The following is a 44,959-nucleotide window of genomic DNA, read 5'->3' on the forward strand; positions in this document are numbered from 1 at the left end:
CCGTTGCAGGATGCCCAGCGCGCGATGCGCGTGATCCGCGCAAGAGCTGTCCAACTCGCTGTCGCAAAGGATCGGATCGGCGTGCTCGGCTTCTCGGCCGGCGGGCATCTGGCGGGGTCGCTGGCGACCCGGCACGGGGAGCAGGTCTATGACCCGGTCGATGCCACAGACCGGGAGTCCGCCCGTCCCGACCTTGCCGCCCTGCTCTATCCGGTGGTCAGCCTGGACGCGCCCTTCACCCATGGCGGATCGCGCGACAATCTGCTGGGCGAAGGCGCCAATGCGGAGCTGCGACGCCAACGGTCAGTCGAGTTGCGCGTCGATGCGCAGACGCCGCCCTTCTTCCTCGTCCACGCGGCCGATGACGGGCTGGTGCCGCCCGCTAACAGCGTCGCCCTGTTCCAGGCGATGGAAGCAGCAAAACGCCCGGTCGCGCTCCATATCTTCGAGGATGGTGGCCATGGCTTCGGCACGCGCCTGCCCCGGATGATGCAGGCCTCCGCCTGGCCCGATCTGTTCGTAACCTTCGCGGCCAAGCACAGATTGATCCCGGCATGAAGCGCTGGATCGCTTTGATGCTGGCGCTTAGCACCGGCACTGCGCTGGCCGCGCCCGGCGACTATCAAAGCTCGCCGAAGCGACGCACCGTGGTGGAAAAGGACTGGGGACCATGGCTTGGCCCCTTCCGCGCCAAGCTGATACCCAGCCTGATGCAGGATTTCGGGGAGCGCTATCTCTACGCGCCCGCCAATGCCGCCCTGCCCGCGCCGAAGCCCGGTGAGCAGCGCGTGGTGTTTCTGGGTGATTCCATCACCGACCGCTGGAACCTCGCCGCCAGCTTCCCCGGCAAACCCTATGTCAATCGCGGCATCGGCAGTCAGGTTACGGCGCAGATGCTGCTGCGCTTCCATCAGGATGTGGTCGCGCTGAAGCCCAGCGCCGTCGTGATTCTGGCGGGCATCAATGACGTGCAGGGATTCCTGCAACAGGAAAGGCCCGATCAGATCGAGGCCAATTGGGAGGCGATGGCCGACCTCGCCACCGCCCATCACATCCGGGTCGTGTTCGGCTCGATCCTGCCGGTGAACAATTATACCGACGCTGCCAAGGATGTGGTGACGGAGCGCAAGCCTGCCGAACTGGTCGCGCTCAACAATTGGCTGCGCGCTTTCTGTGCGCGGCGGGGCTATGGCTTTGCCGACTATCATGGGGCGCTGGTGGACGGAGATGGCCTGATGACCGCTGCCTACACGCAGGACGGCGTCCATCCGCTCGACAATGGCTATGCGGTGATGACGCCGATCGCGCAGCGGGCGATCGAGCGGGCGCTAAAACAGAAATGAAGCAAGGGAGAAGGATGATGTTTCGCCTGACGGCTGCCCTATGCGCGCTGGCTATCGCCGGCGCCGCTCATGCCGAAACGAAAGTACCCGGCGACCCCCATGCCGACGATCCGGTCGGTATCGTCGCTGATCCCTGCCCAGTCCATCCCAAGCCTGCCGGCGAAGCGGAATGGAAGATGTGGAACCTCCACATGCTGACCCGCGATTTCGGGCAGGTCTGCCGCTATGCCGCCGACAACAAGGCGCTGGCGGGCAGAAAAGTCCGCGCCGTCTTCATGGGTGATTCCATCACCGACAACTGGATCAACCTCGATCCGGAGATGTTCACGGGCGGGTTGGTCGATCGGGGTATCAGCGGCCAGACCACGGCGCAGATGCTGGTGCGTTTCCGCGATGACGTGATCGCGCTGAAGCCGCAGGTCGTCCACATCATGGCGATGACCAACGACATTGCCGGCAATACCGGCGCGGCGACGATGGAAACGGTGCTGGGGAATATCCAGAGCATGGCAGAACTGGCGCACACGCACGGGATCAAGGTCGTGATTGCCTCCGTGCCGCCCGCAGGCGCCTTCCCCTGGAGTCCGGCGATGAAGCCGGTGCCGCAGATCGCCGCGATCAATAAGTGGCTAGCCGATTATGCGCGCAGCCGGGGCTTCACCTATGTCGATTATCACGGCGCCATGGCGCAGGCGGACGGCGCGATGAAGCCGGGCCTGTCCACCGACGGCGTCCATCCGACCAAGGAAGGCTATGCGATCATGCGCCCGCTGGCGCGGCAGGCCATCGACAAGGCTTTGAGGGAAATCCAATGACGATGCTCGGACGCCGCGCCTTCCTCGCCGGTACTGCCGCGCTTGGTCTTGCCCGCGCGGCCCGCGCCGCCAGCCCCATGGGCACCATGCGCGGACCGGTGCAGGCCAGTTGGCCTTCGCTGGTCAGCAATTACCGTTACCCCGACTGGTTCCGCGACGCGAAGCTGGGCATGTGGTCGCATTGGGGGCCGCAATCGGTACCGGCCCAAGGCGACTGGTATGGCCGCTTCATGTATATGCAGGGCCACCCGATGTACGAGCATCACCTCAAGACCTACGGCCATCCGTCGGTCGCGGGGATGAAGGACATCCAGAATCTCTGGACCGCTGACAAATGGGAACCCGACGCGCTGATGGCCCGCTACCAAAAGGCGGGCGCCAAATATTTCATGGCGCTTGCCTGCCATCACGACAATCTGGACTGCTACGACAGCCGCTATCATGCCTGGAACAGCCTGCGCGTCGGGCCGAAGAAGGATATCGTCGGCATCTGGGAGAAGGCGGCGCGTAAGGCGGGCATGAGGTTCGGCGTGTCCAACCATGCCGCCCATGCCTGGCACTGGTATCAGCCGGCCTATGGCTATGACCCGGTCGGCCCGAAGAAGGGCGAGCGTTACGATGCCTTCCGCCTGCGCAAGGAAGACGGCAAGGGGCTATGGTGGGACGGCCTCGACCCGCGCGAACTCTATACCGGCGGCCATGCCGTGCTGCCCGACGGCATCGACACGATCGAAGCGATGGACAAGTGGCATGACGCGAACAACGGCCAGTGGATCGAAACCGGGCCGAAGGATGACCCGGCCTATGTCACTCGCTGGCTGCTGCGCCAGACCGATCTGGTTGCGAAATACAAGCCCGACATGGTCTATATGGACGATCATGAACTGCCCTTTGGACCTGTAGGGCTGGAAGCGGCGGCGGATTATTATAACCGCTCGATCGATTGGCACGGCAAGATCGATGTGGTGCTGACCGGCAAGCAGCTGAAACCCCATGCCCGCTTCGGCATGGTGGCCGATGTCGAGCGCGGCTTCACCGACCATCTTTGGGACGAACCGTGGCAGACCGACACCTGCATCGGCGACTGGTTCTATAATGAAGCCCGACTGCACGACAAAAGCTACAAGAGCGCCGAGGAGGTCATCCAGCGCCTCGCCGATGTCGTGTCGAAGAATGGCAATCTGATGCTTTCCATCCCGCAGCCGGGCGATGGTTCCATCGACAGCGAGACGGAGAAGGTGCTGGACGACATGGCCGGATGGATGACCCATGGCGGCGAGGCGATCTTCGGGTCGCGACCCTGGCGCCTCTATGGCGAAGGGCCGACCCAGCTGATCGCTGGCATGCAGAATGAGGAGAAGGCCAAGCCCTTCACCGCGCAGGATATCCGCTTCACCACCAACAAGGGCGCGCTCTACGCGCTGTTCCTGGGCCGGGCGCAGGGATCTACGACCATCCGCTCACTGGCGCGCGGGCGCGTGGGCGGCACAATCGAACGGGTGACGCTGCTCGGCGGCGGCCCGATTGCCTTCCGTCAGGATGGCGCGGGCCTCCATCTCGACATGCCGCACGGCAGTAATTTCGTTTCGGCCGTCCGCATCGACGGTCGCGGCCTCGTTTAAGATACAGGGAATTTCAGGGATGATCGCGAAAAGCTTCAAATGGATCGCGCTGGGCGCGTCCTGCCTCACGGCGCCGGCGCTGGCCGAACCCATGGCCTTGCTGGACCGCCATGGCAGCCGCGTCGCGGTGGAGCCTTATGCGCCCAATATCGTCCGGGTGACCATCGCGCTCGATCCGGTGCTGGCGTCGGCCGCGCCGGGCGAAGGCCCCAATGCCAAGGCGGATGCGACCGGCTGGAGCCACAAGAGCGATGAAAGCGGAGACGTTTTCAGCTCCTCCGCCCTCACCCTGACCATCGACGCCAAGCAGTGGCCCGGCGCGCCGACGCAGATGCAGCGCTATTTCGCGCCCTCGCTGCCGCCGGTCAGCCTGTCGGTCAAGGATGCCAGCGGCACCGTGCTGACCAAGATGACCGGCTGGGAAATGGCGCCGGTAACGGTCAATGGCGAACAGACCTTCAAGGTCGGCGCCAGCTTCGACTCCCCGGCGGACGAACATTATTATGGTCTGGGCCAGAATCAGGAAGGCTATATGGATCTGCGCGGCAAGCAGATCGACTGCCAGCATTTCTACGATGCGCCGGCCGGCGAGTCGGTGTGCGTACCCTTCATGGTCACCAACAAGGGCTATGGCATCGTCTGGGACAATCCGGCCCGCACGCTGATTCAACCTGGGATGCACAGCAGCACCCATTGGCAGAGCATGGTCGGCGAGCGCGTCTCTTTCTTCGTCATCACGGGCAAGACCACCGATGAACTCTATGCCGGCTACGCCAAGCTGACCGGCGCGACCCCGCTGCCGCCCAAGGCCGGCTTCGGCCTGATCCAGAGCAAGGCGCGCTACGAAAGCCAGCAGGAACTGCTCGACGTCGCCAATGGCTATCGCCAGCGCAACCTGCCGCTCGATGTGATGGTGCTCGACTGGTTCTACTGGACCCGCATGGGGCAGCTCGACATCGACCGCACCTATTTCCCCGATCCCAAGGGGATGAACGACCAGCTCAAGTCGATGGGGATGCACTCGATCATCAGCGTGTGGCCCCGCTTTGAGCGGGAATCGCGCTATTTCGACATGCTGGCGACCAAGGGCTGGTTCCTGAAGGACAAGGACGGCAATCCGGTCGACGGCCTGCCCCCCCGCTCCGACCGTGCCGGGGCGCTGATCGACAGCACCAATCCCGAGGCGCGCGAATGGTTCTGGGGCAAGATCCGCGACAATATCGCGTCGCAGGGTTTCGACTGGTTCTGGCTGGACGAGACGGAGCCGGATCTGGTGCCGGACGGCTATTTCTACGCCAAGGGGTCGGGCGACCGTTATCATAACCTCTTCCCATTGGTGCACACCACCGGCGTGGCCGAAGGGTCGGAGCGCGATCGTCCCGGTTTCCGCAACATGATCCTCGCCCGCGCCGCCTATCTGGGGGCGCAGCGCAATGGCGGCCTGTTCTGGTCGTCGGACATCAAGTCGACATGGGAAGCGCTGCACCGGCAGATCCCTACCGGCCTCAACTTCACAGCGTCGGGCCTGGCCTATTGGGGCAGCGACATTGGTGGATGGCAATGGCCAAAGGGTCCGAAGGCGGAAAATCCGATCCTGATCGATCCGACAGGCGCGACGGCGATGAGCGCGGATTATCCCGACTATCCCGAACTGTTCGTGCGCTGGTTCCAATATAGCGTCTTCACCCCCACGTTGCGCATTCATGGCCAGCGGCCGGCCGCTTCGCTGTGGGACTATGGCAAGGCGGCCGAGCCGATCCTGGCCGACTGGCTGCGCCTGCGTTACACGCTGATGCCCTATATCTATGCGCTGGGGCGGCATACCTACGACACCGGCGCGCCCTTCATGCGCGGGCTGTTCATGGATTTCCCGAACGATCCCAAGGTGTCGGACATTGGCGACCAATATATGTTCGGCCCCGCCTTCCTGGTCGCCCCGGTGACGCAGCAGGGGCAGACGAAGCGTCCGGTCTATCTGCCCGCCGGCACCACCTGGTATGATTACTGGACCAACCAGAAATATGAGGGTGGCCAGACGATCGAGGTGGATGCCCCGATCAACCGCATGCCGCTGTTCGTGAAGGCCGGGTCGATCGTGCCGATGGGCGTGCAGGTGAAGAGCACGGCGGAGAAGCAGGCGCTGGAAAGCATCCGCGTCTATCCCGGCGCCGACGCGCGCTTCACCCTCTATGACGATGACGGCACCACCAATGCTTATCGCAAGGGCGGCATGAAGGCCGAGCTGGTCTGGGACGACAAGGCAAAGGCGCTGACGAGCAAGACAAAGCTGCCCACCGGCCAGGCTTTGGCCGGCCTGGTGCAGATCGTCGGCCAATAAGGAGTTATGATATAATGACGGGTATCAATCGCCGCGAACTGGGCATGGGTCTGGGTGCGGCCGCCCTCGGCGCCTCTCTGGCCGGTAGTGGCACCGCGCGCGCGCAGACGGCATCGGCCGTAGCGCCGCAGGACGCTTCCGCCTTCCCCGCCGACTTCCTGTGGGGCTGCGCCACTGCGGCCTACCAGATCGAAGGCGGCGTGAAGGAGGACGGGCGCGGCCAGACCAACTGGGACGTGTTTTCCCACACGCCGGGCAAGGTCGCCAATGGCGATACGGGCGACGTCGCCTGCGACAGCTATCATCGCTATAATGATGATATCGCCCTGCTGAAGGCACTTGGGGTCAAGGCCTATCGCTTCTCCCTCGCCTGGTCGCGCATCTTCCCCAATGGCCGGGGCAAGCCCAATGCCAAGGGGCTGGATTATTATAACCGGCTGGTCGACGGCCTGCTGGCGGCCGGCATCACCCCGCATGTCACGATGTTCCATTGGGATCTGCCCCATGCGCTACCGGGCGGCTGGCAGAATCGCGACACCAGTTACGCCTTTGCCGATTATGCAGGCTATACCGCAGGCAAGCTGGGTGACCGCGTCAATCACTTCATGACCGTGAACGAACTGCGCTGCTTCACCGATTTGAGCTATATGACCGGCGGCAAGGCGCCGGGGCTGAAGCTGCCGATGAAGGAGGTGAACCAGATCCGTCACCATGGCGTGCTGGCCCACGGTTTGGGGCTACAGGCGATCCGCGCGGCGACCAAATCGGGCACGCAGGTCGGCATTGCCGACAATCCCAACATCTATGTGCCCGCAATCGAAACGCCTGAGCATATCGAGGCGGTGAAGAAGGCCGTGCGCGAGGAGAACGCCATGTTCCTCACCGCGATCATGGAAGGCCGCTATATCGACAGCTATCTGACCGCGCAGGGCAAGGATGCCCCGGTGGTCAAGGAAGGCGACATGAAGCTGATCGGCGCGCCGCTCGATTTCCTGTCGGTCAATGTCTATACCGGCAATACCGTCCGCGCCGACGAGGCCGCGCCGTCGGGCTACAAGATCCTGCCCCATCCGGGTCAGGCGCCGCGCATGCCCTCCCCCTGGCTCTATGTCACGCCGGAGGTCATCTATTGGGGGATGCGTGCCATCAGCGACATGTGGAAGCCCAAAGGCCTTTATATCTCCGAAAATGGCTGCTCGGCGGACGACACGGTCGCGGCGGACGGCAAGGTCTATGACACCGACCGCGTCATGTATCTGCGCAATTACCTGACCCACCTGCAGCGCGCGACCCGCGAAGGGCTGCCGGTTAAGGGCTATTTCGTCTGGAGCCTGATGGACAATTTCGAGTGGGAGGATGGCTATACCAAGCTGTTCGGCATCCACCATGTCGACTTCAAGACCCAGAAGCGCACGCCCAAGCTCAGCGCCGACTGGTATCGCGAACTGGTTCGCACCAACAAGCTGGTCTGATTGGAAAAAAAGGGGCGGTTCCGATGGAGCCGCCCCTTTTTTGCGCCTATCGTCCGGCGCTGATTTCGATCCGGGTTTCGGTCAGTCCCTGCACCTTTGCGCGCAGGATGATCTTGCCGGGCCGCTGCGCCTTCACGATCGCCAGCGCCAGCCCGTTGAAGGCATCGCGGCTCGTCGACGGGAAGGCGGTCATGTCGGTCGGATCGCCGTTGTCGGTGGCGACGATTTCGCCCGGCCCCTCGATCGTGAAGTCGATTGTCTGCTTGGCGGCGGGAACGATATTGCCATCCTTGTCCAAGACCTTGAGCGTCACGAAGCTCAGGTCGCGGCCGTCGCTGGCGATGGCGGAACGGTCGGCGGTGAGCGACAGCTTCGCCGCCTCGCCTACCGTATGGATCGTCTCGGTCGCCCAGGGCTGGCCCTTCTTCCAGGTGACGACCTTCACCTCGCCCGGTTCGTAGACGACATAATCCCAGCGGAAGCGATATTCATAGTCGCGCTTCTTGATCTTGCCCTGCGACTTGCCGTTGACGAATAGTTCGCCTTCGTCCGCCGAAGAAAAGACATGGACGGGGGTGATCTGACCGACGCGATCCGGCCAGGTCCAGTGCGGCAGGATATGCGCGAATTTCAGGTCCGGCCGCCAGCGCGCCTGATAGAGCCAGAAGCGATCCTTGGGGAAACCGGCCAGATCGACGATGCCCGAATAGCTGCTGCGCGACGTGTAATAAGGCGTCGGCTCACCCAGATAGTCGAAGCCGGTCCAGACGAATTCGCCCGCGACATAGGGGTTCTGGTCGTCGGCGGCCCAGACCCGGTCGGGTGAGGAGCCAAAGTCGGACGCATGCAGTTCATAGGCCGAGACCTGATGCGTGTCGGGATTGCCGCCGGACCATGGCCGCACCGGACCGCTGATGGCGCCCGCGACCGGGAACATATATTCGCCGCGGCTGGAAAGCGCCGAGGCGCTTTCGGTGGACAGGATCACCTTGTCCGGGAATTTCGCGCGGAAATTGGGATATTGGCCGACGATGCCGCGAATGCCCGCGCCCTGATAGTTGAGGCTGATGACATCCACTGTCGTCGGCAGCAGCATATCCGCCTTGGCAAAGTTCATCGCGCCGGTGGCGGGACGGGTCGGGTCTTCCTCATGCGCGATGGCGACCAGTTCGCGGCCGATCTTCGCGCCCGCCTCGCCATCATATTGCTCGCCCACTTCATTGCCCACGCTCCACATAATGATGGAGGGATGGTTGCGGTCGCGGCGCAGCATGGCGCGGGCGTCGGCCTCATGCCAGTCGGGGAAGATCAGGTGGAAGTCGTGCGGGGTCTTCTTCTTTTCCCAGCTGTCGAACACTTCGTCCATGACGAGGAAGCCCATCCGGTCGGTGAGTTCGAGCAGTTCGGGCGCGGGGGGATTATGGCTCATGCGCACGGCGTTGGTGCCCATGTCGCGCAATATTTCGAGCTGGCGCTCGGCCGCGCGGGCGTTGAAGGCGGCGCCCAGTGCGCCGAGGTCGTGATGATTGTTGACGCCGCGCAGCGGGATATGCTCGCCATTGACGATCACGCCCTTGTCGGGATCGAACTTGACATCGCGCACGCCGAAGCGGGTTTCGTGGGTGTCGATCGTCTTGCCGCCCTGCGTCACGGTGGAAACGGCGACATAGCGGTTGGGCGCTTGCGTGGGCGGCGGACCCCAGAGGCGCGGATTAGTGAGGATGGCAGAGCCGCTCAGCACGGCTTTTTCGCCCGGCGCGATACTGGCGGACTGGCTGGCGATGCTGGCAACGGGGCGGCCGATGCGCTTGCCCCTGGCGTCCAGCGCATAGAGGGTGGTCGCGACATCGACCTGTGCGGGCTTATCGCCATCATTGTCGAGGGTCAGGCTAAGGTCGACGGTGGCGCGTTCCTTGCTGACCTGCGGCGTGCGGACGGTGCTGCCCCACTGGCCGACATGGACCTTGTTCGCGGTGGTGAGGTAGATGTCGCGATACAGGCCGCCGCCCGGATACCAGCGCGCCGAAGCGGCGGGGTTGTCGAGGCGGATGGCGAGTTGGTTCTTGCCACCCGGCACCGCATAAGGCGTCAGGTCGAGGCGGAAGCTGTTATAGCCATAGGGCCAGCCGCCGACGAGCTTTCCGTTCAGCCAGACCGTGGCGTAGGACATGGCGCCTTCGACATCGAGGAAGATCGACTGACCCTTGGCGCTTGTCGGTATGTCGAGCGTCTTGCGATACCAGCCGATGCCCCAACTGGGCAGACGTCCCATGCCGCCATAAGGGCCGTCCTTGATGAAGGGGCCGGCGATGGCCCAATCGTGCGGGAGATCGACATGGGTCCACGCACTATCGTCGAAACCGGCCTGCACATAGGGCACGTCGCCGCCGGGATTGCCGGCGGGGCGGACATGATGTTTGGCGGGGTCTTTGATGAACGGGTTGGCGCTGGGCAGAATCCAGGGTTTCAGCACCTTGGCGCCGCTATCATCCACCTTCACGGCTGCGTCGGCGGGCGTGTCGGCCAGCTTGCCATCGCCCGCATCCTCGATCGGCGGGCGGACGTCATAGCGCAGATCGGTGGTGAGGCCGGCGGGATCGCCCTTGGTGAAGCGCCAGTCCTTGCTGATCGAGACGCTGTCAGCCGCGAGAAGTGCGGCCGGGAGAGACGCCATCGCGACCGCGGAAAGAGAGGCCAGTCGTCGCCAATGCGACAACGAGTTGGACAGGTCTTTCATCATTCTCTCCCCATATGCTTGTGACTGGTAGCGTTATCATTACTCTGAGCGATAGCGGCGCCTTTGGCAAGCCATGAAGTGGCGCACGGATCGGCTTTCCGTGCGTCGCAGCGCAGGCTAGGACAAGCGAAACAAGCGTGGGAGAGAGACATGAAAAATGCCTTGGCCGTTGGCGTGGCCCTGATGCTGGCTGCATTGCCGGCAGCTGTATCGGCCAGACCGGTCACCGATTGTGCGCTGCGCGATGCGCCCTTTTCCACAGAATCGCCGATCGTCGACCTGTTGCTCAGCCCGCCCGCCAAGGCGATGCTGGAGGCGGACGCCCCGGAGATATTTACTGCCCTGCCCCCGCGCTTCTTCACGACGCAGTCGCCGACCTTCGCGGCGATCCTGAATCTGAAGGCACTGGCGAAGATGAAGAATCTGCCAGCCGACAAGATGGCCGCGCTGGACTCGAAACTGCGCGCCCTGCCGGTGACGGAGGCGGACAAGGTGGCGCGTTGTGCCCGCTATGATGACGATCGCCCGGCCATTACGCTGCCCAAGGGCAAACCCCGATTGCTGATCTTCGAGAAGATCAACGGCTTTCGCGACGGTCCCTCGGTCGATGCCGCCCGCGCCGCCTTTCAGGCGATGGCGCAGCGCAAGGGCTGGGCCGTAATGGTGAGCGACAAGGGTGGCGTGATGACGCCGGCTCTGCTGTGCCAGTTCGACGCGGTGGTGTGGAACAATGTCAGCGGCGACGTGCTGACGCTGGCGCAGCGGGCGGCGTTCAAAGCCTATATCGAACGGGGCGGCGGCTATGTCGCGGTGCATGGATCATCGGGCGATCCGTCCACCTTCTGGCCCTGGTATGTCGATACGCTGGTCGGCACCCAATTTGCCGGGCACCCGATGGACCCACAGTTTCAGGACGCCAAAGTGGTGGTCGAAGGGCGCAGCCATCCGATCGCGGCTGGCCTGCCCGACCAATGGGTGATGAACGACGAATGGTATAGCTTCACCGCCAACCCGCGCCCCGGCAGCGCCGTCATCGCGACGCTGGACGAGGGCAGCTACAAGCCCGGCGCGCTGGCAATGGGCGACCATCCGATCGCCTGGACCCGCTGCGTCGGCAAGGGCCGGGTCTTTTATTCCGGCATCGGTCATCGCCCCGAAACCTATGCCGACCCCCATTATGTCACCATGCTGGAAAATGCCGTTGCATGGGCATCGTCGCGCCGGTCCGCCTGCCCGGCAATTACGCCCCCAGCCGGTTGACCGGATAGGCGGGTGGCAGGACGATATCGCCCGGCATGGCGAGCGGCAGTACGGGGCTGGCCGCGCCGCCCAGCAGCGCATCGAAATAGGCGATGGTGCGGCTCAGCCCTTCGTGCAGCCGCACGGTCGGTTCCCAATTCAGCATGTCGCGCGCGCGGCTGATGTCCGGACGGCGCTGGCGCGGATCGTCGGCGGGCAAGGGGCGCATGATGAGCGGGGATCGCGATCCGGTCAGCGCCAGGATCATTTCGGCCAGTTCGATCATGGTGAATTCGTCGGGATTGCCGATATTGATCGGGCCGGTGATCGCATCCGCGCTGCCCATCAGGCGGATCAGCCCGTCGATCAGGTCATCGACATAGCAGAAGGACCGGGTCTGCTGCCCGTCGCCATAGAGGGTGATGGGCTGGCCCAGCAGCGCCTGACAGATGAAGTTCGATACGACGCGCCCGTCCGCCGGGTCCATGCGCGGGCCATAGGTGTTGAAGATGCGCGCCACCTTGATCCGCACCCGCCCTTCGCGATGATAGTCGAAGAAGAGGGTTTCGGCGCAACGCTTCCCCTCATCATAGCAGGCGCGCGGGCCGATGGGGTTCACATGGCCCCAATAGTCTTCCTGTTGGGGGTGGACCTCCGGGTCGCCATAGACTTCGCTGGTGGAGGCTTGCAGGATCTTCGCGCCGGTGCGCTTGGCAAGGCCGAGCATGTTGATCGCGCCATGGACGCTGGTCTTGGTCGTCTGGACCGGGTTGATGCTGTACTGCACCGGGGAGGCCGGGCAGGCCAGATTGTAGATCTCGTCCACCTCGACATAGAGGGGGAAGGTCACGTCGTGGCGCATATAGTCGAAATTGGGCCGACCGAGCAGTTGGGTGAGGTTGCTTTTCGATCCGGTGAAGAGATTGTCGACGCACAGCACATCATGCCCTTGCGCCACCAGACGATCGCACAGATGCGATCCCAGGAAACCGGCCCCGCCGGTCACCAATATGCGCTTGATACCCCTGTTCATCGCGTCGCTCCTTTCTGTCGGAAGATGGTGGCGGCCATGGCGGCCAGATAGGTCCGGCTGAAGCGCGCCATCGCGCTATGGCCCCGGCCGGGGCGCAGCAGGGCGAGCAGACTGAAGCCCGCCCAGCGGATCGCGTAGCCGGCGAAGAGAATGGCGTCATAGGCGAGCCGGGCGAGCGGCCCATGGCTTTGCCGGAAGAAGAAGCGTGGCCCCTTGTAGACGCTGGCGAGGATTTCCAGCGAGGGCTGGCGCGCGAAGCTGGCGCCATGATGATGGGTGATGGTCTGGCGCGCGGAATAGAGGACGCGCCAGCCGGCGCGCGCGACGCGATGGCAGAGTTCCATATCCTCGCCGAACATGAAGAAGGCCGGGTGGAAGATGCGCAGGCCGACGGCTTCCCTGCGGAAAGTGAGCGAAGCCCCGGACACCCAGTCGATCGGGCGGAGGCCCGGCGGGTCGTCGTCCAGATAGACGGCGGGTGGCGCCCAGCGGCGGGGCAGCAGGCGGCCCAGAAAAAGATAGTTCCAGCCAAGGTTTGCGATCGTCGGGAAGGCGCCGCCGGATGCGCGCTGGAAACTGCCGTCGCTGTTGCGCAGGCGCGATCCGATGATGCCTATCGTCGGGTCGGCAAGGATCGTGTCCAGCATGGTGGCAATGGCGCCCGGATCGGCCACCGTATCGGGATTGAGCAGCATGATGACGGGCGCGTCGGTCGCTTCATAGCCAAGCTGGCAACCATCGGCGAAACCCAGATTGGCGCCGCTTTCGATCAGGCGGACCCAGGGAAATTCGGCGCGGATCATGGCTGCGCTGCCATCCGCCGAATCATTGTCCACGACGATGGTGTCGATGGCGCCGGGCGGGCGCCATGTCGCCTGCGGGATGGCGGCAAGGCAATCGCGCAGCAGGTCGCGGACATTCCAGTTGACGATGATGATGGCAAGGCGCGTCATGGCATCATGCTCCGGTAGAGATCGGCATAGGCCGGGCGCAGCGCCGCCCAGTCATAGGTGGCGCGGGCATGGTCCTGCATCTGGCGGCGGTGCCGTTCGGCGGGGTCGGCGGCGATGCGGGTCAGCAGCGTGGCGAGGGCACCGGGCGCGGTCATGTCGATCCAGCAGGCGGAATTGGGCAGCAGCCAGCGGAAATGGGGCGCATCATGCAGGATGACCGGCAGGCCCGCCGCCGCCGCTTCGACGATGGCAAGGCCGAAGGCTTCGAAGGTCGCGGCATGGGGCATGACGTCCGCCAGCGCGAACAGATCCGCCACCTGCGCGCTTGGCACATGGGTGACGCGCACCCGGTCGCCCAGCTTTGCGCGGGCATAGGCTGGCAGGTCCGGGTCGCCATGATCCAGGCTACCATCCAGCCACAGCAGCGGATCGCCGGGCATCTGGGCTACTTCATCCACCAGATGATGGGTTCGCTTGTGCCCGCGATTGAGCGCGGCGACGGACAGGATGACGAAGCGGTCGGGCGCGATGCCGTGGTGCGCGCGCAGGGTGGCACGGTCGGCGCTGGCGACGAAGCGGTCGGGACGATAGCCGCAAGGGACGAGCGCCATATGCGCCGGGTCATGGCCCTGTGCTACGGCATCGGCGAAGGTCGCCGCGCTGATCTGGTGCAGCCGGTCGCAGGGGGGATAGTCGCGCGGGGGCATCGCCGTCCCCTCCGTGTAGAGAAGGCCGAAGCGCAGGTGCAGCACCCGGCGCAGATGGAAGAGCAGGCGCGCCAGCGGCGGGTCGATCACATGGACGACATCATAGCGCCCGCCGATCAGGTGCGGCAGCAGGGCCAGCGCGAAGGTCAGACATTCGGCGTGCATCGGCGTGCGGCCCATCAGCCGGTGGAGCGGCAGATAGCGGATCGCTGTGCCGCCGCGCCGCAGGAAGGGCAGGACGACCTCACCCGCGCGAACCTCTCCGCCGCCCTTGAACAGGGTCATGGGGAAGTCGCCGCGCATCTCGTCGAACAGGTCGAGAAACAGGCGCTCGAAGCCGCGCTGGACGAGGCCGACGCCGGGGCAGGCGATGGCGATGCGGGGGGTCATGCGAGGCCTCCTGCAAAATGGCGCCAGCGGGGCATGGACAGCGCCATGAATGCCAGCACTATGGCGGCGGCCGCTGCGCCTCCCATCAAACTACCGGCCAATGGGCTGGCGCCGACCAGCAGCGCGGCAACCACTGCGCTGCCGATCAGGGCGGCGACCGAGCGCCAGTCGATGGTCAAGCCGGTCACATGCTGCGCGATCCAGCTGACGGCGATGGTGCCGAGCAGCAGTTCGACCAGCAGGCAAGCCCAGGCCGCGCCGATCACCCCCATGACTGGTACCAGCAGGAACAGGGCGGCGCATTGGCCGGCAAGGGAAAGCATAGTGAGCAGCATCGCCCGCCCCTGCCGCCCGGCAACGACGATCAGCGGCGACATGGCGGTGGTGATTGCGCGTGCCAACAGCGTCCAGGCCATGAGTTGCAGGAGCGGTGCGCCAGCGACGAAGTCTGGCCCCATCAGCCCCATCAAAAAGCCCGCGCCACCATGGATGCCGGCGAACATCAGGGCCGCCAGCGCGACCGACAGTAGGAGGGTGCCCTGCTGCGTCCGGGCGAAGGCAGCGGGATCGCGCCGCCAGTCGCGGGCTATGAGGGGAAAGGCGGCGCTGGCCACCGCCTGCACCGCGACCAGCACCGGCATGATGAACCGCGCCGCCGCCGCATAGAGGGCGACCGCGCGCATATCGAGCAAGTGGGCGAGCAGCAGCGGCGCGAGCGCGTCATAGAGCAGCACCAGCAGCCCGGCGCAGCCGAGCGGTAGCGCGCGATGCACGAGGCGGGTGATAGGGAACCTGCCCTGCGCCTGTTTCAGAGGACCGGCCCAATGCGTGACCAACAGGGCCTGTGCCAGCCGCGCGAGGGCGAAGCTGCCGATCAGCAGCGACAGCGGCGCGCGGTAGAGGCAGGCGATCGCCAGCAGCGGTAGCATGAGCGCCACGCCGGCCAGTTCCGCGCCGATATCCCGATCCATCCGCAATGCGAGACGCAATGCTGCGCGAGCCGGTTGCATCGCCGCTGTCGCCAGCACCGCCACGCTGCCCGCGCAGCCGGCCAGCAGGATCGCTCGATCCTGCCCCGCCAGCCACAGCCCTAGCGGCAGGAGCAGCGCGACCGCCGGTCCCTGCACCCGCTTCGCCCGCGCCAGCGCGGCCAGCACCGCTACCTGCCGGCCCGCCCGGCGCGCGGCATCACGCACCGCCATGTCGGTCTGGCCGAAATCCACCAGCCATTCTGCCAAGGCGATGAGGCTGATCAGCAGCACATAAGCGCCGAAATCCTCTGCCCCTGCCAGCCGCGCCACGATCAGCGCCGCGATCATGCGCATGGCTGACAGGGCGATGCGGCCGACCACCAGAGTGGCACTGTTTTTCAGGAGGCGAGTCATGCGACCCTCCCATTGCGGCGTTGCCAGAGCTGGATGGCAACGATGATCGCGGCGAGAATCCAGAAGAGTCGCGCGCCGGGCATTTGCCGCAGGAAGAAGCTGCCAAACCCGTCGAGCAGATTGGCGCACAGCCCCGCCAACGCCCCGGCATTGAGGGCGAAGAGCAGCGGGTCGGCGCAGTGGCGCGCATTGGACCAGGCGGTGCGCAGCAGGCCAAGCAACAGCATCACAAAGCAGGCGAAACCGATCGTCCCCTGCTCCGCCCAGATCAGCAGATAGATGTCATGCACCACCGGCCAGTTGGCGCCGAAACTGCGCGTCAGCCCGTCCGGTCCGCCATGGATCGTGCGGCCGGGCAGGTGCAGGACGAAGCTGTTGAGGCCGACGCCCAACAAGGGATGATCGCGCACCATGGCCCAGGCGACGCCCATCCAGTCCCAGCGAAAATCGACCGCGCCCGGATCGCTCTGGGTGAAGCGGCGGACGATCGCCGGGGCGAAGGCCAGCGCGCCGGCAAGGCCAGTCGCCAGTGCGACCATCGACCCCGCCAGCGCCCTTTGCCGCGATCGCCGCTCGCGCAGCATCAGGCCCATGACGATCGGCACGGCCAAGGCGAAGGCCAGCCAGCCCGAGCGCGACAAAGTGAGCAGCAGGGCGAGGAGCGCCGTGGCCAGCAGCGCGCCGATCGCCAGCTTCCGCGCCATCGACAGGCGCGTCATCAGCATCGCCAGCAGCATCGGCGCTAGCATCGCGATATAGCCCGCCAATATATTGGGATGGCCCAGCAGCCCGCCGATGCGGAAGGTCGCGCCGCCATCCATATAGGTGGCGCGATTGGCATATTCGAGCGTGGTCATCGTCGCCTCGCCCAGAAATTGCAGGCCGATATCGCCCTTCTTTGCATATTGGGCAATGCCGACCACCGCTTGCAGGCCAAGGCCAAGCGCCAAGGCGGCGAAGAGGTGAAGGAAACGGCGCACCCGCGTCAATTCGCCGATCAACAGCAGGAACAGGGCCAGCGACTTGACCATCTGCACCGCCTCCACCAAGGCCAACTGGCGATAGGGGCCGGTCAGCGCATCAATCAAGCCGAGCAGGATCATCGCGATCCAGCCATAAGCGAGCGGCGGCAGGATCATGCGAGGACCGCCATGTCGCGCGTCGCGCCACTGGAAGAACAACAGGGCGATCAGGAACAGGTCGACCGCCTCGATCGCATAGGCGCCCGCCCCGCCCATATGCGGCATGGGATGGAAACGCTTGGCGATGCCGAGCGGGGCGGTGAGGCCCACACCCCACAGGCAGGCCAGCCGCGGGTTGCCACTGGCCCAGAGCGCGCCGCCCAGCGCCAGCGCACCAACGGCCGCCAGCGCAGGCGCGCGCCCTGACGAGAGGCCCGCCGCGACGACGAGCGCCGCTGCGCTGGCAGACCCCGCTACCATCAGCGCGCGGCCGGGCCGGATCGCGTCAGCGATCATGCGCAGGCACCGTGAGGATCAGACCGGCCGGTGCAATGCCATGCGCGCGAAAGGCGTCACGCGCTTCGTGCAGGCGCGCCATGGGCGATCGCCCTTCCTCCGCCAGCGTCCAGACCAGATCGGCGGCACGCGCCAGTGCCAGATTGCGGCTGTCGCTGCCGATGCCGCGCTGCTGGATCAGGATATGGTCGAACCGATCGGCCAGAAACGGCAGCATCGCGGCGATCCGCTCCGGCCGCCCGGCGGCAGGGTTGAGGCCGGCGCCCAGCAGAACCATGTCCGGCCGCGCCAGCAGGCGCATCGCCTCTACCGCCGACCAGGGATCGTCGGTCCGTATGTCTGAGAGGCCGGGCTGCTTATCAGCGCCCAGGAGCGCGCCCACCCCATCATCGGCGAGCGTCGCATCGACCAGCAACACCCGCCCTCCCTGCTCCTGCTGCACCATGGCAGCGAGCAGCAGCAGGACATCATTGGCGGCATCGGCCTCACATAATGCGCTGAGCAGGATCGTCCGCGCATCGCCGAGCCTGCGCGCCAGATAACGATAGCGGCGCGAAGGCTGCTCGATCGGCGCGTGCAGATGATCCCGCAGACGCTGCGACAATCGAGCGATCGGCGAAGAAGACGATGCGCTGCAGGTCAGCGCCGGTCGTTCCGCAGCAGGGCGCCACACGACCGCATAGCCGCGCGGTACCCGTGCCCAGCGTGTACCGGGGCGCTGCACCAGTTCCGCGCCGCAGCCTAGGCAGCGGGAAAAGCCGATGCCGCCATTCCAGGCAGCCGCCGGATCGGCCCGGTGATAGCCCCATCTGCACAGCATCCGCCCGATTGCCCCTTTCCCGACCGTGATGGTCGCAGCTCTCTTCTTTCGATCGCGAATATCGAATCGAAATAAATTGATCAGACAAAATAATAAATATCGGTTTACTGTCGGCAATATCCCAAAACCTTAATGTCGCAAATTGGCACGATTCAAAATTTCTTGGTTAACGTGCCTATGACTCATCTTTCATTTTTGTTTTCATCATATGATGATTCGAAATAAATACGGTGATTTGTTGGTAATTTTCGCAAATTATAATTCATATATTGCGTATTTTACATATTTTATCATTAGATTTACTTGAGATGGGAGCGTTGCAGCCATGCCGACCCACCAATGGGATGCGGATTTCAGGATGAGCGGGATGTTCCAGCAGTTCGGCGCGCTGTTCGTGCGGCTGTGCCGGCTGGTCGACACCGGGCTGATCCTGCTGTGCCTGGCGCTCACCACCGAACCTTTCTCACCCCGGCCGTGGATCATCGACGCATTGCTCTGCATCGCGGTGCTGGAATGGACGGCATCCTTCTTCCACCTCAGCCGGTCCTGGCGGATCGTGCGGTTGCGCCATGAACTGGCGGACCTGACCGCCCATTGGTCGATCAGTTTCGCAGGGATCATGGCGCTGTTCGCGCTACTGGGCGACCTGCCGCTGGCGCAGGCACAGGCATGGGCGCCGGCCGCTGCGCTCTGGTATGGTGGGTCGCTCTGCGCGATCGTCCTGTTTCATATCGCCATGCGTCTGGCCTTGCGGCTGTGGCGTAGCGTCGGCCATGACCAGCGCAGCGCCGCCTTCATCGGCGCGACCGAAACTGCGCAGCGGCTGGGCGATGTCTTCGCACGGCAACGCTGGATGGGCATAAGATCGCTGGGCGTGTTCGACGATCGCCGCCCGTCGGACGATCGCACCGCCGCCCTGTCGCCGCAGGATTTCGGCGGGCCGGTCGACCGCCTCTATGAACTGGCGCGGGCGGGCGCGGTCAGCCGCATCTATGTGACGCTGCCGATGGCGGCGGAACAGCGGATCAAGGCTATCCTGGACCGGTTCGGCGACACCACCGCCTCGCTTTATTATTGCCCGCCCTTGTTCCGGCTGGATCTGGTCGGCGCGCGCTGGGACGATGTCTACGGCCAGCCGGTCGTCAGCATCGTGGAATCGCCGTTCGAAGGGCATATGCGCTGGGTGAAGCGGGCGGAGGATATTGCCCTCACCCTCATTGCCCTGCCGCTGATCCTGCCGGTCGCGCTGCTGGCGGCGATCGCGATCAAGCTGGAGACGCGCGGGCCGGTCTTCTTTTGCCAGACGCGCTATGGGCTGGACGGTCGGCCGTTTCGTATCTGGAAATTCCGGTCCATGCGGGTGACGGAGGATGACGCCTTCGTACAGGCGCGGCGCGGCGACAGCCGGGTCACGCGGGTCGGCGCGCTGCTGCGGCGTACCTCAATCGACGAACTGCCGCAATTCATCAACGTGGCACTGGGCAGCATGTCGGTGGTCGGGCCGCGCCCCCATCCGGTCGCGCTGGACGATAATTTCCGTCCGCTGATCCATCGCTATGCCGTGCGGCACAAGATCAAGCCCGGCATCACCGGTCTGGCGCAGGTCAGCGGCTGGCGCGGCGAGACGGACACGCATGACAAGATGGCGCAGCGGGTCGTTCATGATATCGACTATCTGCGCCGCTGGTCGCTGTGGCTGGACCTTCAGATCCTGGCGCGCACGCTGGCGGTGCCGTTCGTGCAGCGGAACGCCTTCTGATGGGCGGCGGGGTCACATTTGTCGCGCATGCGCCCTTCGACAGGCTCAGGGCGAACGGAATGGGGGTGATGGCAATCGCCTGCATTCTGGCAGCCTGCGCCAGTCCTGCGCCGGCGCCCGACCTGCCAGATCCGATGTCCGGCTGGACGGTCAGCCGCGACGCGCCGGTGATCGCAGCGGGATCGCTGCGGGCGCAGGGCCTTTGGAACGATCCCAGCCCGCTTCGCACCGATGATGGCTATGCGCTCTATATGACGAGCAGCACCGGCGCGCCGTTCAAGCCACCCGTCCTGCCCTTCCGCGCGGTGTCACGCGATGGCGAGCATTGGACGCTGTCGCCCGCGACGCCATTGCTGTCGGTCAAAGGCGGCCCCTATGCCAGCATTGAAACGCCCAGCGTCGTGCGCTTTGCCGGCCGATACTGGATGGGCTTTACCGGGGTCTATGCCGATCCCGCCCCTTCGCCGATGGCAATTGGGCTGGCTGTCTCGCCCAATGGCGTGAACTGGCAGGTCGCCGATTGGACATTGCTGAAGGCCACGGGCGGCGCGACCGACTGGCACGGCTATCTGGTCGGCGAGCCGGGTCTTGTGGTGCGCGGCGGGGAAATGTTGCTCTATTTCTCGGCGGTAGGCGCGCGGGAGGGCGGCGGGCCGCCGCTCCAGTCGATCGGGCTGATCCGGTCGAGCGATGGTGTGCGCTTCACCGCACCGGAACATGTCATGACGCAGGGACCACTCTATCCCGCCGCGCGAGGCTATGCCGGCTACTCCTCCCCCGCCGCACTGGCCGACACGGACGGCGCGATCGACCTTTTCTATTCGGTCGCCCATATCAGCCCCGGCGCCGATCCGGAATGGCAGCAGGTGGCGATCCACCATGCCCGCGCCGCCGATGGCGTCCATTTTCGCGAAGACCCCGCGCCCTTACTCACCCGCGCCAGCACCGGCTGGACCGATGGCGAGATACTCGCGCCCGGTCCGCTGCGCGATGGCGGGACGATCCGCCTGTGGTTCGGCGGCCATGTGTCGCGGGGGCGGCTCGCCCCCCTGATCCAGCGTGGGATCGCCGGGCCGGAATTCGGCATCGGCCTCGCCACCCTGTCGACAGACCAGTTCACCCAAGCACCGACGAAGAAAGGAACCGACAGATGAAGGTCGTCATATTGTGCGGCGGGCAGGGCATCCGTGCCTTTCCCTTCACCACCTATCTGCCAAAGCCGATGCTGCCATTGGGCGGCACGCCGGTATTGGTTCATGTCATCAAGAATTTCATCCGGCAGGGATTTCACGAATTCATCCTTGCAGCCGGATATCGGCAGGATGTTCTTCACGATTATTTCGAGGGGAAGGATATCGGCGCCAGCATAAAGATCGTCGATACGGGCGAGGATGCCGATACCGGCCGCCGCATCTGGAATTGCCGCCACCTGATCGACGGCCCGTTCATCGCGACCTATGGCGACGGGCTGTCGGATGTGCCGCTGGCCGATGTCGTCGCCTTTCACCAGAGCCATGACGCTCGGCTGACTATCACATCGGTGCCGATGTATTCGCAATATGGCGTCTTGTCGGTCGAAGAGGACGGCACCATCGCCCGCTTCGCCGAAAAGCCGCTGATCGCCGATTATTGGATCAATGCAGGCTTCATGGTGATGGAGCCGACCATTTTCGACGACTGGCAGGGCGACAATCTGGAGCGCGACATCATCCCGCCGCTGATCGCGCGGGGCGACGCCTTCACCTATCGTCATGGCGGCTTCTTCAAGTCGTTCGACAGCTACAAGGATGTGATCGAGGCGGACGAGATGCTGGCAGGCGGTACCCCGCCGCCCTGGATCGGCGATCATGAACCACAGGAGCGCGCGGCATGAGCGGCTTCTGGAAGGGCAAGACCTGCCTCGTCACCGGCGCCACCGGCTTTCTGGGCGGCAGCCTCGTCTCCCAATTGCTGCGCGAGGGCGCGGAGGTGGTGGCGCTGGTGCGCGACATGGTGCCGCAGTCGCGCTTTCAGGCGGAGGGACTGGTCGCGCAGGCCAAGGTCGTGCGCGGCGCGCTGGAGGAGTATGACGTTATCGAGCGCGCGCTGAACGAATATGCGGTCGATACCGTGTTTCACCTGGGCGCACAGGCGATCGTCGGCGTCGCCAACCGCAATCCGCTGTCCACCTTCGAGGCGAATATCAAGGGGACATGGGTGCTGCTGGAGGCATGCCGCCGCGTCGCCACGGTGGAGCGGATCGTCATCGCTTCCTCCGACAAGGCCTATGGCGACCATGAAACCCTCCCCTATCAGGAGGATTTCGCGTTGCAGGGCCGCCATCCCTATGACGTATCCAAAAGCTGCGCGGACCTGATCGCGCTCAGCTATGCGGCGACCTACCGCCTGCCCGTCACCATCACGCGTTGCGGCAATCTGTTCGGGCCGGGCGACCTCAACAGCAACCGGATCGTGCCCGGCACCTGCCTCGCGGCGATCGACGGGACGCGGCCGGTGATCCGGTCCGACGGGTCGCCGGTGCGCGACTATGTGTTCGTGGAGGATATCGTGCGCGGCTATCTGCTGCTCGCGCAGCATATAGGCGACGCGGATGTCGTGGGGCGCGCCTTCAACTTCGGTACGGGCGAGCCGGTCAGCGTGCTGGACCTCACCCGCCGCACGCTCGCCGCCGCCGGTCGCGCCGACCTCGCCCCCGATGTGCGCAACAATGCCCATGGCGAAATTCAGGCCCAATATCTGTCCTCCACGCTGGCGGCGGAGAAACTGGGCTGGGCGCCGGGCGCGGGGCTGGACGAACGGCTGGCCCAGACCTTTCTCTGGTACAAGGCGCATCGTCATTTCTTCTGAGCGCATCCTTGTTGGCATCCCCACCTATAACCGTCCCGATCTGGTGCGAGAAACGGTGGAGAGCCTGCGCGCCCAGAGCCTGCGCGATTTTCGCGCGGTGGTGAGCGACAACGCCTCCCCCGGCGGCGCGGGGGATGCCGTGCGCGCCTATGTGGAGGGGCTGGGCGACCCGCGCATCCGCTTCGTGCAGCAGGCGGTGAACGGCGGCGAATATGGGCAGGGCCGCTATCTGTTCGGGGCGGCAGGCAACGCAGACTATTTCTGCATCCTGCATGACGACGATCTGCTGTCGCCGCATTATCTGGCACGCGCCGTCGCCGCGCTGGATGCCGCACCAGACGCAGCGCTATTCGTCGCCAATCCCTGGCTGATGACGGCGGACGGGCGGCCGGCGCCGGACATGACCGCCGCCTATCATCGCGACCATGGCCGGACGCGGCGCAAAGTCGGGCCATTCCCGATCCTCCACACCCATATGCGCAGCGGTTTCACGCCGATTTCCGGCACGGTCTTCCGCACGGAGGCGCTGCGCCGGTCCGGCTTTGTCGATGCCGATTGCCATGGCAATTTCCCGTTCGAGATGAACATCTTCACCCGGCTGGGCGATATCGGCGCGACCGGCTGGTTCGATCCGGACCCACTGCTCGGCTTTCGCTATCATGCCGGGCAGTTGCGCAACACGCTGGGGCTGATGGCCAATCCCCAAGTGGTCGGCATGATGCTGCGCATATTGGAGCGGCGCCATTATGTAGGCGCGCCCGAACGCCGTCGCCGCGCGATCGTCTCCCGGCTGCATCGCGCGCAGGCCCAGATGCGGCTGGACGAAGGCAATGCCGAAGCCGCACGCGCCGCGCTGGCGCAGGCCTGCGCCGCCAATCCGCTGTCGCCGCGCGCCTGGGCGATGCGGGCACGGCTCAGCCTGACGGGAGCACCGGCATGATCGCGCACCGCACCAGCCTGATCACGGCGCTGATCCTCCTTATCCCGATCCTGCTCGGCGCTTGTTCGACCAGCCTGACCGCGCCGCAGAGTATCGCCGCCGCGCCGGAGGTGATCCGCTCCACCGCCCGCTATGAACGCGCCTATCTGCTCGGTCCCGGCGACCAGTTGGAGATCATGGTCGATCGCATGCCCGAATTGTCGCGCAGCGCAACCGTGCGGGCCGATGGCATGGTGACTTTGCCCCGGTCAGGCGACATCGCCGTGGTCGGCCTGACCCCGATGGCGGCGGCGGCGGAAGTACGCCAGCGGCTGTTGACGCGAATACGCGATCCGCAGGTCAGCATCGCCGTGACCAATCCGCGCGAACCCAAGGTATTCGTCGCGGGCGAGGTCAACCGGCCCGGCCCGGTCGCGCTACGTGATGCGCCGACCGCCGCGCAGGCGCTGATCGTCTCGGGCGATGCGGGCAAGAGCGCGGCCCTTTCCAACATCGCGCTTATCCGGCTGGACGCGGACGGGCGCCTGACCGCCCATGTCCTGCGCAGCGGCGCGCGCGGCCATGCCGGCCTGCTGCTGACGCTCCAGAATGTACCGTTGCAGCCGGGCGATATCATCGTTGTGCAGGAAAGCGGCGGCGCGCGCTTTGCCCGCTTCCTTCAGACTTATGTGAACGCCCCGCTGGGCGGCCTCAGCCAGTTGATGGCGCCCTATGTCCAGTTGCGCCTGTTGCAGGAGATCGACCGATGACAGGCCTTACCGAAGCCGTGCCCTATCGCCCGGAGGCCGACAGTTTCGACCTGCGCCGCGCCGGTCAGGTGACGGCCTTCGCCATCGCCGGCCATCGCCGGCTGATATTGGCTATCGCGGCACTGACGGTCGCGCTGGTCGGCCTCTACATCCTCGTCTGGCCGCCGGTCTATTCGGCCAGCGTCACCCTGTCGGCGGTGTCCGACGATGATCGCCAGCGTGAGAGCTTCTATGACGACTGGGCCGTGTTCCGCCGCAATGCGCTGAAGGACGAGATGATCTTCGCCACCTCCGGCCCGGTGCTGAAACAGGTGATCGCCGACCAGCGGCTCGGTTATGGCGACGTCTATCATCCGCCCTTGCGCTACCTGACATGGCTGTGGACGCAAAGCTGGCCGGGCCAGGCATGGCGGGGAACCAAGGATGCGCTTTTCCCGCGCGCGCCGTCCCGCTATGTGCCGAGCGCGCAGGCGGCGGATCGCGCCCGCACACTGGACGATTTCCGCACCGGCGTCGCCATGGTGCAAATTCCCGACAGCCATATCGCCTTGCTGACGGTCCGCGGCCCCTCCCCCCGCGTGGCGGAAATCGCCGATGCGGTGGCGGCAACCTATATCGCCCAGCGCCGCGCCCGCTTCGCCGATGAAGCGCGGCAGGCGCATGCAGCGCTGGAGGCGGAGGCCGATCGCGCCCGCGCCGACCTGCGCCTGCTCGAAGCGCGGATGGAGCGCTATTATACGCAGAATGACATGCTGCTGATGTTCGAGAAGGACAAGGTCGAGATCGGCCAGTTCCTGAGCCAGCAGGCGGAACTGGACGCCAAGCGCACCGCCATCGCCGCCGCACAGAGCGAACTGACGACCGTTACCGCGCAATTGTCGCGCGAGCCGAAGGATATCCTCGCCAGCCGGCTGGTGCAGGATAATCCGGTCGCTGCCCAGTTGAAGCAGGAGCAGGCGAAGCTCGTCGCCGCGCGCGATGCGCTGCTGGTCCGCTATCGCCCCGATTCGCCCGATGTGCGCGACATGGACGATCAGATCGCGGCGATCGGCCGCCAGCTGGCCGGCCAACCCCAGCGCGGCGTGCAGCAGAGCAATATCGCCCGCAATGGCGGCTATGATGCGCTGCGGGCGCGACGGGCCGCGTTGCAGGCGCAATTGGCCGGTGACAGGGCGGGGCTGGCTACCCTGTCGGCGGAGGTCGGCGCCCGCCGCGCGGTGATCGACCGCATCCCGCAGAAGATGAAGGACAGCCACGACCTCGGCCGCGCGCATGACATGCTGGAGAAGACCTATCTGGCGTTGCAGGACAAGTTGATGACGGCGGCGGTGACGGCCGCCACAGCCCAGTCCGCCCCGTCCGCCATTCAGATCGTCGAGGGCGCCGCCCTGCCCGACAAGGCGGATACGCCGCAAACCAAGCTGCTGCTGATCGCCGCCATCATCATGGGGCTTGGCGCCGGCGTGGTCGCCGCCGTGCTGATCGACCTCATGCAGGATCGCGCCAATCGTTATCGCCTGAGCCAGCCGGACGCACCCTTCCCCCTGATTGCCGTCGTCGGACAGGACCGGGCCTATGTCCGCCGCCTGTACGATCTTCCTGCCATCGCAACTGAACAAGGTAGTTCAACCGCATGAAATATCATATTCTCAGCGCCACCCGATCGCTCGGATTGTTGCCCATGTTCGATCGCATGGCCTTCCTGCGCAAGCGGGCGGTGACGGCGCGCAGCAACCGCGCCTTCACTGCCCGCCATCCCGATTTCGCGGTACCGCCTGCCGACCTGGCCTTCGACGCCTATAACAAGGTCGACTGGGCCGACTATCATGATCTGGGTCTTGTCCATGCCGGGCTATTCGCGCGGCTCATCCGCGAGCGACTGCCTGATGCGCCCGTTATGCGCGTGCTGGAATGGGGCTGCGGGCCGGGCCGGCTGATCCGCCACATGCCCGCCTTGCTGGCGGACCGGGCGCCGCAGGTCATCGGTACAGACTATAATGCCGCGACGATCGACTGGTGCCGCGCCCATCTGCCCGGCATCGACTTCCTCCTGAACGGGCTGGCACCGCCTTTGCCGCTGCCGGACAATAGTGTCGATGCGGTCTATAATTTCTCCGTCTTCACCCATTTGTCTGCGGAGATGCACCGGGACTGGACCGCCGAACTCCACCGCGTGCTGCGCCCCGGCGGGCTGATGATCGCGACCACCCATGGCGACCATTATCGCTATCTGCTGACCCGGCGGGAGGAAACGGACGCCTATGCGCGGGGCGAAATCGTTACCCAGAGCCACTTTGCCGAGGGGAAGAAATGGTATTTCGCGATCCATCCACCGGTCTGGGTCCGCAATCACCTGCTTGCTGCCTTTGAGCGGGTGGAGCAGATACGCCCCGGTCCCAAGGCCCGGATGACGCAGGATATCTGGATCGGGTACAAGCCCCATGGCTGACCCCGCGCCCCGCTCCCTGCGCGTCGCCATCATCGGCGATCGCGGCATACCCGCCCGCTATAGTGGCTTTTCCACCCTGGTGGAGGAACTGGCCACCGGGCTGGTGCGCGACCATGGCATGGACGTCATCGTCTATTGCCGGACCCGTTATTATGACACGCGCCCGCCGGTCTGGCAGGGCGTGCGATGCCGCTACCTCCCCGCGCCCGGCGGCAAGAGCTTCGAGAGTATCGTCCATAGCAACCTGGCGCTATGGGACGCGGCGTTCCGCGATTTCGATCTGGTGTTCGTGGTCGATCCGGGCAATGGTCCGTTCGTCCTGCCGCTGCGCGCGCGGGGCGTGCCGGTGCTGATCCACACCGATGGTCTGGGTTGGCAAAGGCGCAAATGGAACAGGTTACAGCGCGCTTATTATAAATGGTCTGAACGAGTGAGTGCATGGGCCGCCGACTGGCTGGTCACGGATTCGCGGGCGATGCAGGATTATTATTCCCGCGAATATGGCGCAGCCTCCACCTACATCCCCTATTCCGGCGAAGTAGGCGATCCACCCGACAGCGCCGCGCTCGACCGCTATGGCGTCACGCCCGGCGCTTATTATCTGGTCGTCGCACGTATGGAGCCGGAAAATAATGTCGACCATATCATCCGCGAATATCGCGCTTCTGGCGTCAGCAAGCCGCTGATCGTCGTCGGATCAGTGCCCTATGACAGTGCCTATGCGCGTGCCGTGGCGGCCGAGCATGACGGGCAGGTGCGCTGCGTCGGCGGCGTGTTCGAATCCGCCGCGCTCAATGCGCTCTATCGCCATTGCGCCGCCTATCTGCATGGGCATGAAGTCGGCGGCACCAACCCCAGCCTGCTGCGCGCCATGCACTGGGGAGCGCCATGCGTGCCGATCGATGTGGTTTTCCACCGCGAGAATGTCGGGCCGAACGCGCCCTATTTCCGCAAGGAGGCCGGCCATCTGGCCATGATCCTGAGCGACCTGGATGCCGATCCGCAGCGGCGGGCTGCACTGGGCCGGGCGGCACAGGTGCATGCGGAGGCGACCTTCCGCTGGGATGCGGTGGTCGCGGCTTATGCCGACCTGTTTCATCATATGGTCGATGCCAAAACGGCGGGCCAGCGCCCCGATGCGGCATCAATCGGCGAACCCTATCGCCCGGACCTGTTCGCGCCGGCTCAGGTGGCATGAAGATATTGCATGTCTTCAACCGCCATCGTGGCGGTGGCGGAGCGGACAATGCCTGGGACGCGACCATCGCCCTGTCGCGCCGACGCGGGCTGGAAGTCGATATTTTCGAGAAGGATAGTCGGCATCTTTCAGCTGGTCTGTCAGGAAAGCTGGCCGCCTTTACCCATGGCCTCTATCCCGCCGCTACGCTGCGGGATTTCGCCGCGCGGCTGGAGCGGGATCGGCCGGATATCGTACATAGCCATGAACTATATCCGCTTCTGACACCCTGGCTGTTCCCGCTCTGCGCCCGCGCCGGTGTGCCGGTGGTCCATAGCTGTTATGATTTCCGTATCACCTGCCCGATCGCCACCCATCATGATGGCGCGACTGTCTGCACCCGTTGCACCGATCGCGGGGCACGACAGGCGTTGGTGCGCAATTGCCGCAACAGCCTGCCCGAAAGCGCTGCTTTCGCGCTGCGCCATGCGCTGGCGAACGAGCGCAACCTCTACGCCCATGTCAGCCGTTTCATCGTGCTGACCGATTTCAGCCGCGATTGGCTCCATCGTCGCGCAAATATTCCGCTGGACCGGATCAGCGTCAATGAATGCGCCATCCCCGCCACGTCCGATCCGGTCGATCCGGCAACCGGCGGCTATTTCGCGTTCGCTGGCCGCTTCGTGCCGGAAAAAGGGCTGGAAGTCCTGATCGCGGCCGCGCGCCTGTCGGGTTTGCCAATCCATGTCGCGGGACCGGCGGGCAGCGATCCGGCCCCGCTAATTGCGCAGAACGTGCCAGTCACGATCACCGATGGACCGGCGTCGCTCGCGACCGTCTATCGCGGCGCGCGGGCGCTGGTGGTGCCGAGCCTCTGGTTCGAAACCTTCGCGATCGTCGCCGCCGAAGCCATGGCCCATGGCGTGCCGGTCATCGCCTCGCGCATCGGCGCCTTGCAGGACACGGTGCGCGAAGGCGTGACCGGGTTGCACTTCGTCCCCGGCGACGCCGCCGATCTGGCCCGGCAGATGCGCAGCCTGTGGGACGATCCGGCACTATGCCGGCGGCTGGGCGCGGCGGGCCATGCCGATGTATGCGCCCGCTTCAACGAGGATGCGCATTTCGGCCGGTTGATGGCAGCCTATGAAGCGGTGCTCAGAGCGCCGGCATCACCATCGCCCGACTTTCGCCAAAGCCGATCGGCACGAAACCCGGTGCCGACGCCTGTGCGCGCAGGATGATCTCGTCGCCATCTTCCAGGAAAGTGCGGCTTTCGCCACCCGTCAAAGCGATCGGCTCCTTGCCCCCCGTCGACAGTTCGATCAGGCTGCCATAGCCCGACCGGTCCGGCGCGGAGATCGTGCCGCTGCCCAGCAAGTCGCCGGGATTGAGGTTGCAGCCATTGGACGCATGATGGGTGACGATCTGCTGCACGGTCCAGTACATGTTGCTGGCCGGGCCGCTGCTAAGCCGGAACGGCGCATCGCCGCGCGCGCGCATAGCTTCGGTCAGGATCAGCACCTCCAGCGTCAGGCCCAGCGCGCCATGCGCCTGATCGTCCACATCGGACAGATAGGGCAAGGGCGCCGGATCGTCCGCCAGCCGGGGCGGTTGCGCCGGGCGGAAGGGCGCCATCGCCTCGCTCGTCACCACCCAGGGGGAAATGGTCGACTGAAAGCTTTTGGACAGGAAGGGGCCGAGCGGCTGATATTCCCAGGCCTGAAAATCGCGCGCCGACCAGTCGTTGAGCAGGCAGAAACCCGCGACATGGTCTGCCGCCTGCGCGATCGGGATGGCGGTGCCCAGAGCGTTACCGGCGCCGATCCACACGCCCAGTTCCAGCTCATAATCCAGCCGGGCGGACGGACCGACCATGGGGGCGTCGGCCTCTGGCGGCTTGCGCTGCCCCACCGGCCGGCGCAGCGCCACACCAGACGGACGGATCGAGGACGCCCGGCCATGATAGCCGATCGGCACATATTTATAATTGGGGAGCAATGGATTGTCCGGCCGGAACTGCCGACCGATATTGGTCGCGTGATGGATGCCAACATAAAAGTCGCTATAATCGCCGATATGCGCGGGCAGATGCAGGGTGCAATCCGCCGCATCATGCAGCATCGGCGTCAGGCGATCCGCATGGGTCGGGTCAGACAGAAGATCGCTGAGCAAGCGGCGCAGCGCTCGCCGGTCGGCGACAGAGAGTGCCATCAACCCGTTCAGCGCGCCGGCCGTGCAGAGCGGCGCGATGGGAGCGGGCAACAGGCCGGCGGTGGCGCAAGCGAACAGGTCCAATATCCGCTCGCCAATCGCCACGCCGATCCGCGAGTCTCCGCCCGCCGGCGAAAATACGCCATAAGGCAGGTTCTGGATCGGGAAATCCGCATGGCCATTCGCACTGTCCACCCAGCTGCTGCGGGCGGGATCATGCGTTTCGTCGGTGGTCCACCAGCTCATGCCGGGTCCCCCGGCGGCAGTTGCGCCTTGCGAAATCCTGTCCAGCATGCGTCATAATCGCCTTGTAGCAAAGGCGTTTTCATCGCCCATTCTGTCGGCGCGAACGGCAATCGGCTCTCGAACATGAAGGCCATCGTCTCCTCTATCTTGTGCGGTTGCAAGGTCGTCGCGACCGCCCTGTCATGGCTGGCGACATCCGGCCCATGGGCGGACATCATGTTGTGCAGGCTGGCCCCACCCGGCGCGAAGCCGCCCGCCTTGGCGTCATATTGGCCGGTGATCAGGCCCATGAATTCGCTCATGATGTTGCGGTGGAACCAGGGCGGCCGGAACGTATCCTCTGCCACCATCCAGCGCGGCGGGAAGATGACGAAGTCGATATTGGCGGTGCCGGCACTGTCGCTGGGCGATGTCAGCACCGTGAAGATGGAGGGATCGGGATGATCGAAACTGACCGTCCCGATCGTATTGAACCGTGTCAGATCATAGCGATAGGGCACGACATTACCATGCCATGCGGTCACATCGAACGGGCTGTGGTCGAGCATCGTCGACCAGAGTTGCCCCTGATATTTCTGCACCAGTTCATGCGGGCGCTTGACATCCTCATAGGCCGCGACCGGCGCCTCGAAATCGCGGACATTGGCCAGGCCATTAGACCCGATCGGCCCAAGGTCGGGCAGGCGGAACGGGCCACCATGATTTTCGCAGACATAGCCGCGCGCTTCATCGTCCAGCAATTCGACGCGGAAACGCACACCGCGCGGAATGAGCGCGATCTGGAGCGGGGCGACGGGCAGCACGCCCATTTCGGTCACGATCCGCAGCCGCCCCTGCTGCGGCACGATCAGCCATTCGCCATCCGCGCTGAAAAAGGCTCGATCGACCATCGACCGGTTCACGGCGTAAAGATGGACGCTGCACCCGACACCTGCCGCAACATCGCCATTGACCGCATAGGTGACGAGGCCATCGACAAAATCGACAGGCTCGGCCGGCAGGTCGAGCGGGTTCCAGCGCAGCCGGTTGGGCGATGCGTGCGCATCCGCGTCGGGCGCGCTGCGCAGCAGGCTCGTCGCAGCATAAGGCGCAAAGGGCGGGTGCATCGCACTTGGCCGCATGCGGTAGAGCCAACTGCGCCGATTGTCCGCGCGCGGCACGGTAAAGGCGGTCGCCGACACTTGTTCCGCATAAAGGCCATAGGGCACATGCTGCGGCGAGTTGCGCCCAACCGGCAGCGCGCCGGCCACCGCCTCGCTTGCATGATGATTGCCGAAGCCGGTCAGATAATCATCCATCGTCACTCTCCTCCGGTCGCCCTGCGCCTGTCGAAGGGCGCAGCGCGAACGGTGTCAGATTATCTCATGCATCGACGCTGACGACGCCTCGCCGGATCTGATCCAATTCTATGCTTTCGAACAGGGCCTGGAAATTGCCGTTGCCAAAACCTTCATTGCCCTTGCGCTGGATGATCTCGAAGAAGATCGGGCCGAACATATTCTCGGTGAAGATTTGCAGCAATATGCCTTCCTCTTCGACATCGCCGTCGATCAGGATGCGGTTCTTCTTGAGGCGCGCCAGATCCTCGCCATGGCCCGGCACGCGCTTGTCCACCAGTTCATAATAGGTCTCGATCGTGTCCTGGAGCCGCACGCCGCGCGCGCGCAATTTTTCGACCGTGTCGTAGATATTGTCGGTGGTCAGCGCCAGATGCTGGATACCCTCACCATGATAGTCGCGGATGAACTCCTCGATCTGGCTCTTGTCATCCTGACTCTCGTTGAGCGGAATGCGGATCGCCTTATCCGGCGCGATCATCGCCTGACTGGTCAGGCCCGTCGCCTTCCCCTTAATATCGAAGAATTTCTGCTCCTCGAAACCGAAGAGCGTGCGATAAAATTCGCTCCACACCCGCATCTGGCCGCGCCGCACATTATGGGTCAGATGGTCGAGCAGGTCGAGGCCGACGCTATTCTCCGCCGCTTTCTCCTCCCAGCCGGGAAATTCGGCCCAGTCGGCATAGGGATCGCCATCGGCCGGCATGAAATAGAGATAGGCGCCGCCAATCCCCTCGATCACCGTGTCGTCCTCCGCCGTGGCCTTTCCGCCATTGGCCAGCGCCCATGCGAGCGCCGCTTCGGGATCGGCGACGCGAAAGGCCATGGCGCTGGCCGAAGGGCCGTGTACGCCGCGAAATTCCGCCACGCGCCCGGCATCGTCACGGTTCAGCATCAGGTTGATGCGCCCCTGCCGATAGCGGGTGATATTCTTGCGCGGGTGGCGATGGCTGGCGACGAAGCCCAACTGCTCGAACTGCGCCGCCATCGCTTCGGGATCGGGCGAGGTGAATTCGACGAATTCGAAGCCGTTGAGGCCCAGCGGGTTGGCGTCGGTGGTCATAAGGCGTCCTCTTCCTTTTTCTTGTTCGCATAGGCCTGACTGCCGCGGGTAAAGACGCGGTCGGTCGGCAAGATGGTATCGGTGTCGAGATCGGGCAGGCCGTCCAGCTGCGCATAAAGCGGCGCGAAATCGGTTTCGGCCGTCATTCGCAATAGCTGCTCGAAACTGTCGATCACGAAATAGCTCTGCTGATAATCGTCGATGCGATAGCGGGTGCGCATCAGCCGCTGGAGGTCGAAGCCGAGGCGATTGGGCGAAGGATCGTCCAGCGCAAATTCGGATTCCCCATGCGAGGAGACGATGCCCGCGCCATAGAGTTTGAGGCCATCATCCTGCCGGATCAGGCCGAATTCCACCGTATACCAATACAGCCGCGCCAGCCGTTCGATCGACCCCAGCGCATGAGCGCGCAGTCCGCCTTGCCCGTAAGCCTGCATATAATCGGCGAAGACCGGGTTGGCGAGCAAGGGCACATGGCCGAACACATCGTGGAACACGTCCGGCTCCTCCAGATAGTCGATCTGTTCGGGCTTGCGGATGAAGCGCCCTGCAACGAAGCGACGATTGGCCAGATGCTCGAAGAACAGCCGATCGGGCACCAATCCCGGCACCGCGACCACCTGCCACCCGGTCCGCTGCGTCAGCCGGTCGGACAGTTCGGCAAAGTCGGGGATGCCCGGCCGGGTCATCCGCAATATGTCCAGCCCTTCCAGAAATTCCGGTACGGCGCGGCCGGCCAGCATCTGCGTCTGGCGCGCGAAAAGGCGATCCCACATCGCATGGTCCTGCACGGTGTAAGCCGCCCAGTCCTGCGGGATGGTCCAATCCTCTCCGGCGCCCGGTGGGGCGATCATTTCTGTCTGCGCCATAGACGCATCATGCCACGGCATTTCGGAAATTACGTTTCATTCTTCCCGAAAATTTAGCTATTAACGAAGCAGATTCATCACATATGGACGATATATGAAACAGGATGGTCATATTGACGAGGTGGACCGGCGCATCCTGTCCGCGCTTCAGGTCGATGCCAGCCTTAGCCATCAGGATATGGCTGAGCGGGTCGGCGCGTCCAGCGCGTCATGCTGGCGGCGGATCAAGGCGCTTGAGGCGGCGGGCATATTGACCCGCACAGTGCGACTGGTTGATCCGGCGCAGGTCGGGCGGGGCGTCAACGTCCTCTGCAACATCCGCATGCGCAGCCACGCCCGCGAAGCTCGCGCCGCCTTCGAACATTTTGTCGACGGGCGGCCGGAGATTGTCGAATGTTTCTCCATGTCCGGCGAATGGGACTATCTGATCCGGGTCGTCGTCGCCGATGTGGAGGATTATAATCGCTTCCTGATGCAGACCCTGCTGGGCCACGCTTCGGTCGCGGGCGCGGCGTCGCATTTCGCCCTGTCGATGACGAAATATACGACGGCCATTCCTTTGTAGACCATGCTTCACAACATCCGTTCGTTTCGAGCGAACGGATCGGTATGAAACTTACAACGCCCGGAACCGGAAATCGCGAAACCTCGCTTCCCCCGGTCCCGCTGCATACAGGCCCGGTCGCAGCATCAGGAAACCGCCGCGCACATTATGGTGGTATCCCGACACTTCCATGCCCCGGTCGAACCTGCTCCATGTCTGCCCGCCATCGCCAGACAGATGATAGGATACGATATGGTGGCGGTTGCTGACCTTCAACGTCAGCCGCCGGCCATAGGGGTTGGCCGGCCGGCCACGCTCCATGCCATATTGGTGGGTGACGAAGCGCGTCTCGTCAAAACCCAGCCCGCAATAGAGCTTGTCGTCGTAAAAGAGGATCAGCCCCGCCGTGCCGCCCGGTGCAATCTCAATATCGCACTGGAATTCATAGGCTGGGTCGCCCGCGATCAGCAGCAGCGGCGATGAATCGACTGGCGCGGTCCCCCGCCCTTTAAGGATCAGCGCGCCCTTCTCCACCCGAGTGCGGCTCGCTTCGTCCGGGGCAGGGCGGAAGAAATTCCATTTCGCGCCCAGCTTCAGGTCGCGAAAATCGTCCGACAGCGCCATGCCGTGCGCCAATGCCTGACCGCCGCGCGGCTTGGCGATCGGCTGCGACAGGTCGCCACCCTTCATCCGGAACCAGCCATCCGGCGTCCATTCGACGGGATCGAGCAAGGTCTGCCGCCCCAGCGTCCACAGGCCATTTTCATAACCGTGATACACTGCCCACCAGCTCTCGTCCGGCGCTTCCACCAGACTGGCATGACCGCGCGACCACCAGCGTTCGTCGGCGCTTTCGGTGTGGACCAAGGGATTGTCCGGATGCTGCTCCCACGGGCCATGGATCGATTTGGATCTTGCCGCGATCACCATATGGCCAGTCGGCGGCCCCGCCGTCCCGCCCACGGCGGTCAGCATGTAGAACCAGTCGCCATGGCGATGGATTTTCGGCCCCTCCGGCGCGAAGCCCTCCACATCCCATGTGTCGGGATAGCGCCAGGGATCATAGACATGCTCCACCTCGCCCACGGTCGACAGGCCATCGTCGGACAGGCGGATGCGGTCGCCGCCGGACAGGAACAGCCAGCGGCTGCCATCCTCGCCCACTGCGTGGCAGGGGTCGATATGCTGGTGCAGCTTCAGGTCGATCGGATCGCTCCACGGCCCGTCGACATGGTCGGCATGGATGACGAAGATGCTGTTCGGCTCGGCTTTGACCGGAATATAGAGGAAATAGCGGCCCTTATATTTCTCCAGACTGACCGCCCAGACCGACCCGATATTCTTGTTCAACGCCGCTTTGCGCGGTTGCCAGTTGATGAGATCGCGGCTGTGCCAGATGGTGATGCCGGGATAGCTGTCGAAGCTGGAGAAGGTCATGTAATAATCCGCGCCGTCCTTCAGGATGGCAGGATCGGGCCGGTCGCCCGACAGCAGCGGATTGAGGAAGCGACCATCGCCCAGATCGGCGATCCGTTGGTTGTCCGGCCCGCGTTTCCAGTCGGTCACAGGCGCCGCAGCGACAGGCACAGCCTCCGCCCGATCGGTGCGGGCCAGCGCCATTGCGCCGCCTGCCGCCAAAACCCCCGTCATGGCGTCGCGCCGGCTGATCGTCATGCTCTCTCCTTCAAACGGAATGTCCGGGCCACTCGTGCAGAAGCGGCCCGGACCCATGAACCGTTACATCTTGAACCGCGCACCCAGTTGGATGGTGCGGCCGAAATGCAGCTGCTCATAATTGCGATTGGCGTCCAGGTCTGTGTAGCGGTCGCGATAATCGTCGGTCAGGTTGATCCCTTCCAGCGACAATTCCAGCCCCTCGGTCAGCTTGTAACGCACCGACGCATCGACATTGACCGTGCTGTTATAGCCTTCGAACACATTGCCCGTCCCGCTATTCTGATCGATATAGCCGCTGCGATAGCTGGCCGACACGCGAGCCGAGAATTTGCTGTCCTCATAATAAAGCGTGCCGTTGAAGGCGCGCTTGGACAGGCCGAACAGGGTCGCGTTGCGGACCGAAGCGATATTGCCGCCGCCCGGCACGACCGCCGGACCGGACACGGTGTAATTGGCGCTCGAATCCACGAAGGTCGCGTTCACGATCCCGCCGAAATGCGACAGGAAGCCGGGTAGGAAGGTGAAGGGCGCCTGCAAAGACAGTTCGATGCCCTTCAGGCTGGCGCCGGTGCCGTTGACGATGGTGCTGATCGCCCAGCCTTCAGCCCGTTCCGGCTGGATCGCGGCGGGCGAGCTGGGCGGGATGACCGACAGCGGCAGGCCGGTGGAAGCGAAGGTGCCGGTGATGGTCTGGCTGATCGGGAAGCTCTGCACATCCTTCTTGAACGCCGCGACGGAGAAGACCGACTGCGGCGCAAAATACCATTCGACCGCGACGTCATAGGCCGTCGCCTGGAACGGATCGAGGAAGGGATTGCCGAAGCTGACCCGATAGTTGAAGCCGTCGACCGACCCGCCCGGCGTCAGATTACCAAGCGACGGACGTGTCACCACATCCGCCACCGACGCGCGCACGATGACGTCGCGATGCGGGAAGAAAGCGATGTTGGCGGCCGGCAGCCAATCCTCATAGGATCGCGACACGCTGACCATCGTGCCATTGTTCAGGCCGCGCGAACTCTGGTCGGTCTTCACATAGCGCACACCGGCATTGGCCGCATATTCCAGCCCGAAAATCTCGCCCTTGGCATCGAACTGGATATAGCCGCCGGTCGTCTTTTCCACCACGCCGCGGGTGTTGCCGGCATCGACCGTCAGCGCCCGCTCATACAGGTTGGTATAGTCGGTTCCGGCCGCAAGGTTGGGGACCAGCCATTGCGTCGTCGTGCCAGCCGGTGCGCCCGCGCCCTTCAGCGTGAACAGTTCCGCCAGCGCCGACGTCACCGGCAGGCCATAGATGGCGCCCGGCCCGAAGGCGCTGCTGGGCGAGCAGTTGACCGTGCCCAGCACCCGGTCGACGCCGCCATTGCCGCACACTACGGTGTCGCGGGTGAAGCCTTCGGTATCGAAGGAGAAGCGGCGATAGACTGCGCCCGTCTTGACCGTGAAGCCTTCCGCCACATCCCATTCGGTGCGCAACTGCGCGGTGCGGAACTTGTTGACGGTGGAGGATGGCCGGTCGCGAATTTCCGCCAACTGGAAATTGGCCGGATCGGTGACGCTGGTGCCGAATGTCAGCACCGGTCGGCGCATATTGCTATAGTCATAGCGATAGCCCTGCGCATCGCGGTCATCAAATACCAAAGTCGTTTCGACCGGGATCGAGGCATCGGACTTGGAGAAGCCGCCCAGCAGGGTGAAGCGCAGGGAATCGTTGACATCCTGATCCCAGGTCGCGCCCAGCTGATAGAATTTGGTCTGCGACTTGCGCAGATAATGTTCGGTACGGACCCAGGCGTCGTTCAGCGTCGCCGACACCATATTACCCTTGTCGTCATAGACCGGGTTCACAACGTCGATCGACCGCTCGTTGGAGCGCAGCAGCACTTCGCCCCATTTCTCCTCGCGCGTCTCGCGGAAGCGGGAGAAGAGGCCGTCGATCGACACCTTGGTCGCATCGGACGGCGCCCACTGGATCGACCCGGTCACGCCCAGCCGCTCGCGTTCCTGCGCGATCTCGCCATAGCGGGGAATACGCGGGTGGAAGGCCAGCGCCGCTTCGTCGCAGGCTGCGCTGGGGGCATAGGTGCCGCCGCTGTTGGGCTGGGTGAAGCAGGGCGTCCCGTCGACACTGTCGAACCGCGCCTGCGACCAGCGTACCGTGTTGTTGCCCATCTGCTTGGTGTCGAGTTTGGAATAAGCGGCGGACAGCGCCACGCCCCATTGCCCGTCGGCCGACTTCCAGGACATGAGGCCCGCCAGACGCGGTCCCCATTTCTTGCTGAGGTCATTATAGGAACCGGTCGCCGAGCCGACGAAGGTAAAGCCGTCCTTCCCCGCCAGCGGATTGCCGGTGTTGAGGTCCACCACCGCGCCCAGCGAGCCTTCGTCCAGCGAGGCTTCGGCCGTCTTGTGCACCACTAGCGAACTGAACAGTTCCGACGCGAAGACGTTGAAATCAAATGCGCGGTCGCGGTTGGAACTGGCGCCGTCGGTCGAGGTGGCGACCGTTTCCAGTCCGTTCACCCGGACGCGGGTAAATTGCGCACCCAGACCACGGACGGTAATGGCGCGGCCTTCGCCGCCGTCGCGCTGGATCGAGATGCCGGGAATGCGCTGCAAGGATTCCGCCAGATTCTGGTCGGGGAATTTGGCGATATCCTCCGCCACAATCGCATCGACCGACCCCACCGTCTGGCGTTTCAGGTTGATCGCCGCGCCCAGCGACTGGCGAAAACCGGTAACGACGATATCGGCCGCCTCGTCATTGGCGGCGGCCTGCGGTGCCGAATCGGCCTGCCCCATTGCCGACGCCGCATCCTGCGCCAGTGCAGCCCCCGGCATCGCCAGCAGCATCGCGGCCAGCGACGTACTCTTCAGCCATGAACGGCCACGTCCTGTGAATTGTTTTGCACGCATCAGCTTTCCTCTCCCTTTCCCACTTTGCCCGCCCGCCGGCGATGGAGCCGGTCGCACGTCATGGTCCTGCCGGGACCATGCCCGGTCCGATGGGCCGTCGCCTTTTCAGCGATCATAACCATCATTGGAAACCGGTGTCATTGATGCGCGCCCCGCGATCGACTGTCAATATGCTCCGGGAAGACGAAAGTGGTGCATTGCCTATCCTACTGGTTATAATGCCATATTATGGCGACAAAAATACAGGGCATCCGCTCCGGCGTGACCTTCTGATCGCCCGATATCCGTAATGACTGGACACCGGTGTCAAAAATTCTTGCAGCCGTTCGGCCGGGATGCCAATATCGCGGGATAGGAGAGAAAAGCCATGACCCTGCCTTCGGCCCCGCCATCTCTTGCCCTGCTGGGCGCGCTTGCATTGCTTCCCCTTGCCGCGCCGGCCATGGCCGCCCCGCCCGCCAGCCATGGCGCTGCACCAAAGACCAGCCCGCTCGCCTTCCCCGGCGCGGTCGGCTGGGCCGCGACAACACCCGGCGGACGCGGCGGGCGCACCATCCGCGTCACCACCCTCGCCCCCGATGGCCCCGGAAGCTTCAAGGCCGCGCTGGAGGCGAAAGGCCCGCGCATCATCGTGTTCGAGGTCGGCGGCGTCATCGATTTCAGCCGCGAAACGCTGAAAATCACCGAACCCTATGTCACCATCGCCGGCCAGACCGCGCCATCGCCCGGCATCACCCTGATCAAGACCGGCATCGACATCGCGACTCATGACGTCGTAATGCGCCATATCCGCATCCGCACCGGCGTGGATGGCCAGCCCAAGCTGAGCGGCTGGGAAGCCGACGCCCTGTCCACCGTCGCCGCCCATAATGTCATCATCGACCATTGCAGCTTCACCTGGGCGATCGACGAGAATATGTCCGCCTCCGGTCCGCGCTTCGAGGGCAAGACACCCGAAGATTGGCGCAGCAGCACCAGCCACGCCATCACCTTCTCCTACAATATCGCGGCCGAGGGACTGGCCGACGCCAGCCACCCCAAGGGCGAACATAGCAAGGGCACGCTGATCCACGACAATGCCAGCCAGATCATGATCTGGCGCAACGTCTATGCCCATAACAAGGAACGCAATCCTCTGGTGAAGGGCGGCGGCCAGGTCGAACTGGTCAACAATATCCTGTATGATCCGGGCGAGCGCGCGGTCCATTACAACCTCATGGCGCTGGAATGGGGCGACCATCCCTATCAGACCGGCAAGATATCGGCGGTCGGCAATGTCCTGCGCGGCGGCGTGTCGACCGCGCCGGGCATGCCCTTCCTGACATTGGGCGGCGACGGCGACCTCGACTATCATGGCAAGGACAATATCGCCGTCGACAAATTCGGTCAGCCGCTGCCGATGTTCGGCCGCTATGGCGAAACCCGCGCGAAGCTGAATGAACTGCCCGCCCCGCCCGTCTGGTGGCCGGGTACGCAGGTTCTGCCGGCGCGCGACGTCGAAACCCATGTGCTGGGCCATGCCGGCGCCCGCCCCTGGGACCGCGACGCCGACGATCTGCGCGTCCTCTTCTTCGTGGCGGAGGGCCGCGGCGAGATCATCGACGATGAACGTCAGGTCGGCGGCTATCCAAAAATGGCGCAGACGCGCGCGCCCTTTGTCGAGGCCGACTGGAATCTCGATACCATGGAACCGAAATCGGGCCGCTATCCGGGGCAGAAGGCAGAGATCGCCGAACATCTGTCCGATCGCGACAAGATGATGCGGCAGGGTGAGCCGGGAGAGAAGAAATGATCCTCCTGCCCCTGCTGCTGGCCGCAGCCGCCGCCACATCCACCACCGCCGCGCCGCCCATGGCAGTGATCGACGAGAAGGATGTCGCCCGCGAGGAGCCTACGCCCCATGGCAAGATCGGCATGAGCACCGCCTATCGCATCAGCGACGCGGTGCCCCAACCGCGCCGCATGGAGTTCCGCAAGCGCATCCTGCATGTCGGCTCCGCCATCGGCCTGCATCCCATCGCCCATGACGAGGTCTATTATGTCCTGTCCGGCGCGGGCGACGTCAGTTCCGACGGCGAAACCAGAAAGCTGACGTCCGGCATGGCGGCCTATCTCTACGACGGCGCCGTGGTAGGCATAAAGCAGACGGGGACGGAGCCGCTGGCACTGATCATTTCCTATCCGGTGAAGGAGTAGCCGACAGGCGGTGACGGGACAGGAGGTCGGATGAATTAACGATCCGACAGGCTGACAGCCAGCCTATTTACGCGCCCTTCACTCCTCCATGCGATGAACAGGCATGGCTCCGGACACACCGATCTGCAATCGCTCCCTGTCCATCCATTATTTGCGGGCGGTCGCTGCCCTGATGGTGGTCGCCTATCATATATTTTCATATCGCCTTGTCCGCGTTCCTGCGGACGACCCGCGCTATTTCCTCTGGCTACAGTTCGGCGTGGCGATCTTCTTCATGATCTCGGGCTATGTGATGGTGTCTTCAACCCAAGGCAGGGCTGTGACGCCGCTGGGTTTCCTGGCGCGCCGCGTGAAGCGGATCGCCCCGCTTTACTGGATGGTTACCTTATTCAGCCTGTTATCCCTGGGCGGCGTCGATGCTGGGCGTCTGATCGCGTCGCTATGCTTCTTGCCCTGGATCGATCCTGCGACCGGCCGGATTGGCCTGCCCGTGCTGGATGTCGGCTGGACGCTCAATTATGAAATGGCCTTCTACGTTCTTTTCGCCTTGTCACTCCATTTGCCGCGCAATGTAGCAATCTGGTCCGTCATCGCGCTGTTGGCCCTGCTTTCCAGCTTGGTGCCGCTGGCAGGAACGCATGGCATGACGCTCTTTCTGTTTCAGCCTTTCCTGCTCGATTTCGCCGCCGGCATGATGATCGCCCATATGCGTATCCGGGCGCCTCGCTGGTTGCTACCGGTCGGATTCCTCCTGCTGGCCACGCTGCATGCTGGCATTGGGGCAAGGTTGCTGGCGGTGACATTGCCCGCTGGCCTCATCATCGCTTCGGCCCTCGCCTGGGACGACGTGCTGCAACAATGGCGATGGCCGATGCTGTTGGGGGATGCTTCCTATGCCATCTATCTGACCCATATATTCGTCATTCTGGCCATACAGGCAATGGGAGGGCCGATTTTCCCGCCTGTCCTGATGCTGGGCGGAACGATCATGACGTGCGCTCTGGTGGGTATATTAGCGCATCTTATATTAGAACGGAGGCTGTTCCGATGGGTGACGGCGTGGCTCAGAAGGACAGCGTCATGGAATGGTGCGATGCCCGCCCCCCCGCAACGTCGCCGATCAGTCATAGGTTCGGGAAAGCGTGCAACAGCATTGCGACAATAGGCCTGCGCACTTTCCTATCCGGTCCGGTCCAGGCTATACAGGGCCATTCGCTGGTGGAGGGTCAGGCTAATTTAAATTCCTATTTTTGAACGAAAATGTCGAAACTTGCGGGAAATGTGCGAAGTTAAGCGCGGGTTTTCCTATCAACTGCCCGGCTGGACATAGGGCACCTTCGCGAACATCGCCCGTTCCCAGCCGCGCGGATCGTCCACCACGCCGCTCTCGATATCGAAGAGCATCGTTGCCCGCCGGTCCAGCCGATATTGCGGCCAGCCCGGATCGCCCTGCCGTGCGAACGCCAGAAAGCGATCCATCATCGCCGCCGACGCTGCCCGCGCCCCCGCCCCGGTGCCAGTGAAGGAGCCCGGCGCGTCCAGCGTGCCGAAGGCGAGCACTATGTCCATGGTGTGCGGCGCACCGCGTCGGGGCTGGGTCGGCGACTGGAAATCGACCTGATAGACCCAGGTCGGCGCATCGGCCCGCGCCCGCGCTTCCGCCTCGATCACCTGCCCCGGCCAGCTGCGCCCGGCGGTCGTTGCGGCATAGAAGATGCGCTCCGCCGACCAGTCGGGATGATGCGCCCGATATCGGGCGACGATCCACTCCGGCGGCAAGTCCATGCGCAACTGGCCCGCCATCCGGCCCGGCAGATTGGCCCAGTCCAGCCCCCGGATCAGCGGCCCGTCCGGGTCGATGAAGGCGCGCGTCTCATCCCGCGTATTGCCCAGCATCATCGGGATCGCATTGCCCTGCGGCGCGGCGTCCGGCCAGAAAGGGTGCCGCTCCAGCCAGCGCATGTCCAGCACCGGCCCCATATAGACGCCGCCGCCCAATATCGGATCGACCGCGTCCAACCCCTCGATCAGTCGCGCGACCGGCATGGTCAGCAACGGTGCCAGATCGGTCGGCGACACGCCCAGCTTGCCCAGATAGGCGGCCGTCCGCCGCGCCGCGTTGATCGGGCCGCTAGCCGTCACCTGCTGCCCGCTCATGGTGATGGCACGGTGGAACAGCCCTTTTGCGGCCGGCATCGCCATCATCGTCGCAATCTTGGCGCCGCCGCCCGACTGGCCGAAGACAAGGATATTGGCGGGGTCGCCACCAAAGGCCGTGATATTGTCCCGCACCCAGCGCAACGCCAGAATCAGGTCCAGCTGCCCGACATTGCCGCTATCGGCAAAGCGCGGATCGAGGTTCGCCAGATAGAGGTAGCCGAGCGCATTCAGCCGATGATTGACCGTCACCACCACCATATCGCGCGCCGCCAGATGGCGCCCGTCATTCAACGGATCGGCCACGCTGCCGTTGGAATAGGCGCCGCCATGGATATAAAGCAGCACCGGGCGTTTCGCCTGCCGCTCCATCCCCGGCGTCCAGATGTTGAGGAACAGGCAATCCTCGCTGGTGGCTGGCTGCGCCGCCTTTTGCGGACAGGAGGGCGCGAAGGCGTCGGCCGGCTTCACATCCCGCCACGGCTCTGGCGCGATCGGCGCGCGAAACCGCCGGGCCGCCGTATCCTGTCCATAGCGGACCCCGCGAAAGACATGCAGCCCGCCTTCCCGCGTCCCCCGGATGCGACCGTTGCGCGTCGTGACGACGGGATCGCCTTTGGCGGCCCAAGCTGGCGAAGCGATCAGCGCCAGCCCCGCACCAATGAAGCCGCGGCGATCAGGCATGACCCTATCCCCTTCTTATCGCGCTAACCATCCGCCATCGACAGCCAGGACATGGCCGTGGATATAATCCGCCGCCCGCGACGCCAGGAACACGGCCGCGCCGCCGATGTCGCTCGCTTCGCCCCAGCGGCCGGCCGGGATGCGCTCCTGGATCTGCCGGTTGCGCGTCTCGTCCGCCTGCAAGGCAGCGGTGTTGTTGGTCGCGATATAGCCCGGCGCGATGCCGTTGACGTTCACGCCCCTGGCCGCCCACTCATTGGCCAGCAGCTTGGTCAGCCCCGCCGCCCCGCTCTTCGACGCGGTATAGCTCGGCACCCGGATGCCGCCCTGAAACGACAGCAGCGACGCGATGTTGACGATCTTGCCTGAGCCTTGCGCGATCATATGCCGACCCGCCGCCTGGCACAGGAAGAACAGGACTTTGAGGTTGGTGTCGATCACCGCGTCCCAGTCCGCCTCGGTAAAGTCCACACTGTCGGCGCGGCGGATGATCCCGGCATTGTTGATCAATATGTCGAGGCCACCGAGCTTATCGATCGTCTCGTCCACCACCCGCTGCACCGGCTCGATGCTGCTGAGGTCGGCCGATATGATCTCCGCCCGGCGGCCCAGTGCGCGGACCTGCGCCACCGTCTCTTCCGCCGGGGTACGGCCCACCGCCGCGATATCCGCGCCCGCCGCCGCCAGCGACAGCGCGATCGCCTGACCGATGCCGGTATTCGCCCCGGTGACGATGGCCACCTTGCCGGAAAGATCGAAGATTTGGGTCATTTGGGACTCCATATTCCCCTCCCGTTTGCGTC

General features: G+C 64.4%; 36 protein-coding genes (1 of these 36 only partly in view). 21 read left to right on the top strand and 15 right to left on the bottom strand.

Translation table 11 applies throughout. The features are described from left to right. The 6 genes in view from RQH62_RS07155 to RQH62_RS07180 are tightly spaced (at most 19 nt apart) and all read left to right on the top strand, a layout consistent with a single transcriptional unit that may run on beyond the window. Positions 1-558: the 3' portion of an alpha/beta hydrolase gene (locus tag RQH62_RS07155; protein ID WP_311268059.1), read on the top strand. 411 nt of this gene lie to the left of the window's left edge; 558 of the gene's 969 nt are visible here — the last part of the coding sequence; its start codon lies beyond the left edge, outside the window; the stop codon is at positions 556-558. After that, positions 555-1,343, top strand: coding sequence for a GDSL-type esterase/lipase family protein (locus RQH62_RS07160; protein WP_311268060.1), 789 nt, complete (start codon positions 555-557; stop codon positions 1,341-1,343). The genes RQH62_RS07155 and RQH62_RS07160 overlap by 4 nt, the downstream gene beginning before the upstream one ends. 14 nt (positions 1,344-1,357) lie before the next feature. Beyond that, on the top strand, positions 1,358-2,158 hold the full coding sequence (locus RQH62_RS07165; RefSeq protein WP_311268061.1) for an SGNH/GDSL hydrolase family protein: 801 nt from the start codon (positions 1,358-1,360) through the stop codon (positions 2,156-2,158). Next, positions 2,155-3,780: an alpha-L-fucosidase gene (locus RQH62_RS07170; RefSeq protein WP_311268062.1), complete on the top strand. Its 1,626-nt coding sequence runs from the start codon at positions 2,155-2,157 to the stop codon at positions 3,778-3,780. Before RQH62_RS07165 ends, RQH62_RS07170 begins: the two co-directional genes overlap by 4 nt. Before the next feature lie 19 nt (positions 3,781-3,799). After that, a complete protein-coding gene (locus RQH62_RS07175) occupies positions 3,800-6,118 on the top strand; it encodes a glycoside hydrolase family 31 protein (RefSeq protein ID WP_311268063.1) in 2,319 nt (772 codons plus the stop codon). Positions 6,119-6,132: 14 nt separating this feature from the next. Continuing rightward, entirely contained in the window at positions 6,133-7,590 is a 1,458-nt protein-coding gene (locus RQH62_RS07180) for a GH1 family beta-glucosidase (RefSeq protein ID WP_311268064.1), read from the top strand. Positions 7,591-7,636: 46 nt separating this feature from the next. On the opposite strand, the gene galB is transcribed toward RQH62_RS07180, so the two are convergent. Next, complete coding sequence (galB, locus tag RQH62_RS07185; protein ID WP_311268065.1) at positions 7,637-10,264, bottom strand: beta-galactosidase GalB; 2,628 nt, start codon at positions 10,262-10,264, stop codon at positions 7,637-7,639. Positions 10,265-10,477: 213 nt separating this feature from the next. Between galB and RQH62_RS07190 the strand changes: the two genes are divergently transcribed. Continuing rightward, positions 10,478-11,587: a ThuA domain-containing protein gene (locus RQH62_RS07190; protein ID WP_311268066.1), complete on the top strand. Its 1,110-nt coding sequence runs from the start codon at positions 10,478-10,480 to the stop codon at positions 11,585-11,587. On the opposite strand, the gene RQH62_RS07195 is transcribed toward RQH62_RS07190, so the two are convergent. From RQH62_RS07195 to RQH62_RS07220, 6 genes are read right to left on the bottom strand one after another with little or no spacing between them, the layout of a single operon-like run. After that, the gene (locus RQH62_RS07195) at positions 11,568-12,599 is read right to left on the bottom strand and encodes a UDP-glucuronic acid decarboxylase family protein (protein WP_311268067.1); all 1,032 of its coding nucleotides are present in this window, start codon (positions 12,597-12,599) and stop codon (positions 11,568-11,570) included. The two genes, RQH62_RS07190 and RQH62_RS07195, sit on opposite strands and share 20 nt — an antisense overlap. After that, a complete protein-coding gene (locus RQH62_RS07200) occupies positions 12,596-13,552 on the bottom strand; it encodes a glycosyltransferase family 2 protein (RefSeq protein WP_311268068.1) in 957 nt (318 codons plus the stop codon). The genes RQH62_RS07195 and RQH62_RS07200 overlap by 4 nt, the downstream gene beginning before the upstream one ends. Further along, complete coding sequence (locus RQH62_RS07205; RefSeq protein WP_311268069.1) at positions 13,549-14,649, bottom strand: glycosyltransferase family 4 protein; 1,101 nt, start codon at positions 14,647-14,649, stop codon at positions 13,549-13,551. Before RQH62_RS07205 ends, RQH62_RS07200 begins: the two co-directional genes overlap by 4 nt. Then, positions 14,646-16,034, bottom strand: coding sequence for an oligosaccharide flippase family protein (locus tag RQH62_RS07210; RefSeq protein ID WP_311268070.1), 1,389 nt, complete (start codon positions 16,032-16,034; stop codon positions 14,646-14,648). The genes RQH62_RS07205 and RQH62_RS07210 overlap by 4 nt, the downstream gene beginning before the upstream one ends. Continuing rightward, positions 16,031-17,512 carry an O-antigen ligase family protein gene (locus RQH62_RS07215; RefSeq protein ID WP_311268071.1) on the bottom strand — a complete coding sequence of 494 codons (1,482 nt, stop codon included), beginning with the start codon at positions 17,510-17,512 and terminating at the stop codon, positions 16,031-16,033. The genes RQH62_RS07210 and RQH62_RS07215 overlap by 4 nt, the downstream gene beginning before the upstream one ends. Further along, the gene (locus RQH62_RS07220; RefSeq protein ID WP_311268072.1) at positions 17,502-18,332 is read right to left on the bottom strand and encodes a hypothetical protein; all 831 of its coding nucleotides are present in this window, start codon (positions 18,330-18,332) and stop codon (positions 17,502-17,504) included. The genes RQH62_RS07215 and RQH62_RS07220 overlap by 11 nt, the downstream gene beginning before the upstream one ends. 358 nt (positions 18,333-18,690) lie before the next feature. On the opposite strand from RQH62_RS07220, the gene RQH62_RS07225 reads away from it, so the two are divergent. The 10 genes from RQH62_RS07225 to RQH62_RS07270 all read left to right on the top strand — a co-directional run bounded on the left by RQH62_RS07225 (position 18,691) and on the right by RQH62_RS07270 (position 29,494). Beyond that, positions 18,691-20,091, top strand: coding sequence for an undecaprenyl-phosphate glucose phosphotransferase (locus tag RQH62_RS07225; protein WP_311268073.1), 1,401 nt, complete (start codon positions 18,691-18,693; stop codon positions 20,089-20,091). Between the two features lie 68 nt (positions 20,092-20,159). Then, a complete protein-coding gene (locus RQH62_RS07230) occupies positions 20,160-21,245 on the top strand; it encodes a hypothetical protein (protein WP_311268074.1) in 1,086 nt (361 codons plus the stop codon). Continuing rightward, positions 21,242-21,964: a sugar phosphate nucleotidyltransferase gene (locus RQH62_RS07235; RefSeq protein ID WP_311268075.1), complete on the top strand. Its 723-nt coding sequence runs from the start codon at positions 21,242-21,244 to the stop codon at positions 21,962-21,964. Before RQH62_RS07230 ends, RQH62_RS07235 begins: the two co-directional genes overlap by 4 nt. Beyond that, positions 21,961-22,938, top strand: coding sequence for an NAD-dependent epimerase/dehydratase family protein (locus tag RQH62_RS07240; RefSeq protein WP_311268076.1), 978 nt, complete (start codon positions 21,961-21,963; stop codon positions 22,936-22,938). Before RQH62_RS07235 ends, RQH62_RS07240 begins: the two co-directional genes overlap by 4 nt. A 16-nt stretch (positions 22,939-22,954) precedes the next feature. Continuing rightward, the gene (locus tag RQH62_RS07245) at positions 22,955-23,878 is read left to right on the top strand and encodes a glycosyltransferase family 2 protein (RefSeq protein WP_405053525.1); all 924 of its coding nucleotides are present in this window, start codon (positions 22,955-22,957) and stop codon (positions 23,876-23,878) included. Then, positions 23,875-24,627, top strand: coding sequence for a polysaccharide biosynthesis/export family protein (locus tag RQH62_RS07250; RefSeq protein WP_311268077.1), 753 nt, complete (start codon positions 23,875-23,877; stop codon positions 24,625-24,627). Before RQH62_RS07245 ends, RQH62_RS07250 begins: the two co-directional genes overlap by 4 nt. Further along, positions 24,624-26,264 carry a hypothetical protein gene (locus tag RQH62_RS07255; RefSeq protein ID WP_311268078.1) on the top strand — a complete coding sequence of 547 codons (1,641 nt, stop codon included), beginning with the start codon at positions 24,624-24,626 and terminating at the stop codon, positions 26,262-26,264. The genes RQH62_RS07250 and RQH62_RS07255 overlap by 4 nt, the downstream gene beginning before the upstream one ends. Beyond that, positions 26,261-27,076, top strand: a complete 816-nt coding sequence (locus tag RQH62_RS07260) for a class I SAM-dependent methyltransferase (protein ID WP_311268079.1) — start codon at positions 26,261-26,263, stop codon at positions 27,074-27,076. The genes RQH62_RS07255 and RQH62_RS07260 overlap by 4 nt, the downstream gene beginning before the upstream one ends. After that, positions 27,069-28,274 carry a DUF1972 domain-containing protein gene (locus RQH62_RS07265; RefSeq protein WP_311268080.1) on the top strand — a complete coding sequence of 402 codons (1,206 nt, stop codon included), beginning with the start codon at positions 27,069-27,071 and terminating at the stop codon, positions 28,272-28,274. The genes RQH62_RS07260 and RQH62_RS07265 overlap by 8 nt, the downstream gene beginning before the upstream one ends. Then, positions 28,271-29,494 (top strand): glycosyltransferase family 4 protein, encoded by a 1,224-nt coding sequence (locus RQH62_RS07270; protein WP_311268081.1) that lies wholly within the window; start codon positions 28,271-28,273, stop codon positions 29,492-29,494. Before RQH62_RS07265 ends, RQH62_RS07270 begins: the two co-directional genes overlap by 4 nt. Here RQH62_RS07270 and fahA read toward each other — a convergent pair. The 4 genes from fahA to phhA all read right to left on the bottom strand — a co-directional run bounded on the left by fahA (position 29,409) and on the right by phhA (position 33,979). Then, positions 29,409-30,710 (bottom strand): fumarylacetoacetase, encoded by a 1,302-nt coding sequence (gene fahA, locus RQH62_RS07275; protein WP_311268082.1) that lies wholly within the window; start codon positions 30,708-30,710, stop codon positions 29,409-29,411. The genes RQH62_RS07270 and fahA overlap by 86 nt on opposite strands. Then, positions 30,707-32,008, bottom strand: a complete 1,302-nt coding sequence (gene hmgA / locus RQH62_RS07280; RefSeq protein ID WP_311268083.1) for a homogentisate 1,2-dioxygenase — start codon at positions 32,006-32,008, stop codon at positions 30,707-30,709. Before hmgA ends, fahA begins: the two co-directional genes overlap by 4 nt. 64 nt (positions 32,009-32,072) lie before the next feature. Next, positions 32,073-33,110, bottom strand: coding sequence for a 4-hydroxyphenylpyruvate dioxygenase (hppD, locus tag RQH62_RS07285; RefSeq protein ID WP_311268084.1), 1,038 nt, complete (start codon positions 33,108-33,110; stop codon positions 32,073-32,075). Then, positions 33,107-33,979 carry a phenylalanine 4-monooxygenase gene (phhA, locus tag RQH62_RS07290; RefSeq protein ID WP_311268085.1) on the bottom strand — a complete coding sequence of 291 codons (873 nt, stop codon included), beginning with the start codon at positions 33,977-33,979 and terminating at the stop codon, positions 33,107-33,109. The genes hppD and phhA overlap by 4 nt, the downstream gene beginning before the upstream one ends. Before the next feature lie 94 nt (positions 33,980-34,073). On the opposite strand from phhA, the gene RQH62_RS07295 reads away from it, so the two are divergent. Beyond that, complete coding sequence (locus RQH62_RS07295) at positions 34,074-34,544, top strand: Lrp/AsnC family transcriptional regulator (RefSeq protein WP_311268086.1); 471 nt, start codon at positions 34,074-34,076, stop codon at positions 34,542-34,544. Positions 34,545-34,595: 51 nt separating this feature from the next. On the opposite strand, the gene RQH62_RS07300 is transcribed toward RQH62_RS07295, so the two are convergent. Next, complete coding sequence (locus RQH62_RS07300; protein ID WP_405053526.1) at positions 34,596-36,143, bottom strand: family 43 glycosylhydrolase; 1,548 nt, start codon at positions 36,141-36,143, stop codon at positions 34,596-34,598. 117 nt (positions 36,144-36,260) lie between these two features. Then, positions 36,261-39,119, bottom strand: coding sequence for a TonB-dependent receptor (locus tag RQH62_RS07305; RefSeq protein ID WP_311268088.1), 2,859 nt, complete (start codon positions 39,117-39,119; stop codon positions 36,261-36,263). 367 nt (positions 39,120-39,486) lie between these two features. Between RQH62_RS07305 and RQH62_RS07310 the strand changes: the two genes are divergently transcribed. From RQH62_RS07310 to RQH62_RS07320, 3 genes are all read left to right on the top strand, one after another. Beyond that, a complete protein-coding gene (locus RQH62_RS07310) occupies positions 39,487-40,911 on the top strand; it encodes a pectate lyase (RefSeq protein WP_311268089.1) in 1,425 nt (474 codons plus the stop codon). Continuing rightward, positions 40,908-41,315 carry a cupin domain-containing protein gene (locus RQH62_RS07315; RefSeq protein WP_311268090.1) on the top strand — a complete coding sequence of 136 codons (408 nt, stop codon included), beginning with the start codon at positions 40,908-40,910 and terminating at the stop codon, positions 41,313-41,315. Before RQH62_RS07310 ends, RQH62_RS07315 begins: the two co-directional genes overlap by 4 nt. A gap of 103 nt (positions 41,316-41,418) precedes the next feature. Continuing rightward, positions 41,419-42,480 (top strand): acyltransferase, encoded by a 1,062-nt coding sequence (locus RQH62_RS07320; protein ID WP_311268091.1) that lies wholly within the window; start codon positions 41,419-41,421, stop codon positions 42,478-42,480. Positions 42,481-42,623: 143 nt separating this feature from the next. On the opposite strand, the gene RQH62_RS07325 is transcribed toward RQH62_RS07320, so the two are convergent. Together RQH62_RS07325 and kduD are read right to left on the bottom strand one after the other, a co-directional pair. Continuing rightward, on the bottom strand, positions 42,624-44,156 hold the full coding sequence (locus RQH62_RS07325) for a carboxylesterase/lipase family protein (protein WP_311268092.1): 1,533 nt from the start codon (positions 44,154-44,156) through the stop codon (positions 42,624-42,626). A 15-nt stretch (positions 44,157-44,171) separates the two neighbouring features. Beyond that, positions 44,172-44,927: a 2-dehydro-3-deoxy-D-gluconate 5-dehydrogenase KduD gene (kduD, locus tag RQH62_RS07330; protein WP_311268093.1), complete on the bottom strand. Its 756-nt coding sequence runs from the start codon at positions 44,925-44,927 to the stop codon at positions 44,172-44,174. Positions 44,928-44,959 lie beyond the last annotated feature (32 nt).

It is taken from the genome of Sphingobium sp. WCS2017Hpa-17 (assembly GCF_031843765.1).
In the GTDB taxonomy this organism is placed as follows: Bacteria; Pseudomonadota; Alphaproteobacteria; order Sphingomonadales; family Sphingomonadaceae; genus Sphingobium.

Bases quoted from the DNA above. Each gene is read 5' to 3' on its own strand.
- RQH62_RS07160 (WP_311268060.1), top strand. From the start codon at position 555: ATGAAGCGCTGGATCGCTTTGATGCTGGCGCTTAGCACCGGCACTGCG.
- RQH62_RS07165 (WP_311268061.1), top strand. From the start codon at position 1,358: ATGATGTTTCGCCTGACGGCTGCCCTATGCGCGCTGGCTATCGCCGGC.
- RQH62_RS07170 (WP_311268062.1), top strand. From the start codon at position 2,155: ATGACGATGCTCGGACGCCGCGCCTTCCTCGCCGGTACTGCCGCGCTT.
- RQH62_RS07175 (WP_311268063.1), top strand. From the start codon at position 3,800: ATGATCGCGAAAAGCTTCAAATGGATCGCGCTGGGCGCGTCCTGCCTC.
- RQH62_RS07180 (WP_311268064.1), top strand. From the start codon at position 6,133: ATGACGGGTATCAATCGCCGCGAACTGGGCATGGGTCTGGGTGCGGCC.
- galB (WP_311268065.1), bottom strand. From the start codon at position 10,264: ATGGCGTCTCTCCCGGCCGCACTTCTCGCGGCTGACAGCGTCTCGATC.
- RQH62_RS07190 (WP_311268066.1), top strand. From the start codon at position 10,478: ATGAAAAATGCCTTGGCCGTTGGCGTGGCCCTGATGCTGGCTGCATTG.
- RQH62_RS07195 (WP_311268067.1), bottom strand. From the start codon at position 12,599: ATGAACAGGGGTATCAAGCGCATATTGGTGACCGGCGGGGCCGGTTTC.
- RQH62_RS07200 (WP_311268068.1), bottom strand. From the start codon at position 13,552: ATGACGCGCCTTGCCATCATCATCGTCAACTGGAATGTCCGCGACCTG.
- RQH62_RS07205 (WP_311268069.1), bottom strand. From the start codon at position 14,649: ATGACCCCCCGCATCGCCATCGCCTGCCCCGGCGTCGGCCTCGTCCAG.
- RQH62_RS07210 (WP_311268070.1), bottom strand. From the start codon at position 16,034: ATGACTCGCCTCCTGAAAAACAGTGCCACTCTGGTGGTCGGCCGCATC.
- RQH62_RS07215 (WP_311268071.1), bottom strand. From the start codon at position 17,512: ATGATCGCTGACGCGATCCGGCCCGGCCGCGCGCTGATGGTAGCGGGG.
- RQH62_RS07220 (WP_311268072.1), bottom strand. From the start codon at position 18,332: ATGCTGTGCAGATGGGGCTATCACCGGGCCGATCCGGCGGCTGCCTGG.
- RQH62_RS07225 (WP_311268073.1), top strand. From the start codon at position 18,691: ATGAGCGGGATGTTCCAGCAGTTCGGCGCGCTGTTCGTGCGGCTGTGC.
- RQH62_RS07230 (WP_311268074.1), top strand. From the start codon at position 20,160: ATGGCAATCGCCTGCATTCTGGCAGCCTGCGCCAGTCCTGCGCCGGCG.
- RQH62_RS07235 (WP_311268075.1), top strand. From the start codon at position 21,242: ATGAAGGTCGTCATATTGTGCGGCGGGCAGGGCATCCGTGCCTTTCCC.
- RQH62_RS07240 (WP_311268076.1), top strand. From the start codon at position 21,961: ATGAGCGGCTTCTGGAAGGGCAAGACCTGCCTCGTCACCGGCGCCACC.
- RQH62_RS07250 (WP_311268077.1), top strand. From the start codon at position 23,875: ATGATCGCGCACCGCACCAGCCTGATCACGGCGCTGATCCTCCTTATC.
- RQH62_RS07255 (WP_311268078.1), top strand. From the start codon at position 24,624: ATGACAGGCCTTACCGAAGCCGTGCCCTATCGCCCGGAGGCCGACAGT.
- RQH62_RS07260 (WP_311268079.1), top strand. From the start codon at position 26,261: ATGAAATATCATATTCTCAGCGCCACCCGATCGCTCGGATTGTTGCCC.
- RQH62_RS07265 (WP_311268080.1), top strand. From the start codon at position 27,069: ATGGCTGACCCCGCGCCCCGCTCCCTGCGCGTCGCCATCATCGGCGAT.
- RQH62_RS07270 (WP_311268081.1), top strand. From the start codon at position 28,271: ATGAAGATATTGCATGTCTTCAACCGCCATCGTGGCGGTGGCGGAGCG.
- fahA (WP_311268082.1), bottom strand. From the start codon at position 30,710: ATGAGCTGGTGGACCACCGACGAAACGCATGATCCCGCCCGCAGCAGC.
- hmgA (WP_311268083.1), bottom strand. From the start codon at position 32,008: ATGGATGATTATCTGACCGGCTTCGGCAATCATCATGCAAGCGAGGCG.
- hppD (WP_311268084.1), bottom strand. From the start codon at position 33,110: ATGACCACCGACGCCAACCCGCTGGGCCTCAACGGCTTCGAATTCGTC.
- phhA (WP_311268085.1), bottom strand. From the start codon at position 33,979: ATGGCGCAGACAGAAATGATCGCCCCACCGGGCGCCGGAGAGGATTGG.
- RQH62_RS07295 (WP_311268086.1), top strand. From the start codon at position 34,074: ATGAAACAGGATGGTCATATTGACGAGGTGGACCGGCGCATCCTGTCC.
- RQH62_RS07300 (WP_405053526.1), bottom strand. From the start codon at position 36,143: ATGGCGCTGGCCCGCACCGATCGGGCGGAGGCTGTGCCTGTCGCTGCG.
- RQH62_RS07305 (WP_311268088.1), bottom strand. From the start codon at position 39,119: ATGCGTGCAAAACAATTCACAGGACGTGGCCGTTCATGGCTGAAGAGT.
- RQH62_RS07310 (WP_311268089.1), top strand. From the start codon at position 39,487: ATGACCCTGCCTTCGGCCCCGCCATCTCTTGCCCTGCTGGGCGCGCTT.
- RQH62_RS07315 (WP_311268090.1), top strand. From the start codon at position 40,908: ATGATCCTCCTGCCCCTGCTGCTGGCCGCAGCCGCCGCCACATCCACC.
- RQH62_RS07320 (WP_311268091.1), top strand. From the start codon at position 41,419: ATGGCTCCGGACACACCGATCTGCAATCGCTCCCTGTCCATCCATTAT.
- RQH62_RS07325 (WP_311268092.1), bottom strand. From the start codon at position 44,156: ATGCCTGATCGCCGCGGCTTCATTGGTGCGGGGCTGGCGCTGATCGCT.
- kduD (WP_311268093.1), bottom strand. From the start codon at position 44,927: ATGACCCAAATCTTCGATCTTTCCGGCAAGGTGGCCATCGTCACCGGG.